The sequence below is a fragment of the Roseateles sp. P5_E1 genome, from assembly GCF_054049335.1.
This window is the reverse complement of the sequence record NZ_JBFUMN010000001.1, coordinates 326,361-381,138: the sequence shown is the minus strand read 5'-3', so window position 1 is coordinate 381,138 and position 54,778 is coordinate 326,361. Positions and strand designations below refer to the sequence as shown.

Sequence of the window (54,778 nt, the reverse complement as noted above, 5' to 3'; positions counted from 1 at the left end):
CCATCGATGTCGCCACCCAGTCGTACGCCGCTCTTGAGTTCGCTGACTGCGGCCAGGATGGTCTGGCGTGCAGTCTCAGGCAGGATGGTCGGTAGCGGCGAGGCCTGGCGCAACTCCTGCGCACGCCGCGTGCGGCCCAGCACTTTGCGCCACTTGCGGCCTTCAAGAATGTTCTGCCATTCATTCCATAGGCTCGCGGAGCGAGAAGACGGCTTGGTGCTTAGCCAGAGTTGTAGCGTCGCCTTGGCTTTGTCGAGTAGCGCCGGATCCTGCTTCACCGCCCGGATTGCCTCCTCGTGGAGCGCGATGCTCTGGAGGTCTTGGATCTGGTGACGAGACTCGTCGGCAGAGACAAGCACTTGCACGACAGGCTTTCTGCGCTTGGAACGAGCCGCCGCAGAACCTGAAGGCGCAGGCTGTAGCGAGTCTCCCGCCAGCAATGCAAGCTCGCCACTGACACCCAGCACCGACATGACGCGCAAATACGTTCCGATGGAAGTGCCTGGATCGCCAGCCTCAACCGCGCTGAGCGTGGAGCGGGATACACCGACACGGCTCGCCATCTCAACCGTACCGATCCCCTTTTCCTGACGCAGGCGCTTGAGACGATCGCTCAGTTGCAGCAGCAGCTGGCGATCAAGCATGGGAAGGTTTGCTGCGGTCATTTGTCTAATATTTTATGCAAAATGGCGAGTTTTGCCTATTTGGTTGGACAGACGCTTCGATTGATCGCTGTCAACCTGGTAGTCGCGCCTCGATTCGTGGGTGCCCCCTGGTCGAACATGGGTCCAGGCCAGTTGCCGCGGTGTTCGCAGGAACCTCGGGCCGCGTCACCTCACAGTCGGTTCATTCCTACAGCGCCGGGGCGCCCAGCCCGACTGTGCCGGGGCGCAAGCGAACGCACATTGGACACATGGTGCACAGCACCTGGCGGAGCGGGTTAAAGCCTGCCCCGTGACCCGTGTTCAACTTTCCAGGAGTTCCATCATGGCCAGCGTCACTCCCACCATCTCTTCCTCCAAGGTCGAAGGTACCAAGGTCTACAGCCCCAGCGGCGACAAGCTCGGCTCCATCGACGACCTCGTCATCGACAAGAAGTCCGGCCAGGTGCGCTACGCGGCGCTGGAGTTCGGCGGTTTCCTGGGCATGGGCACCGACCGCTACCCCCTGCCCTGGGATCAGCTGAAGTACGACACCAGCAAGGATGGCTATGTCGTCAACGTCGACAAGGCCCAGCTGGAGCGCGCACCGCGCTACCCGAGCGACGAAACGCCCACCTACAACGACGAGTACGGCCGCAAGGTCTATGACTACTACGGCTCGACCTGGTGGATGTAAGCAAGCCCCTGCCGCTTGCTGATCGAAGGGGCGGCGCTGCCGCCCCTTTTCATTGAACCCCGGAGGCCCCATGCCTGACCCGACCCGCACCCCGCCGATCCCGCCCGAGCCCGCACCGGCCGCACCACAAGCTGGCGATGTCGAGCGGCCCACCGCCAAGCAGCGGCCCGCGCGCGACGTGAAGAACGGCGCCTTCGATGATTCCGTGGCCGGTGAGGAAGACCCCGGCGCGGGCATCGACACGATGACGCCCCGGCCGGGCCGCTAACCGCCCAACAGGCGCATCAGCGGCGCCGACGTCGCCGCGTGCGGCAGGCCGCGTTCGTCCTCTTCATCCTTGAGCCCAATGCCGCTCACTTGCCGTGATCGCGCGAGGCCTAGCAGCACGTGCAGCTTGGCCGCGGCCGCTGGCGGTGGCAATCCTTCGGGGCGCACGTTGGAGATGCAGTTGCGCTCGGCATCCGCCAGCCCGAGGTGCGGTGCCCAGCTGAAATAAACACCCAGGCTGTCCGGCGCCGACAGCCCCGGCCGCTCGCCGATCAGCACCACGACACAGCGCGCATGCAGCAGCGCGCCGACCTCATCTCCAAGAGCCACGCGAGCCTGCGTCGCGACAACCGGCGGTCCCCAGGTCCAGCCGCCTTCGTACAGCAGCCGCTCGCGCAGCGCCGTGAACAGCGGCAGGGCTTGGCGCTGCAGGGCCAGCGCCGAGAGGCCGTCCGCCAACACGAAGGCGAGGTCGCTTGCCGGTGCGTTCAACTCTTGCAGCGCTTGGGCGTCGGCCTCATTGAGCCGCCGGCCGAGGTCGGGTCGCTGCAGATAGCTCGCCCGGTCCGCCGCCCGGCTTTGCGCCCGCAACGGCGCCTCGCCCAAGGCGCGCAACCCGGCCAGCAGCGTGTCGGCATCCAGCGGCGCATGCACCGCATCGCGCGCCTCGGCATGGGCCTGCTGAAAGGCGAGGTGGGCCGCGGTCGGCACGCTGATGCCGGCGCGGCCCAGGCCGATGCGCGCGGCCGTGTAGCGGCGCAGGCGGGCCCAGGGTTGCTCGATGACGCTCACGTGTGCACCCTTCGGCCTGCGGCCTTGCCTGGCCGACCGCGCGGCCAGGCGTTCGCCAGGCATGGGATGCCCACWGGGCATCCCATGTCCGGGCTCACTCCCGCCAAGCGGGAGCGAGCTTGCTTGGGGCGGCCCGGCGCCGCGCTCATGCCTGCTCCAGCAGCGCCGCAAACCGCGCCGGCAGCCCCTCGGCCAATCGCGGCACGTCACCGGCCTCGAAGATGCCCATGCGCTGCAGCCAGGCCTCGAACTCCGGCGCCGGCCTCAGGCCCAGCAGGCGCCGCATCGCCAGCGCGTCGTGAAAACTCGTGCTCTGGTAGCCCAGCATGATGTCGTCCGAACCCGGCACGCCCATGATGTAGTTGCAGCCGGCGGCGCACAGCAGCGTGAGCAGGCTGTCCACATCGTCGACATCGGCCTCGGCATGGTTGGTGAAGCAGACGTCCACACCCATGGGCAGGCCCAGCAGCTTGCCGCAGCAGTGGTCTTCCAGGCCGGCGCGCAGGATCTGCTTGCCGTCGAACAGATACTCCGGCCCGATGAAGCCGACCACGCTGTTGACCAGCAGCGGCTCGAAGCGCCGCGCGACGGCATAGGCGCGGCACTCCAGCGTCTGCTGGTCGCAGCCATGATGGGCGCCGCTGGACAGCGCACTGCCCTGACCGGTCTCGAAATACATGACGTGGCGGCCGCCGCGCTTGAGCGCCAGCGCCGCCTGCCGTGCTTCTTCGAGCACCGCCAGCGTGATGCCAAAGCCGCGGTTGGCGCCCTCGGTGCCGGCGATGGACTGGAACACCAGGTCCACCTGCGCGCCGCGCCCGATGGCCTCGATCGTCGTCGTCACATGCGTCAGCACGCAGCTCTGCGTCGGGATCTCGTGGTGAGAGATGACGGCGTCGAGCATCTGCAGCAGGCGCATCACCTGGGGCAGGTTGTCCGTCGCCGGGTTGATGCCGATAACGGCATCTCCCGCGCCCATCAGCAGGCCATCGAGCAGGCTGGCCGCGATGCCGGCCTCGTCGTCGGTTGGGTGGTTGGGCTGCAGCCGCGTGGCCAGCCGGCCGCGCAGGCCAATGGTGCTGCGGAACTGCGTGACGACCTCGCAGCGCTGCGCAATCAGCATCAGATCCTGCACGCGGCAGAGTTTGCTGACGGCAGCGGCCATCTCGGGTGTCAGGCCCGGGGCGATCTGCGCCGGGTCGACGGCATCAGCCAGCAGCGCGTCGCGCAAACCGCCCACCGTCAAATGCGAGATCGGCGCGAAGGCGGCCGCGTCATGCGTGTCGACGATCAGCCGCGTGACCTCGTCGCTCTCGTAGGGCACGACGGCTTCGTTCAGGAAAGTCGTCAGCGGCAGGTCCGCCAGGGCCAGCTGCGCAGCCACCCGCTCGCGCACCGTCGCCGCGGCCACGCCGGCCAGCTCGTCCCCCGAGCGCCGCGGGCTGGCGCGGGCGAGCAGGGTGCGCAGGTCCGCGAAGCTGTAGCGCTCGCCGCCGAGGGTGTGCGTGTAGGCCATGGCCCTAGTTTGCGCTGCGACCGCTTCGCTTGCATGACCAAGGTGTGACGCGGCCGGCTCCGCAAAGCTGAGGATGCCCGGCCCGGCCATGGCGGTTAGCGTCGCGATCCTGCATATCAGCGCGTGAGATTGCCATGGATGACGAGAAAGTTTCCCGGCGGGTCAAATGGGGCGTCATCGGGCTGCTGGCGATCTGCGCGGTCCTGGCGCTCACCTTGCTGGCGCCGAACCCGAGAGGCGATTCCGCGCTCTGGTTTGTCGGCCTGCTGGTGCTGATGGCCACCGCGCTGACGCTGACGGCCATCGTCTTCGGCGGCCTCAACCTCAACGATGCCAACGAGGCTTTCGGCCTGCCCTCGGGCTCGGTGCGCACGCTGCTGGCCGTGGGCGTGATGGTGCTGTTCGCGGTGTTCGGCCTCAAGTTCTTCAGCGAAGCGCAAGAAGAGGCCCGCATGCCCCGCCCCGGCGACAAGCCCTTCGAGCAGATCGAGGTGCCGCTGGCACGGCTGCCGGACGAGATCACGCGCTACAAGCAGGTACCTTCGCTGCTGGTCGTCGTCGCCTCGCCCGGCCGCGCCGCCTCGGGCACCGATGCCGGCGCCAATGCCAAGCTCAATCTCTACACGCTGGAGTCGCGCCCCTCGGCCAGCGCGATGGACGCGCAAAAGCAGCTGCTCACCGCCATCATCACCCTGCTGACGACGGTGGTGGGCTTCTACTTCGGCAGCAAGAGCGCCGGTGAYGGCCTGCGTGCGCGCAACGAAGGCACGCCCGCCGACCCCGCAGCCCCGCAGCGCCAGCAGGCGGCTCTGGCCACCGAGCGCGATGCGCTGGAGGCGCACATCAAGAGCGATCGCGAGACCCTTGAGGCCTTGCGCAACGCGCCGGGTGACGTCGACGCGGCAAGGCGCCAGAAGCTGGACGAGGCGCAGGGCCTGTCGAGCCGCCTGGACGCGCTGCGCGACCAGCTTGCCCGCGCGCTGACCGAGGCCCAGACCCGCCTGGGCGCCATCGCCGCGGCGCCGGCCGGCGGCGAGGCCGCCGCCCGTGACGCAGCCCAAAAGGCACTGGCGCGAGCCAGCACCGAGCTGGATGCGCTGAAGCAGGCCGCCCAGCAGTTCGAGGCCGCCGTCGCCCAGCTGCGCACACCCGCGGCCAAGACGCCTTAAACCCAGGTCAGCGCCACCGCATCCCGCACCGCCCCCACGGCCGGCACGGCCAGAGCCGCCGGGCTGCTGATCCAGCAGAACCAGGTCGGCGCCGACCAGCCCGGCCAGATGCGGGCCTGGCCGGCGTCTTCCATCAGCGTGGCCTGGTCGCGCCGCACCATGCCGGCGCCCATGCCGGCCGCCACCATGCTGCGCACCGCCACCTCGGTGTCGGCCTGCAGGCCCACCTCCAGCACGGCGCCGGCTTGGGCGAACAGCCTTTCCTGGTGGCTGCGCAGGCCGCAGTCGGGCGGTGTCGTCACCCAGGGCAAGGCGGCCAAGCCGGCCAGGTCAGGCGGCAGGCCGCCGTGTATCAGCAGGCGTTGCGGCACCACGGGCACGATCTCGGCGGCCTGCAGGCGCCGTACTTCCAGGCCCTCGATCTCGGCGTGCTCGTGCAGCACGCAGGCGCAGTCCAGCTCGCCACGGCGCACGGCGGCGATGGCGCGCAGTGACACCAGCTGCTGCAACTGCAGCTGCACCAGCGGGTGGTGTTCGGCCAGGTGCACGAACACCTCGCCCAGGCGCAGCGCCACCGCGTCGCTGACCGTGCCCATGCGCACCTGGCCGCGCGCCTCGCCGCGGATCTGCGCGGCCGCCGCCTGCATGCCCTGGGCCGCGGCCAACGTGCGGCGCGCCTCTTCCAGCAGGCGCTCGCCGGCGGCCGTCAGCGCCATGCCGCGGGCGCTGCGCTCGAACAGCTTCACGCCGAACTCGTCCTCCAGCGCCTTGAGCTGGGCGCTGACCGCCGGCGGGCTGGTGAACACGCGCTCCGCGGCGCGCGTGAGGTTGCCCTCGGTGGCCACGGCGACAAAGGTCTTGAGCTGGTAGATCTCCATGGCCGCCATTCTGCTCAGGGGCGGCGGGGCGGGGGTGTGGATTTTCTGAACGGGGCGGTCGGCCGAAACGAATGGATGAAATTGCGCGAGGCGCCGAGAGTGAAGGCATCGACATTCGTCTGGAGACGCTCCATGACCGCCAACACCCGACCCGGCGCCATCACCGCCCTGCTCTTTGCCACCTCCACCTGGGGCAGCCTGTTCCTGATCGGCAAGACCGTTGTCGCCCAGCTCGACCCCGTCTGGTTCACCTTCTCCCGCTACACGCTGGCCACCGCGGTGCTGGCCTTGCTGGTGCACTTCGCCGGCAGCCAACCCTGGGCCAAGCTGCGCCGCCACGCGCTGCGCCACAGCCTCGTCGGCCTGGCCGGCTATGGCGTGTTCAGCATCATGGTGTTCCATGGCCTGCGCCTGTCGCTGCCCTCGCACGGCTCCGTCATCATGGCCACCATGCCCTTCACGACGATGGCGCTGCGCTGGGCACTGGACGGCCAACGCCCGCCGCTGCGCGCCATCCTCGGCGCCGCGCTGGCACTCACGGGTGTGGCCACCGTGGCCAACCTGCTGGGCCAGGCGAGTGAGATCAATGCCCGCATGCTGCTGGGCGACGCCATCACCCTGGCCGGCACGCTGGGCTGGGTGCTCTACACCCGCGCCATGGCCAAGGTGCCCGACCACAGCCCGCTGGAGTACACCGCGCTGACAGCCATCGCCGCGCTGCCCGGTCTGGCACTGGTGGCGCTGCTCGCCACGCTGCTGGGCTGGGCCGAGGCGCCGTCGGCCGAACTGCTGCTGGGCCTGAGCCCGAAGCTCGTCTACATCGCCCTGGTGCCCACCGTGGCTGCCGTGCTGGCCTTCAACGCCGGCGTGAAAAAGCTCGGCGCGCCGCTGGGGACGCTGTTCCTGAACATGGTGCCGGTGTCCGTCATCGCCGTGCACGCCGTGATGGGCGAGGCGCCGCATGCCAACGAGATTGCCGGCGCGGCGCTGGTGGGCCTCGGCCTGGCGCTGACGGTGTGGGCACCCAAGCCCGCCGCAGTGCCGGCACCGCGTGTGGCCCTGGGCAACGCGGCGCCTTGCACACGCTGAAGCCCGCGCTCACCACGCTGTCATGCAGGCGGCCTAGCCTCGGCCCATGCCGCCGCTGACCGCTCTCCTGCCCTGGGCCTGGGCCCTGCTTCTCCTGCTTGCCCTGCCGGCCGCCCTCATCGTCCTGCAGGGCAAATTGCTGTTCGGCCGCACCTGGGTCATCCGCCGCACCGACCCCGGCCCCGCTGCCGCGCGCCGGCGCAGCGAGGCCGTCTGGCTGGCGCGCCCGGGCGGCGTGCAGCTGCAGGGCTGGCTGACAGTGCCGGTGGATGCCCCGCCCCCACGCCGCCTGCTGCTGTGGTTTGGCGGTCGCAACGAAAACGTTGCCTGGACGCCCGACCTTGCCGGCTGGCTGCCCGACGACTGCGCGCTGCTGGCCTTCAACTACCGCAGCCTGGGCGAGAGCGGCGGCTGGCCGTCCGAGGCCGCCTGCGTGGCCGACGCCGAAGCCGCCGCAGCCTGGGGGCTGGCGCGGCTCGGCTTGCCGCCGGGCGCCCTGCACCTGGCTGGCCGCAGCCTGGGCACCGGCGTGGCCATGCAGCTCGCGGCGCGCCTGGCCGCGGCCGGCCGCCCGGTGGCCAGCGTCGCGCTGATCACGCCGCTGAAAAGCCTGCGCGCCGTGCTGCGGCGCAACCTGCTGCTCGCGCCGCTGACGCCCTGGCTCCGCTCACCGCTGGACAGCGTCGCCGCCGCACGCGCGCTGAACTGCGAGGTGCTGGTGCTGCTGGCCGAGCAGGACCGCCAAGTGCCGCACGCGCATTCGCACACCCTGGTGCAGGCCCTGCAGCACGCCGGCGCGGCCGTGACCGTGCACCAGCTCGCCGGCACCAACCACCGCAGCCTGGCGCGCACGCCCGCGGCGATGCGGCAGCTGGGCGGGTGGTTGCTGGAAGAATCGGCCGCACGATGAAGAAAACCCTGAACGCCCTCGCGGTGGCCGCCGCCGTGGCCAGCGCGCCGGCCCTGGCGGCCGACACCCAGTTCGCCGTCCTCGTGCTGGCCATGCCCACCAAGTACCACTACGAGTACATCCCGGTGGCGCGCGAGCTCTTCGAGAAGCTGGCCAAGCTGCACGCCTTCGAGCTGACCTGGACGGCCCAGCCCGGCGCCTTCGAGGGCGACCTGAGCCGGTACGCGGCGGTCGTGCTGCTGAACAGCTCGGGCGAGGAATTCAACGAGGCTCAGCGCGCCGGCTTCGAGCGCTACATGAAGGCCGGCGGCAACGCCGTCGTCGTGCACCGCGCCATCATCAGCAAGCCCGGCCTGTGGCCCTGGTACGAAAAGCTCGTCGGCCGCTCCTTCGTCATCCACCCCATGCTGCAGACGGCCGTCGTCACCAAGGCCGATGCCAACCACCCCGCCACCTTCGGCCTGCCCGACCGCTGGATCTGGTCAGACGAGTGGTACGAGTTCAGCAACCCGCACGGCGTGAAGATCAACCCCGTGCTGGCCGTGGACGAGCGCAGCTACGACCCCACCAAGATCTGGCCCGGCCAGGTCGCCAAGGGCATGGGCGCCGACCACCCGGTGAGCTGGTGGCACCCCTACGAGAAAGGCCGCGTTTTCGTCACCGCGCTGGGGCACAACGGCGAGATGTACCGCGATGGGCGGTACCTGGATCACCTGTGGGGCGGCATCTGGTGGGCGGCGACCGGGCGCTGACGGCCCGGCTTTGCTTTACTTCGAGAACCAGCCAGAGATGCGCTGCTTGATGCGCAGGAAGAAGCCGGCGCGCTCCACATCGGCCAGCGCGACGACCGGCGCCTCGCCCAACGTCTTGCCATTGGCCACCGCGACCGCCTTGCCGATGACGGCACCCTTGGCGATGGGCGCCTCCAGGCCCGGGTTCAGCGTCAGCTCGGTCTTGACCGCGGCGGCCTGGCCCTTGGGCACCACCAGCGTCCACGGCTTGGCCAAGCCCGCCGCCACCTCGGGGGCCACGCCGTACACCACCTTGGCATTGGCCAGCGCAGCGCCCGCCTGGGCCGGCGTGGCTTCCTCGAAATTGGCGTAGCCCCAGTTGAACAGCACCCGGGTCTGGTCGGCGCGGGCCTGCTTGCTGTTCGCGTTCATGATGACCGAGATCAGGCGCATGCCATTGCGCTTGGACGAGGCGGTCAGGCAATAGCCGGCGTCCTCCGTATGCCCGGTCTTGAGCCCGTCGACGGTCGAGTCGGTGTAGAGCAGTGCGTTGCGGTTGCCCTGCTTGATCTTGTTGTACGTGAACTCGCGCTCGGCGTAGATCGGGTAGTACTCGGCGCTGTTGCGGATGATGGCCGCGGCCAGCACGGCCAGGTCCTTCGCCGAGGCCTTGTTGTTGGGGTCGGGCAGGCCCGCGGAGTTCGCAAAGTGCGTCTTCGTCATGCCGAGCTTGGCGGCTTCGGCATTCATCAGGGTGACGAAGCCGGCCTCCGAGCCGCCGACGTGTTCGGCCAGCGCCTTGGAGGCGTCATTGCCGCTGGCGATGACCACGCCGCGCAGCATGTCCATCAAGGAGGCCTTCTCGTTGAGCGGCACGAACATGCAGCTGTCGCCGTCCTTGCCGCCGCGGCACCAGGCGCTCTCGCTCATGGTGACCATCTCGTCGGGCTTGAGCTTGCCGTTCTTCAGGCCCTGCTCTACCAGATAGCTGGTCATCATCTTGGTGAGCGACGCCGGCGGCAGCGGTTCGTCCGGGTTGGACGACGCGAGCAGCTGGCCCGTGTTGAAGTCCATCAGCACCCACGCCTTGTTCTCGAGCACCGGCACCGATTGCCCGCTCGCGTCGGTCGTCATCGCCTGCTCGGCGGGGGCGGTGGCCTTCTTAGCCTTCTTGGCCGCGGCGTGGGGCTTGGCATGCGACGCGGCGCTGGCGAGCCCGGCCGAGCCGATAAGGATCGCGCTGGCAAGAACGCAGGGGAGCAGATGGGAAATGCGCGGTGTGCGGGTCATGGAGAGATGCTTGCTGGAGAAGCCAATAGGTAGTTCGGTAGCTCGCGATCAACTTTCTGATCACTGAGATGGGCGGTTCGTTGTGCTGGCGCGAAGCGTGCCCCAGGTTGCAGGTGGGCCGGCCAGGGGCGGCGAAATCGCGCTCGGCATGTCATCGACACGGGTCGTGCCAAGTGATTTGGGGCCAATTGTGTCCTCTGGCATGCCCACAACCGCCCTGGCGATGGAGATCTCACGAATCTCTACAACTGCGCCGGCGCGCAATCACTCACCGCCATGAACGCATCCCGCGGGCAAACTGCACTCCAACGAAGCTGAACACGGGCGACCGAGCCCGCCCAACGCATGCAGCGCCGCCCGTTGATCCTGTCGCCCTTGTTGACCCTGCTGCCGCCGCTCAGCCAGGCCGCGCCCACGCCGGCCGTGCTGCCGCTCTGGCCTGAGGGCGTGCCCGCCGCCGCGCAGGCGGATGCCCCCGCCACGCGCGGCGACCTCGGCCCCGAGCGCGTCGACGCCAACGGCAGCATCGCCAACGTGTCGGTGCCCACGCTCACCGTCGTGCCGCCCGCCGTGGACCGACCGAACGGCACGGCCGTGATCCTGTGCCCGGGTGGCGGCTACAGCTACTTGTCGGCCAACCGCGAGGGCCAGCAGTACGCCGCCTGGCTGAGCACGCTGGGCATCACCACCTTCATCCTCAAAAGCCGCCTGCAGGAGTGGGGCCACCCCGCGCCGCTGCAGGACGTGCTGCGCGCCATCCGCCTGGTGCGCTCGCGCGCGGCCGAGTTCGGTGTCGACCCGAAGCGAATTGGCGTGATGGGCAGTTCCGCCGGTGGCCACCTGGCGGCCAGCGCCAGCACGCTGTTCGACCATGCCGACGGCCGCACCGGCGCCGCGCTGGACAACAGCGTCAGCGCCCGGCCCGACTTCGCCGTGTTGGTCTACCCCGTCATCACGATGACCGACCCCGCCGCCCACGCCGGCTCGCGCCGCGCGCTGCTCGGTGCCGAGCCAGCCCCCGCGCTGCTGGCGCTGACGTCGCTAGAGCGGCAGGTGACGGCCGCCACCCCGCCCACGGTGCTGCTGCACACGCAGGGCGACAAGACCGTGCCGGTGCAGAACAGCATCCTCTACTACCAGGCCCTCACCCGCGCCGGTGTGCCGGCCGAGCTGTACCTGTTCGAGCAGGGCGGGCATGGCATTGGCATGCGGGACGGGCTGGGCACTGCATCGGCTTGGCCGAGGCGGGTGGAGGACTGGCTGCGGCAGCGGGGGTTGTTAAGCGCGGTGGGGCGGTAAGGCGACTCGCATGGCGTGAAGATCAACCCCGTGCTGGCGGTGGACGAGCGCAGTTTTGACCCCAAGAAGATCTGGCTCGGCCAGGTTTCAAACGGCATGGGTGGTGACCATCCGGTGAGCTGGTGGCACGCCTACGAGAGGGGCCGCGTGTTCGGCACGGCGCTGGGGGACAACGGGGAGATGTACCGCGAGGGGCGGTACCTGGATCACTTGTGGGGTGAGGTGTGGTGGGCGGCTAACCGGTCAGGGCAGCAAGCGAAGTAGCGATGGAGAATCCCGGCCGACCAATCCCACGCTGGGTCGACCGCAGCGCCATGCGCTCGGCCCACCGCATCTCGCCGCCCCAAAAGGCCACTGCATGAATCCAATCGAACAACAGTTCTTCAACGACCTCGAAAGGAAGCTCTGGACCGCTGCCGACAAGCTCCGCTCCGCGCTGGATGCCTCGGTCTACAAGCACGTGGTGCTGGGCCTCATCTTCCTGAAGTACGTCTCCGACGCGTTTGAGGAGCGGCAGCAGGAACTGCGCGCCCAGTTCCAGAACCCGGAGCACGACTACTACATGGCCCCCGCCGAGTACGGCGGCGCGGGCACGCCCGAGTACGCGGCCAACCTCGCCGCCGAGCTGGAGGTGCGCGACTACTACGCCGAGAAAAACGTCTTCTGGGTGCCGTTCGAAGCCCGCTGGCAAACGCTGAGGGACCTAGCGCAACTGCCCCCCGGCGCCGAGCTGCCCTGGCAAGTGCCCAAGCGCGACAGCGACGGCCGCTACGAACGCAACGACGCGGGCGAGCTGGTCATGGTGCCCGACAAGATGCGCACCGTGGGCTGGCTGATCGACAACGCCATGGAGGCCGTGGAGCGAGAGAACGGCAAGCTCAAGAACGTGCTCAACAAAGAGTTCGCACGCACCCAGATCGACAGCCACAAGCTGGCTGACCTCATCGCTCACTTCTCCGACACCAACTTCAGCCAACCCGTCCACAACGGGCAGCGGCTGGACCTCCAGAGCAAGGACATCCTCGGCCACGTGTACGAGTACTTCCTCGGCCAGTTCGCGCTGGCCGAGGGCAAGAAGGGTGGCCAGTACTACACACCCAAAGCTATCGTCACGCTGATCGTCGAGATGCTGCAGCCCTTCAAGGGCCGGGTGTACGACCCCGCCATGGGTTCGGGCGGCTTCTTTGTGCAGAGCGAGGAATTCATTGCCGAGCACCTGAAAAAGCGTCCCAACGCCAAAGATCAGGCAAGACACATCAACGTCTACGGCCAGGAGAGCAACCCCACCACCTGGAAGCTCGCTGCCATGAACATGGCCATCCGGGGCTTGGACTTCAACTTTGGGCCGAGCAACGCAGACACGCTGCTGAACGACCTGCACCCCGACCTGCGTGCCGACTACGTGATGGCCAACCCGCCCTTCAACATGAAGGAGTGGTGGAACGCCAAGCTGGAGAACGACTGGCGCTGGCTGCCCGGCTGCACGCCGCCCCAAGGCAACGCCAACTTCGCCTGGCTGCAGCACATGCTCGCCCACCTGACCCCCACCGGCAGCATGGCGCTGCTGCTGGCCAACGGCTCCATGAGCAGCAACACCAACAACGAAGGCGAGATCCGCAAGCAACTGGTGGAGCGCGACTTTGTGGAATGCATGGTGGCCCTGCCCGGCCAGCTGTTCACCAACACGCAGATTCCGGCCTGCATCTGGTTCCTGACCAAAGACAAGGCCAACGGCTTCAACCTGGACAAGAAGAAGCGCGACAGGCGAGGCCGGTTCCTGTTCATCGACGCCCGCCAGCTGGGCTACATGAAAGACCGCGTGCTGCGCGACTTCACAGTGGACGACATCAAGCAGGTGGCCGACACCTTCCATGCCTGGCAGCACAGCGACGGCTACGAGGACGTGCCGGGCTTTTGCTACTCAGCGTCGCTGGCCGACATTCGCAAGCACGAGCATGTGCTGACGCCGGGGCGTTATGTGGGTGCTGAGGAGCAGGAGCAAAGCGGTGAAGTTTTCGCCGACAAGATGAAACTTCTAACGTCGCAGTTGGCGGGGCAGTTTGCAGAAAGTGCCAAGCTGGAGGGCGAGATCAAGAAGAACTTGGCGGGATTGGGTTATGGCTTCTGACTTGGAATGGAAAGAATCGTCCCTTGGCGAGATAGTCGAGCTGAAACGTGGATACGACCTACCCAAGGACAAACGAGTCGCTGGGGCTGTCCCCATCGTCTCATCGTCAGGTGTGAGTGACTTTCACGCTGAGGCCATGGTGAAAGGCCCAGGCGTGGTCACTGGCCGATACGGCACGATCGGCGAGGTGTTCTATGTAAGCGAGGATTTTTGGCCACTCAATACAACACTCTATGTCCGTGACTTCAAGGGCAATGATCCGAGATTCATCAGCTACTTTCTCAAGACCCTCGACTTTCAGGCTTACTCGGATAAGGGAGCGGTTCCCGGCCTTAACAGAAACCATCTGCACCTTGCGAGAATTCGCATTCCTGGGGTTGCGACTCAAAAAAGGATTGCCAAGACTCTGGGCAGCATTGATTCAAAAATCGATCTCAACCGCCGCACTAACCAAGCCCTCGAAGCCATGGCGCAAGCCATCTTCAAATCGTGGTTTGTCGATTTCGATCCGGTCAAAGCCAAGATCGCCGCCCTCGCCGAAGGCCGCGACCCGCTGCGCGCCGCGATGAGCGCCATCAGCGGCAAGGTGGAGGCCGAACTCGATACTCTGCCACCCGAAGCACTCGAACAACTCGCCGCCACGGCTGCGCTGTTCCCGGATGAAATGGAAGAGTCGGAGTTGGGGTATATCCCGAAGGGGTGGTCTGCACAGCGTGTTGGCAGCGTACTTGAGCTCGTTTACGGCAAAGCTCTTAAGGCGATTAATAGACAAGAAGGCAACGTGCCGGTATACGGCTCCGGCGGCATTACCGGCTACCACAACAGGCCACTCGTTCCGCATGGTTCAATCATCGTCGGACGTAAAGGTACGGTAGGCAGTCTGTATTGGGAAGACAAGCCGTTTTTCCCGATTGATACGACCTACTATGTTCGGCCGTTGGCAGCGCCGCTGACCTTTTGCTACTACGCAATGCAGACCTTGGGGCTGGAAAAGATGAATACAGATGCGGCTGTGCCCGGCCTCAATCGAGAGAATGCTTATCGTCTCAAGTTGGTGCTGCCTGATTCATCCACGCTGCAGTGTTTTGATTTTCAAATGGTGACTCTACGCAAGACCATTCGCACCAATCTGGAATCAAGCAAGTCACTGGCTGACCTTCGCGACACCCTCCTAACAAAACTCCTTTCCGGTGAGCTGTCTGTGGCGGAGCCAATGACAGAGGCTGAGGCATGAACGACGCTGTGATATCGCCGACCGAAACGACCTCACCGGAGTCCAGCGACTACTTCGATGAGATTCCGCTGTGGACAGCTGACAGCTCGGCCAAACGCTTCGAGAGCATGGCCGACGAGCTGAGCGGGCGCATTCCGGTGACGCGCCTAAAGTCCTGGCGCGACTTCACCGATCTGCTGGAGAGCGATTTCTTCAACCGGCCCGGTGTCCAATTGGTGTTTCGTGGGCATCGCCGCTTCGATTGGAGCCTGATGCCCACATTGGGCCGGCTGACCACCAACGGCATCGTCACCGAGGCCTTGGCTCAAGTGCAGCTGGAGCGCTTCAAACGTGCCGTGCGCGGGCGGCTCAGCGATGCCGCCATGGTGGATGAGGACGACGAGCTGTGGTCCGTGGGGCAGCACCACGGGCTGATGACGCCGCTGCTGGACTGGACCTACTCGCCGTATGTGGCGCTGTTCTTCGCCTTCCACAAAGACGACAGCAAGGAAGAAGCCGCCAACCCCTACCGCGCGGTGTATGTGCTCAACAAGAGCTTTCTGGCCGAGCATGAGAATGAAACCGGCATCCGCGTTTGTGAGCCGCGCAAGGATGACCACGGCCGTCTGGTGAATCAGGCCGGTTTGTTCATCTTCTCACCCACCGACGCCACCATCGAAAACAAGTTGGCCAGTGTGCTGGCCGATGACGAGCTGTTTGAAGACGAAGAGCTGCGCTCTGCATCCGAGGATGAACAGCCTGGCGTCCTGGCCAAGTACATCTGCAAGATCTACATCCGCAATGAAGAGCGCGATGCCTGCTTGCGGCACCTGCGCCGCATGAACGTGCACCACGCCAGCTTGTTCCCCGACCTGCTGGGCGCCTCGGAGTACTGCAATATCCTCACTACTGAAGCCGAGATGGCGGCAGCGGTCCAGCAGCGCGGCAAGCACATCGAGCTGACGATCACCGAGAGTGCGACGGCCGTGGACCAGGCAAATGCGACGGTGGCGCCCGCCGCCGCGCCGGGCACGTTGACCAGCATCGAGGCCTTGCTGCGCCAACCTGCTGGAGCGGAACAGGTGGAACCTGGGCGCATTGCACTGATGGCCGAAGAGCTGGCCTCGTCCATTGCCAAGAACAAGGTGGTGGATTGGGAAACGCGTGAGGCGGTGCAGGCCCGGCTGCGCAACGTGGTGCGGGTGGTGCTGCGCAGGTACGGCTACCCCCAGGCGCTGCGCGAGCAGGTGGCCGAGCAGGTGTTGGTGCTGGCCAAACTCACTGATGGAGGCGACAGCGCATGAAGATCACGCCCGCGCAAGTCGACATATGGCGCGGTAGCGCTTCGGAAACCCAGAACCTCGAATTCAAGGAGGCGGCCAACCAGTACGACACGCGCAAGCTGTGCCGCTACTGCGTCGCCATCGCCAACGAGGGCGGCGGGCATCTGGTGCTGGGCATTGCCGACAAGCCGCCGCGCCCCGTGGTGGGCAGCCAGGCCTTCCCTGATACGCAGGATATCGCCGAGAAGCTGTTCCATTGGCTGGGCTTTCGCGTGGATGTCGAGGCCGTGGCGCACCCTGATGGCCGGGTGCTGGTGTTCAGCATTCCCGCACGCCCGAAAGGGACGGCCTACCACCAAGAAGGCGCGTATCTGATGCGCTCGGGCGAGGAGCTGGTGCCGATGAGCGAGGACCAGCTGCGCAAGATCTTCGGCGAGGGGCAGCCGAGCTGGCTGGAGAGCGCTGCGCTGAGTGCCGCGTCTGCGCAAGACGTGGTGCAGTTGCTGGACACGCAGACCTTTTTCGACTTGATGCGCTTGCCCTACCCGACCGACCAGGCCGGTGTGCTGGCCCGCTTGCTGGACGAGCGCCTCATCGAGCGCAGTGCGTCGGGCTTCAACATCCTGCACATCGGTGCGGTGCTGCTGGCCAAGAACATGCGGCAGTTCCCGGACATCAGCCGCAAGGCGGCGCGCGTGATCGTGTATGCCGGCGAATCCAAGATGCAGACCGTTTCGGACGTCACCGGCGAGAAGGGCTATGCCGTGGGCTTTGCCGGGCTGGTGCAGTATGTGATGGGCAAACTGCCCCAGAACGAGGTGATCGAGGGGGCCATCCGCAAAGAAGTCAAGCTGCTGCCGGAGGTGGTGGTGCGAGAGCTGCTCGCCAATGCGCTGATCCACCAGGACTTCGACATGGGCGGCACCTCGCCGGTGGTGGAGGTGTTCAGCAATCGGGTGGAAATCTCCAACCCTGGCGAGCCCATCGTGCCGGTGGAACGCTTCATCGACGGCTACCAGTCCCGCAACGAACGGTTGGCCGACCTGATGCGCCGTTTCGGCATTTGCGAAGAAAAGAGCAGCGGCATTGACCGCGTGATCGAGGCGGCCGAGTTCATGCAATTACCCGCGCCCGAGTTCTTGACCGGTCACCGGCGCACGATCGTGGTGATCCATGGGCCACGCGCGTTCCGTGACATGAATGGCAGCGACAGGGTGCGCGCCTGCTTTCAGCATTGCGTCTTGCAATACGTGCTGCGCAAGCAGATGACCAACCAGTCGCTGCGTGAGCGGTTTGGCCTGCCCGAGGGCAGCAGCAACACGGTGTCGCAGATCATCACGGCCACCATGGAGCAGGGGCTGGTGAAGAGCGACCCCAATGCGCCGGATTCCCGGCGCTATGCGCGGTACATCCCGGCGTGGGCGTAGCAGCCATTTCATTGCAAAACCGGCTCGCCAGTTGAACCTCACGCAAGCCGTTGATTTAGCGAGACTTTCTTATTTCATCGCAAACCTGATCGGTCATCAGGCTGCCGGGGAGGCCTAGGGTCCCAACATGCTGAACGAACAACAACTTGAAGAGCTTTGCCTGGGCTGGTTCCAGCAGACGGGCTGGCGCTTCGCCCATGGCCCGGACATCGCTCCCGACAGCAGCGCCCCTGAGCGCACCGACTACCGGCAGGTGGTGCTGCGTGAGCGCCTGCTGAGCGCGCTGGCCCGCATCAACCCGCACCTGCCACCCGCAGCCCTGGAGCAGGCCGCGCATGCGCTGCAACGGTTGAGCGAACCGCAGATGGTGGTGCGCAACCGGGGCGTGCACCGCCTGCTGCTGAACGGCGTGATGGTGGACTTTGCGCTAGGCGACGAGAAGAAGACCGACCTGGTGCACTTCATCGACTTTGCGCAGCCGGGCAACAACGACTTCTTGGTGGTGAACCAGTTCACCGTCACGGGCACCAAGCAGCCGCGCCGGCCGGATGTGATCGCCTTTGTGAACGGCCTGCCGCTGGCCGTGGTGGAGCTGAAGAACCCCGCCAACGAGCAGACCGATGTGTGGGATGCCTTCAACCAGCTGCAGACCTACAAGGACGAGATCAGCGACCTGTTCAGCAGCAACGCGGCCCTGGTGGTGAGCGATGGCTGGACGGCGCGCGTGGGCTCGCTCACGGCCAACGCCGAGCGCATGCTGCCGTGGCGCACGATTGCCAACGAAGACGACCGACCGCGCCTGCAGATGGAGCTGGAGACGGTGGTGCGAGGCTTCTTCAAGCCCGAGCTGTTCCTGGACTTTGTGCGGCACTTCGTGCTGTTTGAGCAGGACGGCGACACCATCATCAAGAAGATTGCGGGCTACCACCAGTTCCATGCGGTACGTGAGGCGGTGCGCGCCACCGTGATTGCCGCGAAGACCCCAGACAAGGGCTTGCTGGAGGTGCATGAAGAGCGGGCTACCTACGGCAAGGAGGTCAAGCCGGGCTCGCGCAAGGCGGGGGTGGTGTGGCACACGCAGGGGTCGGGCAAGAGCATCACGATGGCCTGCTATGCGGGCAAGTTGCTGCAACAGCCCGACATGAGGAACCCCACGCTGGTCGTGGTGACGGACCGCAACGACCTGGACGGCCAGTTGTTCGCCACCTTCAGCGCGGCCAGTGACCTGCTCAAGACGACGCCTGTGCAGGCTGGCGACCGCGACGAGTTGCGCGCCATGCTGGCGTCTCGCGAGGCGGGTGGCATCGTCTTCACCACGGTGCAGAAGTTCGCATTGCTGGAGGGGGAGGAGGCGCACCCGCTGCTGTCCAGCCGCACCAACATCGTCGTGATCTCCGACGAGGCGCATCGCAGCCAGTACGGCACCAAGGGGCGGCTCGATACCAAGACGGGCAAGTACGTGTTCGGCTACGCCAAGCATTTGCGCGACGCGCTCAAGAACGCGACATTCATCGGCTTCACCGGCACGCCGATTGCGCTGGAGGACAAGGACACGCGCGCCGTGTTCGGGGGCTACGTCAGCATCTACGACATCCAGGACGCGGTGGACGATGGCGCGACGGTGCCGATCTTCTACGAGAGCCGACTGGCCAAGCTGGACGTGAACCAGGCCGGGATCGATGCTCTGAACGAGCAGGTGGACGAGGTCGTCGAGGACGAAGAGGACATCGCCAACCGCGAGAAGACCAAGAGCGAATGGGCCGCGCTGGAGAAGCTGGTGGGTTCACGGCCGCGTCTGCAGCAGGTGGCTCGCGATCTGGTCCAGCATTTCGAGGCGCGGGTCTCGGTGGTGGATGGCAAGGCCATGATCGTTTGCATGAGCCGGGACATCTGCGTGCAGCTCTACAACGCCATCTGCATTGGCGACAAGGACAACCCGCCCTTGCGCCCCGATTGGCACAGCACCGACCCGGAGCAAGGCGCGATCAAGATCGTGATGACGGGCTCAGCCGCTGACAAGGCCTTGCTGCAGCCGCATCTGTACAGCAAGCAGGTGAAGAAGCGGCTGGAGGCGCGTTTCAAGGATGTGCGCGACTCGCTCAAGCTGGTGATCGTGCGCGACATGTGGCTGACGGGCTTTGACGCGCCGTGCTGCCACACCATGTACATCGACAAGCCCATGAAGGGGCACAACCTGATGCAGGCCATTGCTCGGGTGAACCGGGTGTTCAAGAACAAGCCGGGTGGCTTGGTGGTGGACTACATCGGCATTGCCAACGAGCTGAAAGCTGCGTTGAAGGACTACACCGAAGCGAAGGGCAAGGGCGACCCCACGCATGGCGCAGCCGAAGCGCTGGCGGTATTGCTTGAGAAGCTCGATGTGGTGCGCGGCCTGATGCACGGCTTTGACTACAGCGCGTTTGAGACGCGGGCGCTGCCGCTGTTGGTCCCGGCTGCCAATCACATCCTGGGCTTGAAGGATGGCAAGACGCGCTTCCTGGACACGATGGTGGCCGTGGCGAAGGCGTTCTCGTTGTGCGGCACCTTGGACGAGGCGGCTGCGCTGCGCAAGGAGATCGCGTTCTTCTCGGCAATCAAAGCTGCCATCGCGAAGTTCACGACCGTGGACAAGAAGCGCACTGATGCAGAGAAGAACAGCGCACTGAAGCAGATCCTGGACAACGCCATCATTGCCGACGGCGTGGCGGATGTCTTCGCGCTGGCGGGGCTGGACAAGCCGAACATCGGTTTGCTGTCCGACGAGTTCCTGGAGGATGTGCGGCGAATGGACAGCCGCAACCTGGCCGTCGAACTGCTGGAGAAGCTGCTGCGCGACGAGATCAAGGCACGTGCCCGCAACAACGTGGTGCAGGAGCGGAAGTACGGCGACCGGCTGCTGGAGACCCTACGCAAGTACCACAACCGGGCTATCGAAACGGCCCAGGTCATCGAAGAGTTGATTCAGATGGCCAAGGAGTTCCAGGCCACGCTGGAACGGGAGGCGGCACTCGGACTCGGTCCCGACGAGGTTGCGTTCTATGACGCCTTGGCCAACAACGAGAGCGCAGTGCGTGAGCTGGGTGACGAGGTCTTGAAGAAGATTGCCGTGGAGATCACCGAGAAGCTGCGTGCAAGCACGACCGTGGATTGGCAGGTGCGCGAAAGCGTTCGAGCCAAGCTTCGCATCCTGGTGCGGCGTTGCCTGCAGAAGTGGAAGTACCCGCCAGACCAGCAGCTCCAAGCGGTGGAGTTGGTGCTGAAGCAGGCGGAGACCTTGTCCGAGACTTGGTCGAACTCGATGTAGCTGGCCACCGTCCCGGCCGCAATTCCGGGGAGGCCGGAGCCGGGCTCAAACGTCGATACTCCCAGCGCGCAACGCATTCGTCTCAATGAAATCGCGTCGCGGCTCCACCCCGTCACCCATCAACATCGTGAAGACCTTGTCCGCCTCGATGGCGTCGTCGATCTGCACGCGCAGCAAGYGGCGCACGTTGGGGTCCATCGTCGTTTCCCAGAGCTGCTCGGGGTTCATCTCGCCCAGGCCCTTGTAGCGCTGGCGGCCGACGGCGCTTTCGGCTTGCCGCATGAGCCAGGCCATGGCGGCGCGGAAGTCTTCGACCTTGCTTTCCTTGTCCTTGTCATCGCTGGCTCGCGGGAGGCGCATCGCGGCGACAGCCGCCGAGCACACCGCGCGCGGCGCCACAATCCGCCGCATGATTTCACGACCCGTTCCCGATGAAGGCGGCGGCAAACCGTCGCCACGCGCCGCAGTGCTCTGCCTGACCGGCCTGCCCGGCGCCGGCAAGTCCACGATCGCACAGGCGGCGGCGCGTCTCGTCGTGAGACGGGCATGAAGCGCGCCGTGTCGAGCGATCCGCTGCACGGGCTGAAGCCTGCCGACGTGCAGCAGCTGGCCCGCGCCACGCAGGCGCTGCAGGCGGGCGACCGCATGTACGCGGGGGTGCTGCTGCTCGATCTGGCGCGCAGCGCGCCGGAGCACCCGGAGGTCTTGCGCCTGCGCGCGGTCTGCCGCGCTGGCGACGACGACTGGGAAGGCGCAACGCAGGACCTCGCGCGCGCGCTCGCGCAGCGGCCCTGGGACTTCGATCTCCGCTCGCAGCTCGCGGCCGCGCAGGAGCACGCGCATGACCACGCTGCGGTGGTCGCGACGCTGCGCGAAGGCGAGGCACACGCGACGACATCGGCCGACTGGCTGGGGCTGTCGTTCGAGCACGACAACGCCGGCGAGCCGGCGGCGGCGTACGGCGCCGTGCAGCGCGCCGTCGCGCTTGACCCGGCGGCGCCGCTCGCCCGCCTGCAACGCGCACGCTGCGCCACGGCGCTCGGCCACGGCGACGTCGCGGCCGCGGATTGCCGGCACCTGATCGCGCGCGGCGAGCTGGTCGCGCACGCGTGGTTCACGCTGGCCGACCTGAAGGTCGTGCCGATGACGGCCGACGAGCTGGCGCAGCTCGAGGCGAAGGCCGTCGCGCCGCCGGCGACGATGCCGGCGGAGGAACGGCTGTTCCTGCGCTTCGCCCTCGGCCACGGGCTGGAGAACGCGGGCCGGCACGCCGACGCGTTCCGGGTCCTGTGCGCGGCGAACGATGCGGCGCGCGCGGCGCGGCCGTGGGACACCGCGGCGTTCGCGCGCCACGTCGACGCGATCCGCGCCGCGTTCACCAGCATGCCGCCGCCGCTGCAGGACGGGCCGGGGCGCGAGGTGATCTTCCTCGTCGGACTGCCGCGGTCGGGGACGACGCTTGTCGAGCAGATCCTCGCGAGCCACTCGCAGGTCGAAGGCGCGAGCGAGCTGCCGTACCTGCCGCAGCTGCTCGACGCCGAATCTCGCCGGCGCGGCAAACCGTTCCCGGCCTGGGTCGCCGATGCCAGCGACGCTGACTGGCGGCGGCTCGGCGACGCCTACTTGCGGGCGAGCGCGCGCTGGCGTACAGCCAAGCCAATCGCCACCGACAAGCTGCCCGAGAACTGGCTCTATGCCGGCGCCGTGATGCGCATGCTGCCCGGGGCTCGCATCATCGACTGCCGCCGCGACCCGGTGGAGACCGCGTGGTCCTGCTACAAGCAGCTCTTCGGGCCGGGCATGGTGCACTTCACGTACAGCTTCGACGGGCTCGCGGCGTACTGGCGCGCCTACGAAGCGCTCGCCCGCTTCTGGGCCGAGCGGTACCCGGGACGCTTCGTCGTGCAACGGTACGAGGACCTCGTCGCCGACCCGGACGCCGGCATCCACGCGCTGCTCGCCGCCTGCGGCCTCGACTTCGAGCCGGCCTGCCTGCGCTTCCACGAGACGGCGCGTGCGATCCGCACGCCGAGCGCGCTGCAGGTGCGCCAGCCGATGCGCGCCGCGTCGACGCCGGGGAAAGGCTACGGCCCGCTGCTCGACCCGCTGCGCGATCGTTTCGCCGCGACAGGGGGGTGACCGGCCCGGCCAGCGCCGACGACGCCCCAGCGCCTGACGCTCAGGGGATGCGCCTCACGTTCGTGTCGGCGCACCGGGCTTGCGTCGACATGAGAGCCCCTAGATGTCGATTTAATGGCATTAAATCGACATGTAATGGCGTGGCAACGATCGTCGCCCAATGAGCAACGATTTATCCCCGATGGACCCGAGGCAAGCCCTGCCGCAAATCAAAGCGACTCGAGTTCGCTGAGCATCTGCTCCAGCGGCCCGGCAACGACACCCCAAACAATGGCGTCGTCGATTTCGGCATAGCCATGGGCCAGTTGGTTGCGAAGGGCCACGGCTTGGTTCAGATCGGCGATGCGTGAGGCCAGGTTGGGATCCAACTGACGCACCCGCCCAAGGGCTTCGCAAAGGATCAGGAACTGGCGCTCGACGGCAGAGCGCAGCAGCTCATCACCCACGTAGTCATCAAGAGACTTGCCGGCTGTGAATCGCAGCGCACGCGCGGCAGCTTCCTTGGCATCCCAGATGTACTTGCGCAGGTCAGGCGCCATAGACCGGCTGTCGCTCTGCGCTCACCCGTTGCTTGAAGTACGGGTTGCGGATCGCGCGCTCCACGACCAGGTCGACCGGCCGGGCGAACAGCCGCTCCAGCCCTCGCTTCAGCTCGAAAAAAGCCTCGGCGTAACGCACGGGCGGCAGGTCTTCGAACACGACGAGGAAGTCGAGATCGCTGGACCTGGCGTCGAAGTCCTCCCGGACCGCGGAGCCAAACAGGTCCAGCCGCCGCGCATGGGCTTGCTTGCAAAGCTCCGCAATGGCTTCGCTCCGCTCGGTGACAAGGGCCGGGACTTGCATGAGCGGATTCAAGCCGTTGCGCGGGGCCGCGTCAACGTCAAACGTCGATGTTGCCAGCGCGCAAGGCGTTGGTTTCGATGAAGTCGCGCCGCGGCTCCACCTCGTCGCCCATCAGCATCGTGAAGACCTTGTCCGCCTCGATGGCGTCGTCGATCTGCACGCGCAGCAGGCGGCGCACGGTGGGGTCCATCGTCGTTTCCCAGAGCTGCTCGGGGTTCATCTCGCCCAGGCCCTTGTAGCGCTGGCGGCCGACGGCGCTTTCGGCTTGCAGCATGAGCCAGGCCATGGCGGCGCGGAAGTCGTCGACCTTGCTTTCCTTGGCCTTCTCGCCCTCGCCCTTGCGCACGATGGCGCCGGCCTGGATGAGGCCTTGGAAGCTGAGGCCCGCGTCGGCCAGCACTTCGTAATCGGCGCCGTGCACGAAGTCGGCGTGGATGACGCTGGCGCGCACGTTGCCGTGGTGGGTGCGGGCGATCTTCAGGAAGAACTTGTCGGTGCGCGGATCGGTCTCCACCGTCACCAGCGCGTCGTGCAGCAGGCCCTTGAGGCTGGCGGCGCTGGCGTCGGCGTCCTCGTGGGTGTCAAGCTTGAGGGCCAGGCCGTTGGCCAGCACGTGCAGGGCTTCGATGTCCATCCAGTTGGACAGGCGCGCGATGACGGACTGCGCGGCCACGTATTTGCGGGCCAGCGTGTCGAGGGTGTCGCCCTTGAGGGTGTTGCCGGTGCCGGTGTCCAGGCTCGCGTCCTGCAGCGCGACCTTGAGCAGGAAGCTGTCGAGCTCGGGCGCGTCCTTCAGGTACTGCTCGTGCTTGCCGACCTTGACCTTGTACAGCGGCGGCTGGGCGATGTAGATGTGGCCGCGCTCGCAGAGCTCGGGCATCTGGCGGTAGAAGAAGGTCAGCAGCAGGGTGCGGATGTGGGCGCCGTCCACGTCCGCGTCGGTCATGATGATGATGCGGTGGTAGCGGAGCTTGTCGGGGTTGAAGTCGTCGCCGCCAGCGCCGCGGCCGATGCCGGTGCCCAGGGCCGTGATCAGCGTCAGGATTTCGTTGCTGGTCAACAGCTTCTCGTAGCGGGCCTTCTCGACGTTCAGGATCTTGCCGCGCAGGGGCAGGATGGCCTGGAACTTGCGGTCGCGGCCCTGCTTGGCGGAGCCGCCGGCGGAGTCGCCCTCGACGATGTAGATCTCGCACAGCGCCGGGTCTTTTTCCTGGCAGTCGGCCAGCTTGCCGGGCAGGCCCAGGCCGTCGAGCACGCCCTTGCGGCGCGTCATCTCGCGGGCCTTGCGGGCGGCTTCGCGGGCACGGGCGGCGTCGAGGATCTTGCCGCAGATGATCTTGGCGTCGGTGGGGTTCTCGAGCAGATAGTCGGTCAGCAGGCGGGAGACGATGTCTTCCACCGGGCCGCGCACTTCCGAGCTGACGAGCTTGTCTTTCGTCTGCGAGCTGAACTTGGGCTCGGGCACCTTGACGCTGACGACGCACGCGAGGCCTTCGCGCATGTCGTCACCGGCGACTTCGACCTTGGCCTTCTTGGCCAGCTCGTTGTCGTCGATGTATTTGTTGATGACGCGGGTCATCGCAGCGCGCAGGCCGGTCAAGTGGGTGCCGCCGTCGCGCTGCGGGATGTTGTTGGTGAAGCAGAGGACGTTCTCGTTGAAGCCGTCGTTCCACTGCATCGCCACTTCGACGCCGATGTTGGTCTGCTGGTCGCTCATCTTGTCGCCCTGGGCGTGGAAGATGTTCGGGTGCAGGGTGGTCTTGCCCTTGTTGATGAACTCGACGAAGCCCTTCACGCCGCCGGCATAGGCGAAGTTGTCTTCCTTGTTGTTGCGCTCGTCGACGAGGCGGATCTTGACGCCGTTGTTCAGGAACGAGAGCTCGCGCAGGCGCTTGGCGAGGATGTCGTAGTGGTAGTCGTTGTTCTCTTTGAAGATCTCGGTGTCGGGCAGGAAGTGGACTTCCGTGCCGCGCTTGTCGGTCTCGCCGATGACCTTCATCGGGCTGGTCTCGAAGCCGTTGACCATGACGATCTCGCGGTCCTGCGGGATGCCCTTGGCGAACTCCATGAAGTGCACCTTGCCGTTCTGGCGCACGGTCAGGCGCAGGAACTTGGACAGGCCGTTGACGCAGGACACGCCCACGCCGTGCAGGCCGCCSGAGACYTTGTAGCTGTTSTGRTTGAACTTGCCGCCGGCGTGCAGCTCGGTCAGCGCGATCTCGGCGGCCGAGCGCTTGGGCTCGTGCTTGTCGTCCATCTTGACGCCGGTGGGGATGCCGCGGCCGTTGTCGATGACGGAGATGGAGTTGTCGGTGTGGATGGTGACGACGATGTCGTCGCAGTGGCCGGCCAGGGCCTCGTCGATGGAGTTGTCCACCACTTCGAACACGAGGTGGTGCAGGCCGGTGCCGTCGGAGGTGTCGCCGATGTACATGCCGGGGCGCTTGCGCACGGCTTCCAGGCCTTCCAGGATCTGGATGGAATCGGCGTCGTACACCGCGCCCGATTTGGCCTCGGCCGCGGCGGCCGCCTGCTGGTTGGCGTTCAGGCCATCGGGGTGGTCGGCACTGCTGGAAACATCACTCATCGGGAACTCTCTCTCACTCGCGGGCGACAAATTCATCGCCCTTTAAAAGCACTGAAGCGGGCCGAAGCCCGCTGTGTCCAAGCCAGGGTGCTGGCTCAGATTCGCATCGGCATCACGACGTACTTGAAGCCGGTGGTGTCGGGGATGGTCAGCAGCGCGCTGCTGGCGCTGTCGTTCAGGTCGATGCAGACCATGTCCTGGCTCATGTTGGCCAGGGCGTCCATCAGGTAGGTGACGTTGAAGCCGGTTTCGATCTTGTCGCCGGCGTAGTCGATCTCGATCTCTTCCTTGGCTTCTTCCTGCTCGGCGTTGCTGGACGCGATGGACAGCAGGCCCGGCTCGAAGGTCAGGCGCACGGCCTTGAACTTCTCGCTGGTCAGGATGGCGGCGCGCTGCAGGCTGCTCAGCAGCGGCGCGCGGCCCAGCGTCAGGCGGAACTTGTGGCTCTTGGGGATGACGCGGTTGTAGTCGGGGAACTTGCCCTCGACCAGCTTGGTGACGAACTCCATGCCGCTGAAAGAGAACTTGGCCTGGTTGCCGGCGAAGCGCATCTCGATGGCGTCGTCTTCCTTGCCGTCCTTCAAGAGGCGCTGCAGTTCCAGCACGGTCTTGCGCGGCAGGATGACTTCCTGCTTGGGGATGTCGGTGTCCAGCTCGGCCTGGGCCAGCGCCAGGCGGTGGCCGTCGGTGGCCACCAGCGTCAGGTTCTTGCCTTCGGCGACGAACAGGATGCCGTTCAGGTAGTAGCGGATGTCGTGCACCGCCATGGCGAAGTGGACCTGGTTGATCAGGCCCTTGAGCGCCTTTTGCGGCACGCTGAAGGCGGGGCCGAAGTCGGCGGCTTCCTGCACGAGGGGGAAGTCGTCGGCCGGCAGCGTCTGCAGCGTGAAGCGGCTCTTGCCGCCCTGCAGGGTCATCTTGTTGGCGTTGCTGGTCAGGCTGACGACCTGGTCGGCCGGCATGGAGCGCAGGATGTCGATCAGCTTGCGGGCGCCGACGGTGGTTTGCAGGTTGCCGGCGTCGCCGTCGAACTGGACCGTGGTGCGCACCTGGATCTCGAGGTCGCTGGTTGTGAGCTCCACCTGGTTGCCGGTCTTGCGGATCAGCACATTGGCCAGGATGGGCAGCGTGTGGCGCCGCTCGACGATGCCGGACACCGCTTGCAGCGCGCCGAGCACCTGATCCTGGGGAGCTTTCAAAACGATCATGGAGGCCTCTTGGGGGATCTCTGGGGGGCAGTTTCGGCGCGCCCAAGCACAACGCGCGCGCGAAGCTGCGATTGTCGCCCGGAAACGGTGCCCGGCCGGCCGAGAGGGCTGTCTCGGAGGCTACGGGACAACCCGGAGGCGGAGTCGCCCGGCTGAGCAGCGCGGGCTGACTCGGAACTAAATTGCGTGAGTTGGCGGCCGAACCTGCCTTTTCTTGGAGAAATTCCCGTGCAGGCTGGCCGTACGGGCCAAGCGGTAGCGCCGCTGGGTCGCGCGCGACCGCCACGAACGCACTTGCAGGCGCCTTGGTCTTTCAGCAACGACCGTGCAGCGTCTCATGCGCGCAAAGCCCGAAACGGGCTTTGCGCAGGTCAAGGCCCCGTGCCGACGTTCATCAATGCCTTGGGGCTCCAGCTGAGCGAAAGCAGACTGGCGGTCTCCAGCTTCTCTCCGGTGATGGTCCGCTGCTTGCCGAGTCGCAGGTTGAGCCACACATCCGGCATCAATCGGGTATCGATACCCACCGCATATTTGAAGGCCCGCTGGCTCTCGGTCACCCTCTCCCGCCGGGCATTGCTCAACTCGGCGAACAACCTCGACTCGTCGCTGCCTCCTGTCACGCGAACAAGCGCAAGCTGGGTACGGCGCCGTTCCGGAGCGGCATTTGCCAATGTCGCGAGCACAGGTTCATTGCGTGTATGGCGATAGCCCAGAGTCAGCGCGAGGCCTTGGTCAAACCAGCCCACGGCGGGGTTGAAGCCCAGCGTCAAGTTGGCCGTCAGGGCGGTGCCCATAGAGAGTTCAGGGGCGCTGCCGTCGCTGCGACGTATCCAACCTCGTGCAACCGACAAAGAAGCGAGCGAGCGGTTCCATCGCAAGTTAGCTATCGCTTTTTTCGTGCAATCCGCGAACCGGGCCTTCGATTCGGCAGGATCGACCTCAGCCGGTTTGGCGGCGGCACCTGCCGGGCCGGGCGTCACGGCCGTTGGCGCAGCTGGCTTCGGCTTGCTCGAATCGAAGACCTTGCACGATTCCGCCGCTTCAGCCACAGCCAGCACCGGATCGTCACTCGCACGCAGAAACCAAGTGGTCTGCACAGACAGCGCCCGGCGGTCATAGTCCACTGCCGACACTTGGCTCTGCCCCTGGGCATATCCCACCGTGGTTGACCCCAGGATGCGGGCCACGGTCGCGTTAAGGCTGCCGTACCCGGCGTAGGTGCTGAGGTTCATCGGCGCGAACGACGTACGTGCCGGGGTGATGCCAAGGGCCAGCGCGCCTTTGCTACCTCCGACGTTGAGCCCCTTCAGCGATGCCACGAGCCCTTTGACGTTTTCCACAGTAGCAACGGAGTCGCCTGCAATGCCCAGCATGCCCGCTGCGGCCACTGCGCCGGCACCAGTGTCTTCGGTGAGGCTGGCCCATGTCGCACCGCCTTTGCTGAAGATCTCCTGCTGTGCCGTTTCAGCCTGCGCTACAGCGACCGAAAGCAGCAGGCCGGGCAGCACCATGAAGCGCGCGGAGGGGTTCATGCGACCTCCAGGATAAATTGGTCCTTGAACGCCTTGGTGTCGTCCTTTGCCGCTGTGGTGTTCACGTCACCGCCGTCGGCATAGGTGTCTTGGCCCGCCACGGCGAACGTGAAGCCGTACTTACCGTTGAGAGACTCCTGCACGAAGCACTGGAAGACGCACGTGTAGCTGCCTTTGGGCAGTTTCAGAGCGACGCTCTCACTCGGACGCTTGGCCTTGCTGAAAGGCTGGGTCGCGACCAGCGTCCAGTCGTTGGCGCCAGGCTGCCAGATGTCGAGCTGGGCCAGAACGATGGTGCCGCCTGAGCGACTGAATTCGAATTCGACGGGAGATGCGGACTGTCTAAGCATGGGGGCCTCCATCAGTGGGTGGCGGCCATGCTGCGTTCAGCCCCTGAGGACGTCATCCTCAGATCTGTGGTGCGCGCCGGAACTTAGTGGATGCGGGCGCCTGGGCGCGAAGCGCCAATCAGTACAAATCCCGTGCCGCCGACCGGACCTCATGCAGCAGCTGCCGCGCGCCAGGCGACATCAAATGTCCCTCGCGAGTGATGATGCCGAAGGCGTCCATGTGGCAGGGCAGGTCGATGGGCAGGATGGCCAGCACGTTCAGTGACGCGTAGTAGCGCGCCACCTCCACCGGCATCACGTGCAGGGAGTCGGTCTGCTGCAGCAGCGCGGTGATGAGCAACAGGGCCGTGGTGTCGACGTTGTTGGCCGGCGGCTCCAGCTCGGCGCGGCGGAACATCAACTCCCAGCGGTGGCGCAGCACGCTGCCCGTGGGCGGCAGGATCCAGGGCTGGTCGGCCAGGTGGGCGAGCTTGAGGTTGTCTTCCTTCAGCAGCGGGTGGCCCACGCGCGCCACGGCACAGGCGGGCTCGACCGTCAGCTCCTCGTAGTGCAGCCCGGCGGCGTTGTGCTCTTCGACGATGCGGCCGATCATGAAGTCCAGCTTGCCGCGCTGCAGCATGTCCACCAGCTGCTTGCTGCTTTCCATGTGCACGCCGATACGCAGCTTGGGCGCCTGTAGCTTGATGCGCGAGATGGCGCGGGGCAGCAGGCCCATGGCCGGCGTCATGATGACGCCCACCTCGACCTGGCCGGCGAGGCCGTTCTTCAGCGACACGATGTCGTCGTGTGCGGCGGACAGCGACGTCAGCGCCATGCGGGCGTGGCGGATCATGGTCTCGCCATAGAGCGTGGGCTCCATGCCGCGCGGGTGGCGCTCGAAGAGCTTCACGTCCAGCATGTCCTCCAGGTCCTTGAGCTGCTTGGACGCGGCGGGCTGGGTCATGCAGAGGACCTCGGCGGCGCGGTGGATGTTGCGCTCATCGTCGAGCGCAATCAGCAGCAGCAGCTGGCGCGTCTTCAGGCGTGCACGCAGGAACCAGTTGGGGTTGGGGCTGGCGTCGGTCAGGCCGTTGGCGTCATCGTCGTCGTCGCGGGCCATGGAGGTGACTTTCTTAAGCAAGGTTCACGCGACCGTCGTTGGCGAGCACGCTGTTGATGTCGTCGCCCGTCTCGTCCAGCTGCACCAGCGTCGCCTGGCGGGCGCCGAGCGGATCGCGGGCCTGCAACGCGGTCAGGATGGCCTTGTGGCGCGGCAGCGAGAGCTCGTGCGTGTTGGGCAGCTGGCTGGACAACGTGATGGACTCGCGCAGCGCCAGCGACAGCATGTTGCCAATGTAGGCCAGCAGGTCGTTGCCCGTGGCTTCGGCAATGCGGCGGTGAAAGGCCAGGTCGGGCTCCAGGAGCTCCTCGGTCGTCCTGGCAGCGGCCATGCCTTCGTAGGCGGTGGCGATGGATGCGAGCTGCTCGTCCGTCGCGGCGCGGGCGGCCAGCGCGGCGGCGGCGGGTTCGAAGATCTGGCGCACTTCCAGCAACGTCTGCACAAAGTCGCGCTGCGGGCGGGACTGGATCAGCCAGTACAGAACGTCGGGGTCCAGCAGATGCCACTCGTTGCGCGGCCGCACGATGGCGCCGGCACGCTGGCGCGACACCACCAGGCCCTTGGCGACGAGCACGCGCACGGCCTCGCGCAGCACGGGGCGGCTGATCTCGTAGCGCTCCAGCAGCTGGGCCTCGGGCGGCAGCTTGTCGCCGGGCTGCAGTTCGCCGCCGACGATGGACAGCCCCAGCTCGCTGACGATGCGGCCGTGCTGGCTCTTGCCCTCGGTCTGGGCGCTGTAGGTGGAGTGGTCTGCTCGGGTTCGCATGGACGCCAGGCCGATTGCTAAAGCCTTCATTATCGAAAGCGCGCGACAAAGCCGCCCTTGGGTGCCAGCGTCAGCTTGGCCGCCGGTGCGGCGAGCTTGCTTTCAGCAAACTCGCGCTCGCCTGCGCCGTCGGTGATGAGCTGGCCCTCGGCCCGGCCCAGCCAGCCCAGGTCCAGCGAAATCTCGCGCGGCTGCTCGTCGGCGTTCAAGCCGGCGACGAACCACTGCTTGCCGGCGCGGCGGGCGATGACGACGAACTTGCCCGGCTCGCCGTCCAGGAAGCGCACCTCGTCCCAGTGGCGCGGCAGCTCGCGCAGCAGGCCTTTCACATAGGCCGGCACGGTGGCCATGCCCTCGGGCGTCTCGGCGAAATGCTGGATGCCCGACAGGAACAGCACGCTCTCGGCCAGCTCGAAGCCGTTGCGCGTGGCGCGCTTGATGTTGGGGACGTCGCCGAACACCATGGGCGTGAAGTCCATGGGGTCGAAGAGGTTGCGCGTGAACGGCAGCATCGCGGCGTGCGTGGCGACGGCGTCCTGGTCTTCCTGCGTGAAGGTCGTGAACTCCAGGCCGCGCACCGCCTCCACCGTCATCAGGTGGGGATAGGTGCGGCTCCAGCCGCGCGGCAGCGTGGCACCGTGGAAGTTCATCAGCAGGCCGGCCGCCGCGGACTCCTTCAGCAGGTCCACGTAGTAGGCCTGCATGGAGGCACCGTCGCCACCGAAGAAGTCCACCTTCAGGCCCGCCACGCCGATGGCCTTCATGCGCGCGAACTCGCGCTGCCGGTCGGCGCGGGTCAGCAGCATGCTGCGGGGCGTCTGCGGCGTGTCGTTCCAGTCGCCGGCGGAGTTGTACCAAGCCAGCAGGCCGACGCCCTTGGTCTTGCCGTAGTCCGCCAGCGCCTTCATCTTGGCGTCGCCGATCTGGCGGTCCCACTCGGCGTCGACCAGCGTGTAGTTCCAGCCCATGTCGGCGGCGTAGTCGATGAAGCGCTTCTGCACCTCGAAGACGGTGGCCTCGTCCTTCAGCAGCGCCCAGCTCCAGGACGCATGGCCGGGCTTGAGCTTGGCCTTGTCGAAGGGTACGGCGGGGGCGGCGAGATCGGTGCCGAGGGTGGACTCCATGACCGTCTTCAGCGGGCCGATGGCGAGCACGCGCCAGGGCGTGGTCAGCGGCCCATCGACTTGCGCCAGCAGGTGGCCGCCGGTGAAGACCTCGCTCGGGTCGGGCAGGCCGATGCGGTAGGTGCCGCCGGTCGAGTCGGCTTGCAGGCGCGACGCGTGAAAGCGTCCGTCCATGCCGGCTTCGGTCAACGCCACCCAGTTGGCGCCGCTGCGAAACAGCGCCGGAAAAATCCAGCCGGCCGGCATGGGCGACGGCGTACCGACGGCGATGCCCATCTGGTAGTGCTCTTCATAAGACGGGTTCACGCGCTTGTAGCCCGACTTGGCGGTCGCCATGGGCTGCAGCCAGGCGCGCGCATCGGGCGCGAAGGCGAAGCTGGTCAGTTCGTCCTTGAACTGCTTGCGGCCGGGGCCGTCCACCGTGTAGCGCAGCGCCAGGCCGTCGTTGGAGGCGCGCAGGGTCAGGATAAGCCTTTGGCCGGCGGAGTTGGCGACGGTGAAACGCTGTTCATTGGCGCGGTAGTCGATGCTGCTCTTCTTGCCGGCAGCGAGCGTGTACTGCTCGCGGTGGGCCTTCACGGGCGAGGTCGCGACGAGCTTGAGGCCGTTGGCGAAGTCGCCCTGCTCCAGCACCAGGCCCAGGCGCGAGGCCAGCAGCACGGGTTGGCCGGCGCGCTGCACCGTGTAGACGAGCTGCTGCTCGGTGTTGACCGACACGTCGACCTGGAGCTGGCCGTCGGGGCTGTTCAAGGCCTGGGCGAGCGCAGGGATGGCGAGCATGAACGAAGCGATGAGGCGCATATCGATCTCAGATTGAGTAAAGGCCATCGGCGACGGGTGCGCCGAAGTCGGGGAAGCCGTCGTCGCGCCAGCCAAAGGCCTGCGCACGCGTGTGGCGGTTGGGGTCGTTCAGCGGGTCGCCGACGATGTCGCGGTAATTGCGGGCGTGGTAGACCAGCAGGTCGGTCCTGCCGTCGGGTGTCGTCGTGAAGCTGTTGTGGCCAGGGCCGAACTGGCTCACAGATTCGTCGGTCGTGAAGACCGGCGTGGGCGACTTGCTCCAGCTCTTGGCGTCCAGTAGATCGGCGTTCTCGTCGGCCCACAGCAGGCCCATGCAGTAGTTGGCGTCGGTCGCGGCAGCCGAGTAGGCGATGAAGATGCGGCCATTGCGCTTGAGCACAGCCGGGCCCTCATTGACGCAGAAGCCGATGCGCTCCCAGGCCAGGTCGGGCCGCGTGATGACGACGGGTTCGGACTTCAAGGTCCACGGGTTGGCCATCTCGGCGAGGTAGAGATTGCTTTCCGTCGGCGGGCTCTTCTGCGCCCAGCAGAGGTAGCGGCGGCCGTTGTGCTCGAAGGGCGTCGCGTCCAGCGAGAAACCTTCCTCGGGCGTCACGATCTGGCCGCGCTCCACCCAGGCGTCAGCCAGCGGGTCGTCGCCCTGGCACTCCAGCACGTACATGCGCAGCTTCCAGATGTCGTCGCGCTCAGCCGCAGCGAAGTAGACGTACCAGCGGCCGGCGATGCGGTGCAGCTCCGGCGCCCAGACGTGGAAGCTCATCGGGCCGCTGTCGTGCTTGTGCCAGATGGCCTTGGGCGTGGCGGTCGAGAGGTCGGCGATGCTGTCAGCGGCACGGATCTCGATGGCGTCGTAGCTGGGCACCGAGGCGGTGAACCAGTAGCGACCGTCGACCAGGCTGATCTGCGGGTCGGCGCGCTGTTCGACGAGAGGGTTGTTCCAGTTCATGTGCGAACGGCTTGGGTGACGATGACATTCCAGGAGGCGGGCTTGAGCTTGACGCGCAGGTGCTCGCCGTCGATGGCGATGCCATCCAGAGCTTGGGGCGCGACGCGGTCGGGCGCGTCGGCGGTGTTGGTGGCATTCAGGTCAGCCGAATGCAGCTGCTCGGCCTGCACGAGCTGGCGTTCAACGCCCAGGCCGCGCAGCGTGATGGACAGGTCCATCTCTTCGCTCAGGTGGCGGTTTAGCACGAAGACGGCGGTGCGGCCGGTGGCCGGATCGTCGACGACGCTGGCGCACAGATAGGGCAGCTCGCCGTGCCTCGCGTCGGCGAAGCCGGGCGACTTGACGACCGAACGCAGCACATCGCCATGCGCCCAGCGCGCCGCCTGTGCGAACGGATGGAAGATGGTCTGCCGCCACGCCCCGCCGCCGGGCTCGGTCATGATGGGGGCGATGACGTTGCACAGCTGCGCCATGCAGGCGACCTTGAGCCGGTCCGCATGGTTCATGAACATCGTCAACATGCCGCCGATGAGCAGCGCGTCTTCCGCGGTGTAGACCTCTTCCAGCAGGCGCGGCGCCTCGGGCCAGCCGGCCTGCTTGAGGTGCTCGCCGTGGCGGGCGCGGTACCAGACGTTCCATTCGTCGAAGGACAGCTTCAGGCGCTTGCTGGAGCGCTTGCGCGTGGCGACCGAGTCGGCAATGGCGACCGTGTCCTCGATGTAGCGCGCATTCGTCTCGATCTGCGCGAAGAAGCTCTCGGTGCTCGTGTCCGCAGGCGGCTTCACGAAGTAGCTATGCAGCGACAGGTAGTCCACGAACTCGAAGCAGTGCTCCAGCACACGGTCTTCCCACACGCCGTAGGTCGGCATGTCGTAGGCCGACGAGCCGCAGGCGGCCAGCTCGATGGTCGGGTCCACCCAGCGCATCAGCTTGGCGGTCTCCTTGGCGATGCGGCCGTATTCGTCGGGCGTCTTCTGGCAGATCTGCCAGGGGCCATCCATCTCGTTGCCCAGGCACCAGAACTTGATGCCGAGTGGCTCTTCCGCGCCATGCGAGCGGCGCAGGTCCGACAGCGCCGTGCCGCCTGGGTGGTTGCAGTATTCGAGATAGTGGCGCGCCTCGTCCGGCCCGCGCGTGCCGAGGTTGACGCCGAACATCGGCTCGACGCCAACCTTGCGGCACCAGGCCATGAACTCGTGCGTGCCGACCTGGTTGGTCTCGGTGGAGAACCAGGCCAGGTCCAGCCGGCGCGGGCGCTGGTCCTTCGGGCCGACGCCGTCTTCCCAGTTGTAGCCCGACATGAAGTTGCCGCCGGGATAGCGCACGATGGTGGCGCCGAGTTCGCGCGTCAGGTCTGCCACGTCACCGCGAAAGCCGTGCTCGTCGGCGGTCGGGTGCGTCGGTTCATGGATGCCGTTGTAGACACAGCGGCCCAGGTGCTCGACGAACACACCGAACAGGCGGCGGTCCAGTGGCGCGAGGTCGAAGTCGCGGTCGACGGTGAGCTTGGCTTCAAACGTCATCGGCGGGCTTTCTTCAAGGCTTTGTTGACGCGCTTCTCGACGCTGGCCTGCACCTCGTCGACCGGCTTGCCGGAGATCATCACGTTGGCCACGTCCTCGCCGATCAGCAACTCGATGCCGCGCTGCGTCGGCACGTTGCCGGGCATGCCGACGCCGGTCTGCGTGATCTCGGTCAGCGCCGCGCGCAGCGGCAGCGCGCGAAAGGCGTCACTTTGCGCCACGGTCTTGCTGACGGGCAGGTGACCGGTGCGCGACCACTCGGCGCTGTGGTCCCAGACGAACTTCAGGAACTTGGACGCCGCCTCGTGGGCCTTGGCATCCTTGGCACCGCCCTTGAACAGCGCCCAGGAGTGGCCGTCGGCGAACACGGCGGGCTTGTCGTAGAGCTGCGGGAAGGGCTTCACGGTGTAGGCGCCCTGGAGCTTGGACTCCGGCTTTTGCGACTCGCGCAGGAACTGGTCGATGGTCCAGGTGCCGACGACCACGACGCCCGCCTCGCCGTTCAGGAAAGCCTGGTTGGCCGCGGCGTAGTCGAGGTTGGGCCGCACATGGCCTTCGCGGTACAGCGTCTGCATCAGCGTCAGCGCGTTGACGACGGCGGGCTGGTGCATGTTGATGGTCTTGCCGTCGGCGGAGAACAGCTGGGCGTTCTGCTGCGCGACGAGCGTCAGGAAGGTGCGGTCGTTCGCCGCCGTCTCATTGGCCACGGCCCAGGCGAAATATGGCTTGCCGGTCTTCTGCTTGAACTGCCGCGCCTGTGCCAGCAGCTCTTCGGGTGAACGCGGAAGCATGGGCTGGCCGTCTGCGCCGGTGAGCCCGGCTTTCTTCATCAAGCCGGTGTTGATGTGCCAGAGCCAGGCCCAGGTGTCGAAGGGCAGCGCGTAGGTCTGGCCGTTGAACGAGGTGCCGCGGCGGGCATGCTCGGTGAAATCGTCCACCGGCACGCCCACGCGCTTGAAGTCTTCGTCCAGCGGCAGCACCAGCTTGCGGCGCACGTAGTCACCGAGTGCCGACTCGTGCATGACGGCGATGGTCGGGATGTCCTTGGAGACGAGGCGGGCGGTGAGCTGGTCGTAGTAGGGCCCCCACTCGCCGATCTGCGTCTTGACGACGATGCCGTCGGTGTTGGTCGCGTTGAACTCGTTGACCAGCGCCGTGACGATGCCGCATTCGCCGACGCCCTCGGACGTCTTCACGACCTGGCCGTACTGCGCCTCGCAGCTGCCGAAGAAGCGCATCAGCGTGATCTCGGTCTTGCCCGAGTTGTCCTTGCCCGCGCCACAGGCGGCGAGCAGCGCGGTGGAAAGGCAGATGAGCAGACGCTTCATGACTTGCCCGTCCCTGCAACGGCCGTCACCAGATGGCGCTGGAAGAAGAGATACAGCATCAGCGCCGGCATGCCCGCGAACACGGCCTGCGCCATCAGGAAGCCCAGGCCTTCCGACTGCGCGAAGTTGGTCTGCGTGGACGCCAGCCCGCGGGTCAGCGTGTACATATCCGGCTGCGTCGCGATGACCAGCGGCCAGAGGTAGTCGTTCCAGCAACCCAGGAAGGTGAAGATGCCCAGCGTGGCCTGCGCCGGCAACGTCAGCGGCAGGATGATGGTCAGGAAGGTCTTGAAGCGCGACGCGTTGTCCAGCAGCGCGGCCTCTTCCAGCTCGGCCGGGATGGCCTTGAAGTACTGCGTCATCAGGTAGACGCCGAAGGGCGCGGCCAGGCCCGGCAGCGTCAGGCCGGCAATGGTGTTCTGCAGGTTCCAGTCCGAGAACAGCCGGTGCAGCGGGATGAAGACCGACTGCGCCGGCACTGCCAGGCCGAACATGACGAGGGCGAACAGCCACTTGCGGCCCGGGAACTCGCAGCGCGCAAAGCCGTAGCCGGCCAGCGACGACAGCACCAGCACGCCGACAGTCTGCAGCAGCGCGACGAGGGCGCTGTTGCCCAGCCAGCGGAACACCTGCGAGGTCTGCAGGATGTCGAGGTAGTTGGCCAGTGTGTAGGGCGGCGCGAGGAAGACGTCGGTGTGCGTCAGCAGGAACTCGTTGGGCTTGAAGGACAGGGCCAGCACCCACAGCAGCGGCGCCATCCAGACGAGGGCCAGCAGCGTCAGTGCGGCCATGACGGCACGGTCGAACCAGCCGCGGCGAAGCAACGGGTTCATCGCTGGCCTCCGCGGTCACGCTCGAGCCATAGCTGAGTGGAGACGCCGATCAGCATGATGGCCAGCAGCACCTGCGACGCGGCCGTGGCGTAGCCCAGCGAGAGCTGCATGAACGCCTGCTCGTAGATGAACTGCACGACCGAGCGCGTCGTGTTGTTGGGCCCGCCGTTGGTCATCAGCATGATCTGCGGGAAGACCTGGAACTGGCGGATCACCTCGATCAGCGCGACGAGGATGATGGCGCGCTTGAGGCTGGGCAGCGTGATGTGCGTGAACACGCGCCAGCGCGGCGTGTTGTCCAGCGCCGCAGCCTCGTAGATGTCTGACGGGATCTGCTGCAGCGCCGACAGGAACATGATCATCGGCAGGCCGATGATCCACCACACGGTCACCAGCGCCACGGTCAGCAGCGCGAGGTTGTCGCTGGTCAGCAGCGGCAGTTCGGGCAGGCCCATCGCATTGAAGAACTGCGCGATGAGGCCGCGTTCGGGCATCAATGCCAGCTTCCACACCAGCGTGATCAGCGTGACCGAAAACACCGAGGCGCAGAAGAAGGTGGCGCGCAGAAAGGTGGCCAGCTTGCCGGAGCGGTTGAGTGCCAGCGCCAGCATCAGCGACAGCACGACGAAGACGGGCGTGCTGATGAGGACGAAGCGGAGGGTGTTCCAGACGACCTGGTGGAAGACCTCGTCACCCCACAGTTCCTGGTAGTTGGCCAGGCCAACCCAGAAGCTGTCGTTGGATAGCAGGTCGTGGTCGTGGAAGCTGATCCACACGCCCTTGGCCAGTGGCCACAGCAGCAGCAGCGCGTAGAGCGCCACGAAGGGCAATACGAAGAGGGCGTAGGCCGGGCGCGAGGCGCGCAGCCCGACGGCGCTGGCGCTCATGCCAGCACCTCCTGCGCATGGTGGGCGCGGCCGCTCTCGTCGAAGAGATGGGCCTCGGCCACGTCCACGCTGACGGCGACTTGGCCGCCCAGCTTGGGCGACGTGCCGGCGGGCACCGTGACGATCAACGGGCTGCCGCCTTCGAGCTTCAGATGCGCCAGCGTGCGTTCGCCGAGAAACTCCACCAGCTCGACGCGACCCCGCAGCGGGCCTTGCTCGGCGACGCGCAGGTTCTCGGGCCGCACGCCCAGCACCAAGCCCTGTGAAGGCAGGCCGTCGGCCGCAACACGCGTCGTCAACCAATGCCCACCCGGCACCGTGACCACAGCACGCCCACGGTCGTCCGGTGCGCGCTGCACCGGTACAAAGCCCAWGCCCGGCGTGCCGATGAAGCTGGCCACGAAGCGCGTGGCCGGGCGGCGGTACAGCTCCGCCGGCGTTGCCACCTGCTCAATCGCGCCGCCCTTCATGACGACGATGCGCGTCGCCAGCGTCATCGCCTCGATCTGGTCGTGCGTGACGAACACCATCGTCGCGCCCAGACGCTGGTGCAGCTGCGCCAGCTCCAGCCGCGTGCGCCCACGCAGCGCCGCGTCGAGGTTGGACAGCGGCTCGTCGAACAGGAAGATGCCCGGCTCCTTGACGACCGCGCGGCCGATGGCGACACGCTGGCGCTGGCCGCCGGAGAGCTGGCCGGGCTTGCGGTCCAGCAGCGTGTCCAACTCCAGCATGCGGGCCGACTCCTGGATGCGCCTGGTGATCTCGTCGGCCGGGATGCCGATGTTCCTCAGGCCAAACGCCAGGTTCTCGCGCACGCTCATGTGCGGGTACAGCGCGTAGTGCTGGAACACCATGGCCAGGTTGCGCTGCCCCGGCGGGGCGACGGTGACGTCGCGCTCGCCGATCAGGATGCGCCCGCCGCTGACTTCCTCCAGCCCCGCGACCATGCGCAGCAGGCTGGTCTTGCCGCAGCCGGAGGGGCCGAGGAAGACGACGAACTCGCCTTCGGCCACGTCCAACGACAGTTTCTCGATGACCTGCACCGCGCCATAGCGCTTGCAGACGTTCTCCAACTTCAGGCCAGCCACGTTGGGTGTCTCCGGTTCATTCTTCTTGGGGGATCACGGGCCAGCCATCGTCGGACCAGCTCAGGCGCTTGATGCGCAGATGCGGCTTGCCGCCGCGCTCGGTGTCGTAGGCGTGATGGACCAGCCAGTCGCCGACGATGTCCTGGTGGCCGGGGCCCTTCCAGCGCGCGCCGCCCGATAGCAGCGCCGTGCCGCCCGCATCCATCAGGTCCTTGCCATCGCGATCGAGGTACGGGCCTGTCACGCCGCGAGCGCGGCCGACGCGGATGTTGTAGGTGCTCTGCGCGCCGCGGCAGCACAGGTCGTAGGAGGCGAACAGATAGACCCAGTCGCCGTGGCGAACCATCGTCGGCGCTTCGATGCCGCCCTTGCGGCGGGCGATGAAGCGCGTCTCGCCGACGGGTCGCAGCGTGTCGGCACCCAGTTCGGTCAGGCGGATGCCGCCCCAGAAGGAGCCGTAGCTCAGCCACAGCCGCCCGTCGGTGTCGACGAAGAGGTCGGGGTCGATGGCGTTGAAGCCGTCCTCGGCGCGGCTCTGCACGACCAGGCCCTCATCGCGCCAGTCGCCGTCGGGCTTGTCGCTGCTGGCAAGGCCGATGGCCGATCGGTTCTTGCCGAAGGTGGAGATGGAATACAGAACCCAGGTGCGGCCGCGATGCTGGAAGAGCTTGGGCGCCCACACGTCCGGGCCCTTGTGCTCGGGCACCGCGTCGGCCCACCAGGCGGGTGGCTCGCCGAACATGGGCGCCAGGCGGCGCCAGGTCGTGCCGGCATCATCAGACGCCAGCCGCTGCAGGCCACGGCCGGTCGTGAAGACGAACCAGCGGTCGCCCTGGATCAGCAGCGTCGGGTCATGCGCGCCCGTGTCGCCCTGCGGCTCCCATGCCCACGCATCGCCGGCAAGGAGCCACGCGGAACACAGGATCAGGAGCAATCGCATCACATGCATCTCCGTACGCCGAAGCTCGGCGGCGCGGGACGCCGACCATCGTGCGGCGCAGCCGGTCGGGTTGGGCTACTTGCCCCAGCGAAGCACGAGGGGGTCGAGTCGCTTGGCGGCGTCGAGAAGGCCGGCGCGCACTTCGGGGCTCATCTCGGGGAAGGGGTGGCGCGGCGCATCGCTCTTGATGACGCCGCCTTCCTTCATCAGCGCCTTGGCGGTCAGGATGCCGCCCTGACGGTTCTCGTAGTTGATCAGCGGCAGCCAGCGGCCGTACTGGGCCACGGCTTCCTCGCGGTCGCCGGCGTGGAAGGCGTCGAAGATCTTGCGGATGCCGTCGGGGAAGCCGCCGCCCGTCATCGCGCCAGTAGCGCCGGCGTCCAGGTCGGCCAGCAGCGTGATGGCTTCCTCGCCATCCCACGGGCCTTCGATGGCCGCGCCGCCGACGCGGATCAGCTCGCGCATCTTGCTGGCGGCCTGCGGCATCTCCAGCTTGAAGTACTTCACGTTGGCGATGCTCTGCGCCATGCGCGCCAGGAAAGGCACCGACAGCGGCGTGCCCGCCACCGGGGCGTCCTGGATCATGATGGGAATGCCGATCGCGTCAGACAGGCGCTGGTAGAAGCTCTCGATCTGGCCTTCGGACACGCGGAAGGTGGCGCCGTGGTAGGGCGGCATGACCATGACCATGGCCGCGCCGAGGTCCTGTGCGAGGCGGCTGCGCTCGATGCAGATCTGCGTGGAGTAATGCGTCGTCGTGACGATGACCGGCACGCGGCCGGCCACGTGCGCCAGGATGGCCCGCGTCAGCGTTTCGCGCTCGGCATCCGACAGCACGAACTGTTCGGAGAAGTTGGCGAGGATGCACAGGCCCGTGGAGCCGGCGTCGATCATGAAGTCGACGCAGCGCAGCTGGCCGGGAACGTCCAGCGTGCCGTCGGCGTGGAAGATGGTCGGTACGACGGGGAAGACGCCGCGATAAGGACGACTGGTGGAGGCGCTCATGGTGCGGGCCCTTGTCTCTGAAGTTGGTTCAAGCGCCGGCTGGCGGCGCAAGGCTGGCTGTCATCGCCGGCATGCCTCTCATTAAAGTATGACTATTTACCCTTGATTATCGGGGTTAACCCGAAATTCGCCGGCTTTGCAAACAAAATAGTATGACTAATAATCCATCTACCGCCCGGCCAAAGCAGCTGGGCCGCCTATCGCAGGAGACAGTCTGATGAGTTCTTACGCCCGCTACCCCAGCCTCCAGGACCGCGGCGTCCTGATCACCGGCGGGGCCACCGGCATCGGTGAAACGCTGGTGGAGACGTTTGCCGAACAGGGCGCCAAGGTGGCCTTCATCGACCTGGCCGCCGACGAGGGCAACGCGCTCGCGGCCCGCCTGGCTGGTTCGCGCCACGCGCCTCAGTTCATGGCGGCGGACCTGTCCAACGTCGATTCCCTGCGCGGGGCCATCGCCGGGTTGCGCGAGCGCAGCGGCCCGTTCACGGTGCTGCTCAACAACGCCGCCAACGACAAGCGCCACGCCGTCGAAGAGACGACGCCCGAGTTCTGGGACGCCAGCGTGGCCGTCAACATCAAGCACCAGTTCTTTACTGCGCAAGCCGTGCTGCCAGACATGAAGGCGGCGGGCTTTGGTTCCATCATCAACTTCGGCTCCATCAGCTGGATGCTCAAGCAGGGCGGCATGCCGGCGTACACGGCGAGCAAGGCGGCGGCGCAGGGCCTGACGCGCTGCCTGGCACGCGACCTTGGCCCGCACAAGATCCGCGTCAACACGCTGGTGCCGGGCTGGGTCATGACCGAGAAGCAATTGAAGCTCTGGGTCACCGAAGAGACCAAGGTCGAGATCGCCAAGGGCCAGTGCATCGACGCGCCGCTGATGCCCCAGCACATCGCCAGCATGGCGCTGTTCCTGGCGGCCGACGACAGCGCCATGTGCACGGCGCAGGACTTCATCGTCGACGGCGGGTGGGCGTGATGCAGCGCCGCGACTACGGCGTGCTGGCCGACGGCCGGCCGGTGCATGAATACACGCTGACCAACGGACTGGGCCTGGCGCTGACGGCCATCACGCTGGGCGGCATCGTCAACGGCCTGTGGGTGCCGGATCGGGAGGGCCGCATCGACAACATCGTGCTCGGCTTCGACAACCTCACAGACTACGCCCTTCGCAACCCCTTCTTCGGCGCCATCGTCGGCCGCTACGGCAATCGCATCGCCGGCGCCAGCTTCGAGCTGGACGGCGAAACCCACACGCTGTCCCGCAACAACGGCCCCAACTGCCTGCACGGCGGCACCGAGGGCTTCGGCCACCGGCTGTGGGCTGCCGAGCCTGTCGAGCCCCGCGCCGGCGAGGCCGAGGCACTGCTGTTCACCCTCACCAGCCCGCACGGCGATCAGGGCTTCCCCGGCGAGCTCAAGGTCAGCGTGCGCTATTCGCTGAGCGCGACGGACAACAGCTGGCGCATCGACTACGAAGCCACGACCGACCGCGCCACCGTCGTCAACCTGACGCATCACAACTACTTCAACCTGGCCGGCGAGGGCAGCGCGCTGCGCCACCGCCTGTGCATTCCCGCCTCGCGTTACAGCGAGGTCAATGAGCACCTGATCCCGCAGCGCCACGCCGCGGTCGAGGGCACGCCCTTCGACTTCCGCGCGCCCACCGCCATCGTCGCCCGCATCCGCCAGGCATACCCGCAGCTGCTGCGCGCCAAGGGCTACGACCACAACTGGTTGCTCGACGGCGATCTGGACGCCGACGGCCTGCGCCCCGCCGCCACGCTTGAAGACCCCCACTCCGGCCGCCGCATGGACATGCTGACCAGCGAGCCGGCGATCCAGTTCTATTCGGGCAATTTCCTCGACGGCAGCCTGTGCGGTCCCTGCGGACGCATCTACCGCCAGGGCGACGGCGTGTGCCTGGAGACCCAGCACAACCCCGACTCACCGCACCACGAAGCCAGCAGCGACTGGCCCACCACCGTGCTGAGGCCCGGCGAGGTGTGGCGCAGCACCACAATCCATCGCTTCTCCTGACCGCGAAGAGAACGCCATGGACCTGCCCGCCCACCAATTGACGATGACGGTGCTGATGACGCCGGACACCGCCAACTTCGCCGGCAATGTCCATGGCGGCAACATCCTCAAGCTGCTCGACCAGGTCGCCTATGCCTGCGCCAGCCGCTATGCCGGCCGCTATGTCGTGACGCTGTCGGTGGACCGGGTGATATTCCGCCAGGCTATCCACGTCGGTGAGCTGGTCACCTTCCTGGCCAGCGTCAACATGACCGGCACCTCGTCGATGGAAGTCGGCATCAAGGTCGTGGCCGAGAACATCCGCACGCAGGAGACGCGCCACGTCAACAGCTGCTACTTCACGATGGTGGCCGTGGGCGACGACAACAAGCCGGTGGCCGTGGCGCCGCTGCGCCCCTTCACTCCCGACGAGCGCCGCCGCCACGCGGCGGCCATCGCCCGCAAGCAGGCTCGCGCAAGCCTGGAAGCCTCACCCGATGCAAGCTGAACACCCTTTCGCCCTCGCCCTTGCCCTGGCCAACAACCTTGGCGAAGGCATCCAATGGCATGCCGCGAGTGGCCGCTGGTGGTGGACCGATATCGAAGGCGCCTGCATCTACGCCTGGACCCCGGGCGACAGCGCCACGCTGCAGGTGCGCCTGCCCGAGCGCGTGGGCAGCTTCGTGCATGGCCGCTCCGGCGCCATCATCCTGGCCATGGCCAAGCGCCTCGCGCGCCTGACGCTACCCGACCTGCAGGCCACCGGCAGCATCGCTGCCGAGCCCGAGACCCTCACGCCACTGGAAGCCCACCTGCCCACCACGCGTGCCAATGACGGCCGTTGCGACCGCAGTGGCAACTTCGTCTTCGGCACGCTGGACGAAGCCAACCCGCGCCAGCGCATCGGCAGCTTCTACCAGTACTCGCTGGCCCACGGCCTGCGCCGGCTGGCGCTGGACGGCGTGAGCATCTCCAACAGCATCTGCTTCAGCCCCAACGGCAAGCGCATGCACTACTGCGACACGACCACCCCTCGCATGATGGTCTGCGACTACGACGCGGACAGCGCCCAGGTCAGCGAGCCGCGCCTGTTCGCGAGGAAGGAATTCGACGACAACTGCTGGCCGGACGGTTCCGTCATCGATGCCAAGGGTTGTTTGTGGAATGCCGAGTGGGGCAACGCGGCGGTGGCCCGCTACGCGCCCGACGGCCGGCTGCTGGGGCGCTATTCGGTGCCGGTCAGCAATGTCACCTGCCCCGCGTTTGGCGGCCCGGCCGGTGACCAGATCCTCGTCACGACGGCCCGCGAAGGCCTCAGCACCGCCGACCTGATGGCCCGCCCGCTGTCGGGCAGCCTGTTCGGCATGACCATTGAGCCCGGCCTCTACCTGCCCGACCCGCTGTTCAACGACGCCTGATCACCGCTTGCCGGGTTTCTGCACCCAGGCGTCCATCCAGTCGGACCCCGACAGCACGCGACGCGAGCGCCACATCTCGTCGCGCGGCGGAACAAGTGCGACGGGCTTGGCCTGTGGTTTAGGCCGGTGCTGCGCGGCTTCGGTTGTGACGCTGACGTGTTGAAGGGGTCGCATGCGAGCTCCTCGTGCATCGGGACTGTGCCACTCTGGGTAGCGGGGTACCAAGCCGGTATCAAGCTTGGTTCCCTCGAGTCAAGAACGCATAAGGATCGCGATCGGATGACTCGCTTAGATCCTGAAGCCCAGCTTTTAGACCTTCGTCAGACTCCGGGCGATGCCTGAGTCCCGCAAGTCAGTGGGGTGCGTCTTGCAGGCGGGCTTGCAGGCGCAGCAACAGCGGCGCCGGCACGGCGTTTCGGCGCTCAGCCGAGGCTATGAGAGACCGGACGAGGCCACGCATGGCCTCGCCGTCAATGGCGCCTGCCGCGGAGCCATCCGGCGCGCGCGCGATGTAGTCGCCCAGCCTTTGCCCAAAGCCAGGCGGTGCCGCCGGCCTGAGGCTGGCCTGGACCGATGCCCATTCAGGTGTGGGCAGCACCAGCGTCTCGGTCTCGGTCTTGGCGCAGGCCGTGCAGTCGCGCGAGCTCAAGCAGAAGTCTGGCATGGGTTTGTCCTGGATGCCCACATGCTCGAAACATATGCAGTTCTCCGGCGTGCCCGAAGCACCCACGGGGCCGGAGATCGACGCCAGCAAGAGCACCACCAGCGCGCGCACGGCTCTAGGAACGGCGCCGAGCGGCCCCGATTGCACAGAGGCCGACGAGCCAAAGCGCAAGCGTCGCGGGCTCAGGGACCGACGAGATGAAACCACCCGCCGTCGCGTTGGCAAAACTAACGAGTTCGACTTGGAAGCCTTGGATGGCCGGGTCCGGCGCGCCAATCGGGTCTTTGTCGGCGCCGGTGCCCGTGCTGCTTGGCGTGACCTGCAGGACCGGCGTCAGCCGTGCCATCAGGTCGACAGACGCAGTTCCGCCTTCGAGCACGTTGAAGGTGTTGGTGAATCCGCCGGACGTGAACCGGACGAAGTCGGCGCTCGCGATGGGGTCGTTGGTGTTGGTCGTATTGGTGATGGCCAGCTGCGAGTGGTAAGTGAAGTTGGCTTCGGAGACATTCGCAAAGTTCATCGCTATATCGAGGCCGATCGCGTCGAGCGCACTTCCAACCTGCGTTGCACCGTTGTGATAGGTCAAGGTCCCGAGTTTGAACAAGTCACCCACCACAGGGGAAAAGGCTGCGGCGGTGAAGCTCAGCGAACCCGGTTCGCCGATGCCCCAGTTCACGGCGGGCGTGCCCAGCCCGGAACAGGTGGCCGGTGGGCAGCCGGGTGTCGGACTGGTGAACGTTGCGCTGGACGAGCCAACCGTCGCGGGTTTCATGGTCCAGCCCCAAGTCACGCCGCCGCGCACGGTGATGCCCGTGGCGCCGTCATATTCCACCGCATAGAGGCTGGCGTTCCAGGTCACCGGATTGACGGCGTTGAGCGCGTTGGCGCCACGCTTCGAATAGTCGCTGAACGCAACCGACTTGCTGGTTGACTTTCCGGCCACTTCGCTGGTGGTCCAGTAGAAGGGCAGGTTATCGTCGTTCGGACGTGGGTCAATGTAGGGCGTAGACGCGCCACCGAGAGGCTGGTTGGTGTCGATGAACTGCAGCCAGTGCAGTTGGTGCCCCGCGGCAACGGCGCTGGTTTGACTGTAAGTTGCGGTGAACTGTGCACCCCCACTGCCCTGATTCCATCCTGCCGAATAGGTCCCTGGGGTGATGCTGCTGCCGGCCACTCCACCGGCGGTATTCACTGTCCAACCCGGATAGGCAGAGGTGACGAGCGAGGTGTTGAATCCTGCGCTCCCGATGGACGTCTGAGGCACCACGCGGACGACCGCATTCCCGTCCGCTGAAAGCGCATAGTCCGCTGCGCTCGTGGGCGCCGCAATGGCGAGCAAAAGCAAAGATGCCCAGACCGTTTTGCCGGTGAAGTTCAACATGGAGACTCCCTCTTTTGAGATGGGCGCAGTACACCGGTTGTAGCAAGGGACAGTCAATGCTTGTCGGCCGAGCTGCGGCCTCATGCACGACGTTCCTCCTCAACTTGGAGGAGGATGGTGCGGTTAGGGATTCGTTCTTGTGCCGTTGTGGCGCCGACTCCAGAAATCCCTACTTGCCGATGCAAAAGCTGCTGAAGATGACGCCGAGCAACTCATCGGCCGAGAACACGCCGGTGATTTCACCCAGCGCATCGTGGGCCAGACGCAGCTCCTCGGCGAGCAGATCCAGCGCGGCATCGCGCTGAGCGGCAACTTCGCGCGCCAAAGCCAGGTGCACGGCCGTGCGCGCCAAGGCCTGCACGTGGCGCTCGCGAGCGATGAACAATCCTTCGGGCACCGCTTGCCAACCGGCCGTCTGCAGCAGGCGCTGGCGCAGCGCTTCGAGGCCTTCGCCCGTCTTCAGGCTCAGCGCAATCTCGCCTTCGGGCGCGCCAGCCAGGTCGGCCTTGTTGAACACCTGCACGATGCGGCTTGCGTCCACACCGAGCAGCCGCGCGCGGATGCGCTCGTCCTCGGCCTCGTAGGTCGCCTGGCCGACGCGGCCCAGGTCGTGCAGGAAGAGCACGACGTCGGCGTCCGCGATCGCGTCCCAGGATCGCGCCACGCCGATGCGCTCGACCTCGTCGGCCGTCGCATCGCGCAGGCCGGCGGTGTCGGTGATGTGCAGGGGCACGCCTTCGATCTGGATGGTCTGGCTGACCTTGTCGCGTGTCGTGCCAGGAATGGGCGTGACGATGGCGAGCTCGGCGCCGGCGAGTGCATTCAGCAGCGAGCTTTTTCCCACGTTGGGCTGGCCCGCGAGCACGACCTTGAGGCCGTCGCGCAGCAGCGCGCCCTGGCGAGTTCGAGCTTGCACTTCCCTCAGTTGCGCAGCCAGCCGATCCAGACGGCCGAAGGCGTCCGCCTTCTCAAGGAAGTCAATCTCCTCCTCGGGAAAGTCCAGCGTCGCCTCGACCAGCATGCGCAGCTGGATGAGCTGGTCGCGCAGCACACCGACCTCGTGCGACAGCGCGCCGCCCAGCGCCCGGCTCGCGCTGCGCGCCGCAGCCTCCGTGCTCGCATCGATGAGATCGGCCACTGCCTCGGCCTGGGCGAGGTCGAGCTTGCCGTTCAGGAAGGCGCGCTGGGTGAACTCGCCTGGTTCGGCCAGGCGCACGTTTGCGCCGGCCGCTATGACCCGAGCGAGCAGCAGCTGCATGACGACTGCGCCGCCATGGGCCTGCAGTTCCAGCACATGCTCGCCTGTATAGGAATGCGGCGCCGGGAAGTGCAGGGCCAGGCCCTGGTCGATGGCCGCGCCGGCTTCATCGCGGAACGGCAGGTAGGTCGCCTCGCGAGGTTTCAGCGCGCGGCCGCAGACGGCTTCAATGAGCGGCGCGAGGCCTTGTGGTGACGACACGCGGACGATGCCCACGGCGCCGCGCCCGGGAGCGGTGGCGATGGCAGCAATGGTGTCTGCGTGACGAGCGAGCATGAATGCAATTGTCGCGGCGCAAAAAGAAACAGCCGCTCGAAGGAGCGGCTGCATCAGAGGTTGGCGCGGGGGAGGCTCGGTTCGGGCGCTCTCGTGAGTCCCGTCCGGGCCGGTGTTCTCTGCCCCGCGAAGCCATTGAACTGCTAACCCCGGGCAGAAAGAAGCCCCCGGGTGCGGGGGCTGTGCAGATTCACGTGATTCAGTTCACGCCCAATCGCTTGTTGATCAGCCACTGCTGGGCGATGGACAGGATGTTGTTCGTCAGCCAGTACAGCACCAGGCCGGACGGGAAGACGAAGAACATGACGCCGAAGGCCACGGGCATGATCCACATCATCTTCTGCTGCATGGGATCGGCGGCCGGCGGGTTGAGCCAGACCTGGAACAGGCTGGACGCCATCATCAGCAGCGGCAGGATGAAGTAGGGGTCGCGCACGGACAGGTCGGTGATCCACAGCGTCCACGGCGCCTGGCGCATCTCGACGGTGGACAGCAGCACCCAGTACAGGGCCATGAAGATGGGCATCTGCAGGAAGATGGGCAGGCAGCCGCCGATGGGGTTGATCTTCTCCTCGCGGTAGATCTTCATCATCTCCTGCTGCATTTCCTGCGGCTTGTCCTTCAGGCGCTCCTTCATCTCGTTGATGCGGGGCGCCACGGCCTTCATGCGGGCCATGGACTTGTAGGCGCTGGCGTTCAGGCTGTACAGCGCGATCTTGAGCAGCAGCACCAGGGCAACGATGGTCCAGCCCCAGTTGCCGATGAAGCCATGCAGCTTGTCCAGCAGCCAGAACAACGGCTCGGCCAGGATGGTCAGCATGCCGTAGTCCTTGACGCGCTCCAGGCCCGGCGCCAGTGCTGAGAGGTTGTTTTCCTCCTGCGGGCCGGCGAAGAGAGTGGCCTGCTGGGTCGCGCTGGTGTCGGGTGCGAGCGTGGGCAGCGTGAAAACCATGCCGGTGGCGTAGGCGTCGCCGCGCACGCCGGCCTGCCCAGGTAGTTTGCGCACGAAGAACTCGCGATTGCCGGCTTCATTGACGAGCCAGGCGCTGGCGAAGTAATGCTGCACCATCGAAACCCAGCCGTCGTTGGCCTGCTTCTCGATGTCGACCTTGCCCTTGTCGATGTCCTCGAACTTCAGCGTCTTGAACTTGGTGTTGCTGTTGTAGACCGCCGGGCCCGTGAAGCTGGGCGTGAAAGCCGCGCCGCCGGTGACGGTACTGCCGTCACGCACCAACTGCAGATAGACCTGCGGCGTGACGGGCGCGGCACCGTGGTTGACGACTTCATGCGTGACGCCCACCGTGTAGACACCGCGCTTGAACGTGAAGGTCTTGATGAGCTTGACGCCACCGACCTCGGCCGATTCCAGGCGCAGCTTGACCTCGTTCTGGCCCTCTTTGAGCTCGCGCTCGCCGGCCACCGCCGTCATCGGCGTGGTGTGGGCAGGCAGCGGGCCCTGGGCGCTGACCAGGCCGGTCTGGGCCCGGTAGTGCTGGCCCTCATTGAAGAGCACGACCGGCTGGGGCGTGAACTCGGGCTTTTTCTGCAGATGCACCATCTGCAGCAGCTGGTCGGTGACGGTCGGGTCCGGCGACGTCAGGTATTTGGGCAGCTCGGCGCGGACGATGTCGCCGCCCAGGGTGTCCACCGTGACCGTCAGCACGTCGGTGCGGATGGTGATTCGTTCGGACGGCACGGCCACCGGTGCGGCGGTCGTGGGCGCCTGGGCAGCAGCCGTGCCGCCAGCAGCGGTCGCTGCCGGTACGCCAGACGACGCAGGTCCGGCCGGTGCCGTCGACACGGTCTTGGGCGTCGGGCTGAACATCGAGGGATGCCCGTTGTGCTTTTGCCAACCGTCCCAGAGCAGGACGAGAGACATCGTGAACACCACCCACAGCACGGTGCGGCGAATATCAGTCATGAGGAGACTCGGACGAGGAAGAGGACGCGCAGGAGGCGCGCGCCACGGGGAGAGAGAGGAGGCGGGAAAACAGCCGCGGCGGATTGTCAGGCACGGGGTCGTGCCCGCCGTTACACCAGGGCTGGCAGCGCAGGATGCGGTGGACGGTCAGATAGCTGCCGGCCAGCGCACCGTGTTTCTCAAGTGCGCCCAGCGAGTAGCGGGAGCAGGTCGGCTCGAAGCGGCAGGCGTTGCCCAGCCAGGGGCTGAGCATGAGGCGGTAGCCGCGCACGATGGCCATCAAAGCGCGGGCGGGCCAGCTCGGCTTCACGTCTTCGTGCCCGGCTTGGACGCCATGGCTTTATCCAGAAGCTGAGCCAGCTCGGCTCGGGCAGCTTGGCGCAGCGCGTCGGAAGCGGCGCTGGGGAACTTCTGGCGGTCAAACGGAGCGCGCAAGCGGACAACCCACAAACCCGGCGGCATGCCGGTCGCTGCAGCAAATGCGGCGCGGATCTGGCGCTTCAAGAGCTGGCGTGTCACGGAGCGCTTGGCATGCCGCTTGGGAACGACGATGCCCACCCAGCAGCCTTCAGGCGCAGTGGGCGGGTTCTGTTCCACAGGGTTGTGAACAGGCTGTGATTCGCCTGTTGATAACTCGGCTGAGGCTGTGCGCAACTTGGCGGCACGCCAAGCGCTGGGCGCCGGGTTGGCCGAGAGATGGTGCAGCGCGAAATGCGCGCTGCGGGCCCGGCTTTGTCTGCCGAGCACACGCTCAAAATCCACCGGGCGCTGCAGCTTGCCGATCATCGGGTGCCCGACAGGCTGACGACGCACGGGTGGCGTCGTCGCGCGGCTTAGACGGCCAGGCGCTTGCGGCCCTTGGCGCGGCGTGCGGCGATGACGGCACGGCCACCGCGGGTCTTCATGCGCACCAGGAAACCGTGGGTACGGGCGCGGCGGGTCTTGGAGGCTTGGTAGGTACGCTTCATGGGAAAAACCTCTTTGGAGGGTTTGTGCAGGCCGGGCACAGCGGTTGGCACCCGGCAAGAAGGCCGGTTTTGACACCCGGCAAGAATGGCCGGTTCGTATCCGGCAAGAAAAGCGCATGGCGAACCAGTCGCAACCGGCCGGCAATGCGCGAAAACCCGGCATTACAGCAGAAGCCGCCGACCCGGTCAATAAGTCGCCAGTCTCAAGCCGGGTTTGCCAGGGATTGACCCCCTGCCAAATTCTGTGGATAACCCGTCCTTCGGTGGCCTCGGGTCCGTACAATCCAGCCGCTCGAAAAGAAGTTTTCCACAATGAGCGAAGAAGAACATACGGTGGATGGGGTGCAGGCTTTGAAGACGGGCGTGATGACGGGCTTAGAGGGCATGAATTCGCCGGATTGGGCGTCAGAGCTTTGGCGGCGGGGCTGCGAGCGCCTGGCCACCGAGCTGCCTGAACAGCAGTTCAACACCTGGATTCGCCCGCTGCCACCCGCCACGGTGTCTGGCGAAGCCGCCGACAGCGCGCTCGTGGCGACGCTGAAGGTGCCCAACCACTTCAAGCGCGACTGGATCCGTCGTCAGTACGCGGCCCGCATCGAAGCCATCCTGACCGAATTGGCCGGCCGCCCGACGCGGCTGGAGCTGTCCCTGGTTGCGCGCGATGCGTCGAGCGTGCCCATCACCGTGCCCAGCTCGATGTCGGGCGCCGCTCAGGCACCTCAGCAGCCGTCGGCGTTTCCGGCCGAACCGAGCGCCGCGCTGCGGCCCGTCAGCGCGCCCCCGGCCAACAACATCATGCTGCCCTCGCAGGCGCCCGCCTCGGCCAAGCACCGCATCAATCCGCAGCTGACCTTCGACACGCTGGTGCCCGGCCGCGCCAACCAGATGGCGCGCACGGCCGCACTTCACGTCGCCGGCGCGCCGGGCGTGACCTACAACCCCCTGTTCATCTACGGCGGCGTCGGCCTGGGCAAGACCCACCTGATCCACGCCGTGGGCAACGCGCTGCTGAAGGACCGCCCGGACGCCCGCGTGCTCTATCTGCACGCCGAGCAGTTCATCTCCGACGTCGTCAAGAACTACCAGCGCAAGACTTTCGACGAGCTCAAGGCCAAGTACCACTCGCTGGACCTGCTGCTGATCGATGACGTGCAGTTCTTCGCCGGCAAGGACCGCACGCAGGAGGAGTTCTTCAACGCCTTCGAGGCGCTGCTGGCCAAGAAGGCGCACATCATCATGACGTCGGACACCTACCCCAAGGGGCTGGTGGACATCGACGAGCGCCTCACCAGTCGCTTCGACGCCGGCCTGACGGTGGCCATCGAGCCGCCCGAGCTGGAGATGCGCGTCGCCATCCTGATCAAGAAGGCCGAGGCCGAGGGCACGCCCATGCCCGAGGACGTCGCCTTCTTCGTCGCCAAGAACGTGCGCGCCAATGTGCGCGAGCTCGAAGGCGCGCTGCGCAAGGTGCTGGCCTATGCCAAGTTCTCGCACAAGGAGATCAGCATCACCTTGGCCCGCGAGGCGCTGAAGGATCTGCTGTCCATCCAGAACCGCCAGATCGGTGTCGAGAACATCCAGAAGACGGTGGCCGACTTCTACAAGATCAAGATCGCCGACATGTACTCCAAGAAGCGCCCGGCCAGCATCGCCCGGCCGCGCCAGATTGCGATGTACCTGGCCAAGGAGATGACGCAGAAGAGCCTGCCCGAGATCGGCGAACTCTTCGGCGGGCGGGACCACACGACCGTGCTGCACGCGGTGCGCAAGATCGGCGCCGAGCGCCAGAAGAACACCGAGCTGAACCAGCAGCTGCACGTGCTGGAGCAGACGCTCAAGGGTTAGGCTGGACCGAGCTGAGCCCCCGCGGGCTCGGCGACGCCTGTCTGACAGTCCGCGCATGCAAAGCGCGGGCGCGGCCTGCAAGGTTGAAGGCGTTCAGTCCTCGGCCTCGCCGTAGACCGCCAGGAATGCCTCGAGAAATTCCGCCGACGCGCTCAGCGTCAGCGTGACGGTCAGCCAACCGCCCTCCTCCTGCTGCACGAGCAGCTCGTGGTCCCAGGCCTGGCCGTCCTCGACCGGACCGTGGCGACCAGGGAAGCGGCTGTGCGCCCAGTCCAGCACCTGCTGAGCCTCGGCCAGCACGCGGCTGTGCTCCTCGGCTCGCGTCGAGGCCATGGCCTCCAGCGTGGCGATGCCGTCGTCGCCGTCGCTGAAATCGAAGATCAGGTAGCGCATCGCTGCGCAGGCTAACTCAGTCCAGCGCGTAGATGCGCAGCGCACCGACCTGCTGGCGCGACCAGGTGCTGCGCAGGCCGAACCAGCCCTCGCGCAGCGGGCTCTCGTCGCGGTGCTCGAAGAGCAGCTGGCCGTCGACGTAGACAGTTGAGCGACCGTCCTTGACGAGGGTCTGGACGAGGTAGTCGTGGTTGGGTTTGAGCAGGTGTTCGGCGTCCAGCCGCTCCTGCAACAACACGCGCTGGCCGTCGCCGTACTTGCGCAGCCGTGTGCTGGTGTTGCCGTTGCCGCCGATGCCGAAGTAGTACAGGCTCAAGGCGTCATAGGACTCGAACGCGCCATTGCGGCCCAGCGGGGAGCCGCCACCGGCACCGGTCGCCATCCAGAACTGGTTGAGGTCGCTGAGCCTGTCGTTGGCGCCGCCCTGCAGGACGATGCGGCGGCGGTATTCGATGAGGAGGTTGCCGCTCAGGCGCCGGTTCAGCCAGACGGTCACGCCGCCGGCTGTGTCGAGGACGAGGTGGCCGTTCTCGGTGCGAACCGTCGAGCCGGGCTTTGCCTCGATCTCCGCGACCCAGGTGGCCGGGTCCAGCGCCTGCTTGAAGTCATCGCTGAAGATCAGCCGGCCGCGCTCGCCCAGCGATGCGGGGTCGGCCATCACCGCGCCGCTGAATGTCAGCCCCGACGCCAGCCAAAACAGCAGCGCGCGGCGCGGCGGGACCTTCATGGTTTGCAGCCGGGCGATGCGAGAGACCGCCTCTTGACCATCAGGCAACGACCTTCTTCAGGGACAACAGGCGCTGCACGGCGCAGAAGACGAAGAGCAGGGCGCCGATGACGATCTTGGTCCACCAGGAGCTGAGCGTGCCGTCGAATGCGATCAGCGTCTGGATCAGGCCGAGCACCAGCACGCCTGACAACGCGCCGGCTACATAGCCATACCCGCCCGTCAGCACGGTGCCGCCGATGACGACGGCTGCGATCGCGTCCAGCTCCACG

At 66.5% G+C, this 54,778-nt stretch carries 53 protein-coding genes and 1 pseudogene (2 of these 54 only partly in view); 20 read left to right on the top strand and 34 right to left on the bottom strand.

Annotation, left to right across the window (positions count from 1 at the left end):
- Nucleotides 1-644: the 5' portion of a helix-turn-helix transcriptional regulator gene (locus ACXJKJ_RS01860; RefSeq protein ID WP_457388816.1), read on the bottom strand. 13 nt of this gene lie to the left of the window's left edge; 644 of the gene's 657 nt are visible here — the first part of the coding sequence; its start codon is at nt 642-644; its stop codon lies off the left edge, out of view.
- Between the two features lie 343 nt (nt 645-987).
- Between ACXJKJ_RS01860 and ACXJKJ_RS01855 the strand changes: the two genes are divergently transcribed.
- Nucleotides 988-1,338, top strand: coding sequence for a PRC-barrel domain-containing protein (locus tag ACXJKJ_RS01855; protein WP_056191319.1), 351 nt, complete (start codon nt 988-990; stop codon nt 1,336-1,338).
- A 70-nt stretch (nt 1,339-1,408) separates the two neighbouring features.
- Entirely contained in the window at nt 1,409-1,606 is a 198-nt protein-coding gene (locus tag ACXJKJ_RS01850; protein ID WP_056191317.1) for a hypothetical protein, read from the top strand.
- Here the strand turns inward: ACXJKJ_RS01850 and eutC are convergent.
- Nucleotides 1,603-2,397, bottom strand: coding sequence for an ethanolamine ammonia-lyase subunit EutC (gene eutC, locus ACXJKJ_RS01845; RefSeq protein WP_457388814.1), 795 nt, complete (start codon nt 2,395-2,397; stop codon nt 1,603-1,605). The two genes, ACXJKJ_RS01850 and eutC, sit on opposite strands and share 4 nt — an antisense overlap.
- A gap of 145 nt (nt 2,398-2,542) precedes the next feature.
- Nucleotides 2,543-3,913: an ethanolamine ammonia-lyase subunit EutB gene (locus tag ACXJKJ_RS01840; RefSeq protein WP_457388812.1), complete on the bottom strand. Its 1,371-nt coding sequence runs from the start codon at nt 3,911-3,913 to the stop codon at nt 2,543-2,545.
- Nucleotides 3,914-4,047: 134 nt separating this feature from the next.
- Between ACXJKJ_RS01840 and ACXJKJ_RS01835 the strand changes: the two genes are divergently transcribed.
- Nucleotides 4,048-5,082 (top strand): hypothetical protein, encoded by a 1,035-nt coding sequence (locus tag ACXJKJ_RS01835; RefSeq protein WP_457388811.1) that lies wholly within the window; start codon nt 4,048-4,050, stop codon nt 5,080-5,082.
- On the opposite strand, the gene ACXJKJ_RS01830 is transcribed toward ACXJKJ_RS01835, so the two are convergent.
- A complete protein-coding gene (locus ACXJKJ_RS01830; protein WP_457388809.1) occupies nt 5,079-5,960 on the bottom strand; it encodes a LysR family transcriptional regulator in 882 nt (293 codons plus the stop codon). The genes ACXJKJ_RS01835 and ACXJKJ_RS01830 overlap by 4 nt on opposite strands.
- 132 nt (nt 5,961-6,092) lie before the next feature.
- On the opposite strand from ACXJKJ_RS01830, the gene ACXJKJ_RS01825 reads away from it, so the two are divergent.
- Genes ACXJKJ_RS01825 through ACXJKJ_RS01815 form a run of 3 tightly spaced genes read left to right on the top strand, consistent with a single transcriptional unit; the run spans nt 6,093 to nt 8,711 of the window.
- A complete protein-coding gene (locus ACXJKJ_RS01825; protein ID WP_457388807.1) occupies nt 6,093-7,049 on the top strand; it encodes a DMT family transporter in 957 nt (318 codons plus the stop codon).
- A gap of 46 nt (nt 7,050-7,095) precedes the next feature.
- Nucleotides 7,096-7,959, top strand: coding sequence for an alpha/beta hydrolase (locus tag ACXJKJ_RS01820; RefSeq protein WP_457388806.1), 864 nt, complete (start codon nt 7,096-7,098; stop codon nt 7,957-7,959).
- Nucleotides 7,956-8,711, top strand: a complete 756-nt coding sequence (locus tag ACXJKJ_RS01815; RefSeq protein WP_457388805.1) for a ThuA domain-containing protein — start codon at nt 7,956-7,958, stop codon at nt 8,709-8,711. The genes ACXJKJ_RS01820 and ACXJKJ_RS01815 overlap by 4 nt, the downstream gene beginning before the upstream one ends.
- Before the next feature lie 15 nt (nt 8,712-8,726).
- On the opposite strand, the gene ACXJKJ_RS01810 is transcribed toward ACXJKJ_RS01815, so the two are convergent.
- Nucleotides 8,727-9,980, bottom strand: a complete 1,254-nt coding sequence (locus ACXJKJ_RS01810; RefSeq protein WP_457388803.1) for a D-alanyl-D-alanine carboxypeptidase family protein — start codon at nt 9,978-9,980, stop codon at nt 8,727-8,729.
- Nucleotides 9,981-10,325: 345 nt separating this feature from the next.
- Here ACXJKJ_RS01810 and ACXJKJ_RS01805 point away from each other — a divergent pair, with 345 nt between their 5' ends.
- The 7 genes from ACXJKJ_RS01805 to ACXJKJ_RS01775 all read left to right on the top strand — a co-directional run bounded on the left by ACXJKJ_RS01805 (nt 10,326) and on the right by ACXJKJ_RS01775 (nt 20,634).
- Nucleotides 10,326-11,279: an alpha/beta hydrolase gene (locus ACXJKJ_RS01805; RefSeq protein WP_457388801.1), complete on the top strand. Its 954-nt coding sequence runs from the start codon at nt 10,326-10,328 to the stop codon at nt 11,277-11,279.
- 15 nt (nt 11,280-11,294) lie between these two features.
- The gene (locus ACXJKJ_RS01800) at nt 11,295-11,543 is read left to right on the top strand and encodes a ThuA domain-containing protein (protein ID WP_457388799.1); all 249 of its coding nucleotides are present in this window, start codon (nt 11,295-11,297) and stop codon (nt 11,541-11,543) included.
- A gap of 94 nt (nt 11,544-11,637) precedes the next feature.
- Nucleotides 11,638-13,407 (top strand): class I SAM-dependent DNA methyltransferase, encoded by a 1,770-nt coding sequence (locus ACXJKJ_RS01795; protein WP_457388797.1) that lies wholly within the window; start codon nt 11,638-11,640, stop codon nt 13,405-13,407.
- Nucleotides 13,397-14,641, top strand: coding sequence for a restriction endonuclease subunit S (locus tag ACXJKJ_RS01790; protein ID WP_457388796.1), 1,245 nt, complete (start codon nt 13,397-13,399; stop codon nt 14,639-14,641). Before ACXJKJ_RS01795 ends, ACXJKJ_RS01790 begins: the two co-directional genes overlap by 11 nt.
- Nucleotides 14,638-15,924, top strand: a complete 1,287-nt coding sequence (locus ACXJKJ_RS01785; RefSeq protein ID WP_457388794.1) for an FRG domain-containing protein — start codon at nt 14,638-14,640, stop codon at nt 15,922-15,924. Before ACXJKJ_RS01790 ends, ACXJKJ_RS01785 begins: the two co-directional genes overlap by 4 nt.
- A complete protein-coding gene (locus ACXJKJ_RS01780) occupies nt 15,921-17,330 on the top strand; it encodes an ATP-binding protein (RefSeq protein ID WP_457388792.1) in 1,410 nt (469 codons plus the stop codon). Before ACXJKJ_RS01785 ends, ACXJKJ_RS01780 begins: the two co-directional genes overlap by 4 nt.
- A 127-nt stretch (nt 17,331-17,457) precedes the next feature.
- Nucleotides 17,458-20,634, top strand: a complete 3,177-nt coding sequence (locus ACXJKJ_RS01775; RefSeq protein ID WP_457388790.1) for a type I restriction endonuclease subunit R — start codon at nt 17,458-17,460, stop codon at nt 20,632-20,634.
- A 45-nt stretch (nt 20,635-20,679) separates the two neighbouring features.
- On the opposite strand, the pseudogene ACXJKJ_RS01770 reads toward ACXJKJ_RS01775, so the two are convergent.
- Nucleotides 20,680-20,886, bottom strand: a pseudogene (locus ACXJKJ_RS01770) (hypothetical protein); the annotation flags it as partial.
- Nucleotides 20,887-21,043: 157 nt separating this feature from the next.
- Between ACXJKJ_RS01770 and ACXJKJ_RS01765 the strand changes: the two are divergent.
- Complete coding sequence (locus ACXJKJ_RS01765) at nt 21,044-21,184, top strand: hypothetical protein (protein WP_457388788.1); 141 nt, start codon at nt 21,044-21,046, stop codon at nt 21,182-21,184.
- On the top strand, nt 21,181-22,773 hold the full coding sequence (locus ACXJKJ_RS01760; RefSeq protein ID WP_457388786.1) for a sulfotransferase: 1,593 nt from the start codon (nt 21,181-21,183) through the stop codon (nt 22,771-22,773). Before ACXJKJ_RS01765 ends, ACXJKJ_RS01760 begins: the two co-directional genes overlap by 4 nt.
- Nucleotides 22,774-22,982: 209 nt before the next feature.
- On the opposite strand, the gene ACXJKJ_RS01755 is transcribed toward ACXJKJ_RS01760, so the two are convergent.
- The 17 genes from ACXJKJ_RS01755 to ACXJKJ_RS01675 all read right to left on the bottom strand — a co-directional run bounded on the left by ACXJKJ_RS01755 (nt 22,983) and on the right by ACXJKJ_RS01675 (nt 41,633).
- Nucleotides 22,983-23,312, bottom strand: a complete 330-nt coding sequence (locus ACXJKJ_RS01755) for a HepT-like ribonuclease domain-containing protein (protein WP_457388784.1) — start codon at nt 23,310-23,312, stop codon at nt 22,983-22,985.
- Nucleotides 23,302-23,616: a nucleotidyltransferase family protein gene (locus ACXJKJ_RS01750; protein ID WP_457388782.1), complete on the bottom strand. Its 315-nt coding sequence runs from the start codon at nt 23,614-23,616 to the stop codon at nt 23,302-23,304. Before ACXJKJ_RS01750 ends, ACXJKJ_RS01755 begins: the two co-directional genes overlap by 11 nt.
- Nucleotides 23,617-23,653: 37 nt before the next feature.
- The gene (gene gyrB, locus ACXJKJ_RS01745; RefSeq protein WP_457388780.1) at nt 23,654-26,203 is read right to left on the bottom strand and encodes a DNA topoisomerase (ATP-hydrolyzing) subunit B; all 2,550 of its coding nucleotides are present in this window, start codon (nt 26,201-26,203) and stop codon (nt 23,654-23,656) included.
- 95 nt (nt 26,204-26,298) lie between these two features.
- Complete coding sequence (gene dnaN, locus ACXJKJ_RS01740; protein ID WP_056191286.1) at nt 26,299-27,411, bottom strand: DNA polymerase III subunit beta; 1,113 nt, start codon at nt 27,409-27,411, stop codon at nt 26,299-26,301.
- A gap of 371 nt (nt 27,412-27,782) precedes the next feature.
- A complete protein-coding gene (locus ACXJKJ_RS01735) occupies nt 27,783-28,943 on the bottom strand; it encodes a hypothetical protein (protein WP_457388778.1) in 1,161 nt (386 codons plus the stop codon).
- Nucleotides 28,940-29,293 carry a hypothetical protein gene (locus ACXJKJ_RS01730; protein WP_457353508.1) on the bottom strand — a complete coding sequence of 118 codons (354 nt, stop codon included), beginning with the start codon at nt 29,291-29,293 and terminating at the stop codon, nt 28,940-28,942. The genes ACXJKJ_RS01735 and ACXJKJ_RS01730 overlap by 4 nt, the downstream gene beginning before the upstream one ends.
- A gap of 118 nt (nt 29,294-29,411) precedes the next feature.
- Nucleotides 29,412-30,392: a LysR family transcriptional regulator gene (locus ACXJKJ_RS01725; protein ID WP_056191285.1), complete on the bottom strand. Its 981-nt coding sequence runs from the start codon at nt 30,390-30,392 to the stop codon at nt 29,412-29,414.
- A gap of 13 nt (nt 30,393-30,405) precedes the next feature.
- Nucleotides 30,406-31,158, bottom strand: coding sequence for a FadR/GntR family transcriptional regulator (locus tag ACXJKJ_RS01720; RefSeq protein WP_056192518.1), 753 nt, complete (start codon nt 31,156-31,158; stop codon nt 30,406-30,408).
- Between the two features lie 29 nt (nt 31,159-31,187).
- Nucleotides 31,188-33,083 (bottom strand): glycoside hydrolase family 97 protein, encoded by a 1,896-nt coding sequence (locus tag ACXJKJ_RS01715; RefSeq protein WP_056191282.1) that lies wholly within the window; start codon nt 33,081-33,083, stop codon nt 31,188-31,190.
- Between the two features lie 7 nt (nt 33,084-33,090).
- Nucleotides 33,091-34,029, bottom strand: a complete 939-nt coding sequence (locus tag ACXJKJ_RS01710; RefSeq protein ID WP_056191280.1) for a glycoside hydrolase family 43 protein — start codon at nt 34,027-34,029, stop codon at nt 33,091-33,093.
- On the bottom strand, nt 34,026-35,552 hold the full coding sequence (arfA, locus tag ACXJKJ_RS01705) for an arabinosylfuranosidase ArfA (RefSeq protein WP_056191278.1): 1,527 nt from the start codon (nt 35,550-35,552) through the stop codon (nt 34,026-34,028). Before arfA ends, ACXJKJ_RS01710 begins: the two co-directional genes overlap by 4 nt.
- Nucleotides 35,549-36,880 carry an extracellular solute-binding protein gene (locus ACXJKJ_RS01700; RefSeq protein ID WP_457388774.1) on the bottom strand — a complete coding sequence of 444 codons (1,332 nt, stop codon included), beginning with the start codon at nt 36,878-36,880 and terminating at the stop codon, nt 35,549-35,551. Before ACXJKJ_RS01700 ends, arfA begins: the two co-directional genes overlap by 4 nt.
- Nucleotides 36,877-37,713: a carbohydrate ABC transporter permease gene (locus tag ACXJKJ_RS01695; RefSeq protein ID WP_457388772.1), complete on the bottom strand. Its 837-nt coding sequence runs from the start codon at nt 37,711-37,713 to the stop codon at nt 36,877-36,879. The genes ACXJKJ_RS01700 and ACXJKJ_RS01695 overlap by 4 nt, the downstream gene beginning before the upstream one ends.
- The gene (locus ACXJKJ_RS01690) at nt 37,710-38,600 is read right to left on the bottom strand and encodes a carbohydrate ABC transporter permease (RefSeq protein ID WP_457388770.1); all 891 of its coding nucleotides are present in this window, start codon (nt 38,598-38,600) and stop codon (nt 37,710-37,712) included. Before ACXJKJ_RS01690 ends, ACXJKJ_RS01695 begins: the two co-directional genes overlap by 4 nt.
- Nucleotides 38,597-39,688 carry an ABC transporter ATP-binding protein gene (locus tag ACXJKJ_RS01685; RefSeq protein WP_457388768.1) on the bottom strand — a complete coding sequence of 364 codons (1,092 nt, stop codon included), beginning with the start codon at nt 39,686-39,688 and terminating at the stop codon, nt 38,597-38,599. Before ACXJKJ_RS01685 ends, ACXJKJ_RS01690 begins: the two co-directional genes overlap by 4 nt.
- A gap of 16 nt (nt 39,689-39,704) precedes the next feature.
- Complete coding sequence (locus ACXJKJ_RS01680) at nt 39,705-40,628, bottom strand: arabinan endo-1,5-alpha-L-arabinosidase (protein ID WP_457388766.1); 924 nt, start codon at nt 40,626-40,628, stop codon at nt 39,705-39,707.
- 75 nt (nt 40,629-40,703) lie between these two features.
- Nucleotides 40,704-41,633 carry a dihydrodipicolinate synthase family protein gene (locus tag ACXJKJ_RS01675; protein ID WP_457388764.1) on the bottom strand — a complete coding sequence of 310 codons (930 nt, stop codon included), beginning with the start codon at nt 41,631-41,633 and terminating at the stop codon, nt 40,704-40,706.
- Nucleotides 41,634-41,850: 217 nt separating this feature from the next.
- On the opposite strand from ACXJKJ_RS01675, the gene ACXJKJ_RS01670 reads away from it, so the two are divergent.
- The 4 genes from ACXJKJ_RS01670 to ACXJKJ_RS01655 are packed head-to-tail and all read left to right on the top strand — an operon-like array spanning nt 41,851 to nt 45,073.
- Nucleotides 41,851-42,615 (top strand): SDR family NAD(P)-dependent oxidoreductase, encoded by a 765-nt coding sequence (locus ACXJKJ_RS01670; protein ID WP_457326003.1) that lies wholly within the window; start codon nt 41,851-41,853, stop codon nt 42,613-42,615.
- Nucleotides 42,615-43,676 (top strand): aldose epimerase family protein, encoded by a 1,062-nt coding sequence (locus ACXJKJ_RS01665; RefSeq protein ID WP_457388763.1) that lies wholly within the window; start codon nt 42,615-42,617, stop codon nt 43,674-43,676. Before ACXJKJ_RS01670 ends, ACXJKJ_RS01665 begins: the two co-directional genes overlap by 1 nt.
- 16 nt (nt 43,677-43,692) lie before the next feature.
- Nucleotides 43,693-44,163, top strand: coding sequence for an acyl-CoA thioesterase (locus tag ACXJKJ_RS01660; protein ID WP_457353482.1), 471 nt, complete (start codon nt 43,693-43,695; stop codon nt 44,161-44,163).
- Nucleotides 44,153-45,073, top strand: coding sequence for an SMP-30/gluconolactonase/LRE family protein (locus ACXJKJ_RS01655; RefSeq protein WP_457388761.1), 921 nt, complete (start codon nt 44,153-44,155; stop codon nt 45,071-45,073). The genes ACXJKJ_RS01660 and ACXJKJ_RS01655 overlap by 11 nt, the downstream gene beginning before the upstream one ends.
- Here ACXJKJ_RS01655 and ACXJKJ_RS01650 read toward each other — a convergent pair whose 3' ends face one another.
- From ACXJKJ_RS01650 to rpmH, 8 genes are all read right to left on the bottom strand, one after another.
- A complete protein-coding gene (locus ACXJKJ_RS01650; RefSeq protein WP_157280995.1) occupies nt 45,074-45,247 on the bottom strand; it encodes a hypothetical protein in 174 nt (57 codons plus the stop codon). It abuts the gene before it with no gap.
- Between the two features lie 178 nt (nt 45,248-45,425).
- The gene (locus ACXJKJ_RS01645; RefSeq protein ID WP_056191253.1) at nt 45,426-45,848 is read right to left on the bottom strand and encodes a hypothetical protein; all 423 of its coding nucleotides are present in this window, start codon (nt 45,846-45,848) and stop codon (nt 45,426-45,428) included.
- Nucleotides 45,849-45,852: 4 nt separating this feature from the next.
- Nucleotides 45,853-47,118 (bottom strand): choice-of-anchor K domain-containing protein, encoded by a 1,266-nt coding sequence (locus ACXJKJ_RS01640; protein ID WP_162247719.1) that lies wholly within the window; start codon nt 47,116-47,118, stop codon nt 45,853-45,855.
- Between the two features lie 169 nt (nt 47,119-47,287).
- Nucleotides 47,288-48,652, bottom strand: coding sequence for a tRNA uridine-5-carboxymethylaminomethyl(34) synthesis GTPase MnmE (gene mnmE, locus ACXJKJ_RS01635; protein WP_457388759.1), 1,365 nt, complete (start codon nt 48,650-48,652; stop codon nt 47,288-47,290).
- Between the two features lie 199 nt (nt 48,653-48,851).
- Nucleotides 48,852-50,573 (bottom strand): membrane protein insertase YidC, encoded by a 1,722-nt coding sequence (yidC, locus tag ACXJKJ_RS01630; RefSeq protein WP_457388757.1) that lies wholly within the window; start codon nt 50,571-50,573, stop codon nt 48,852-48,854.
- Entirely contained in the window at nt 50,566-50,853 is a 288-nt protein-coding gene (gene yidD / locus ACXJKJ_RS01625) for a membrane protein insertion efficiency factor YidD (protein ID WP_457388756.1), read from the bottom strand. Before yidD ends, yidC begins: the two co-directional genes overlap by 8 nt.
- 26 nt (nt 50,854-50,879) lie before the next feature.
- Nucleotides 50,880-51,359 carry a ribonuclease P protein component gene (locus tag ACXJKJ_RS01620; RefSeq protein ID WP_457388754.1) on the bottom strand — a complete coding sequence of 160 codons (480 nt, stop codon included), beginning with the start codon at nt 51,357-51,359 and terminating at the stop codon, nt 50,880-50,882.
- A gap of 47 nt (nt 51,360-51,406) precedes the next feature.
- Nucleotides 51,407-51,541, bottom strand: a complete 135-nt coding sequence (gene rpmH, locus ACXJKJ_RS01615) for a 50S ribosomal protein L34 (RefSeq protein ID WP_054021782.1) — start codon at nt 51,539-51,541, stop codon at nt 51,407-51,409.
- A 384-nt stretch (nt 51,542-51,925) separates the two neighbouring features.
- Here rpmH and dnaA point away from each other — a divergent pair, with 384 nt between their 5' ends.
- Entirely contained in the window at nt 51,926-53,386 is a 1,461-nt protein-coding gene (dnaA, locus tag ACXJKJ_RS01610; RefSeq protein ID WP_457389015.1) for a chromosomal replication initiator protein DnaA, read from the top strand.
- Between the two features lie 93 nt (nt 53,387-53,479).
- On the opposite strand, the gene ACXJKJ_RS01605 is transcribed toward dnaA, so the two are convergent.
- The 3 genes in view from ACXJKJ_RS01605 to yjfF are tightly spaced (at most 40 nt apart) and all read right to left on the bottom strand, a layout consistent with a single transcriptional unit that may run on beyond the window.
- Nucleotides 53,480-53,779, bottom strand: a complete 300-nt coding sequence (locus tag ACXJKJ_RS01605) for a hypothetical protein (protein ID WP_457353474.1) — start codon at nt 53,777-53,779, stop codon at nt 53,480-53,482.
- A gap of 16 nt (nt 53,780-53,795) precedes the next feature.
- Entirely contained in the window at nt 53,796-54,506 is a 711-nt protein-coding gene (locus tag ACXJKJ_RS01600; RefSeq protein ID WP_457388753.1) for a DUF6250 domain-containing protein, read from the bottom strand.
- Between the two features lie 40 nt (nt 54,507-54,546).
- On the bottom strand, nt 54,547-54,778 hold the 3' portion of the coding sequence (gene yjfF, locus ACXJKJ_RS01595) for a galactofuranose ABC transporter, permease protein YjfF (RefSeq protein WP_457320029.1). The gene runs 746 nt beyond the window's last position; the window shows 232 of its 978 coding nt (coding positions 747-978); the start codon falls outside the window, past its right edge — the gene reads right to left on this strand; it ends in the stop codon at nt 54,547-54,549.

Excerpts from the sequence above, each read along its gene's own strand:
- ACXJKJ_RS01855 (WP_056191319.1), top strand. The coding sequence starts at position 988 with ATGGCCAGCGTCACTCCCACCATCTCTTCCTCCAAGGTCGAAGGTACC.
- ACXJKJ_RS01850 (WP_056191317.1), top strand. The coding sequence starts at position 1,409 with ATGCCTGACCCGACCCGCACCCCGCCGATCCCGCCCGAGCCCGCACCG.
- ACXJKJ_RS01840 (WP_457388812.1), bottom strand. The coding sequence starts at position 3,913 with ATGGCCTACACGCACACCCTCGGCGGCGAGCGCTACAGCTTCGCGGAC.
- ACXJKJ_RS01830 (WP_457388809.1), bottom strand. The coding sequence starts at position 5,960 with ATGGAGATCTACCAGCTCAAGACCTTTGTCGCCGTGGCCACCGAGGGC.
- ACXJKJ_RS01825 (WP_457388807.1), top strand. The coding sequence starts at position 6,093 with ATGACCGCCAACACCCGACCCGGCGCCATCACCGCCCTGCTCTTTGCC.
- ACXJKJ_RS01820 (WP_457388806.1), top strand. The coding sequence starts at position 7,096 with ATGCCGCCGCTGACCGCTCTCCTGCCCTGGGCCTGGGCCCTGCTTCTC.
- ACXJKJ_RS01815 (WP_457388805.1), top strand. The coding sequence starts at position 7,956 with ATGAAGAAAACCCTGAACGCCCTCGCGGTGGCCGCCGCCGTGGCCAGC.
- ACXJKJ_RS01810 (WP_457388803.1), bottom strand. The coding sequence starts at position 9,980 with ATGACCCGCACACCGCGCATTTCCCATCTGCTCCCCTGCGTTCTTGCC.
- ACXJKJ_RS01805 (WP_457388801.1), top strand. The coding sequence starts at position 10,326 with ATGCAGCGCCGCCCGTTGATCCTGTCGCCCTTGTTGACCCTGCTGCCG.
- ACXJKJ_RS01795 (WP_457388797.1), top strand. The coding sequence starts at position 11,638 with ATGAATCCAATCGAACAACAGTTCTTCAACGACCTCGAAAGGAAGCTC.
- ACXJKJ_RS01790 (WP_457388796.1), top strand. The coding sequence starts at position 13,397 with ATGGCTTCTGACTTGGAATGGAAAGAATCGTCCCTTGGCGAGATAGTC.
- ACXJKJ_RS01785 (WP_457388794.1), top strand. The coding sequence starts at position 14,638 with ATGAACGACGCTGTGATATCGCCGACCGAAACGACCTCACCGGAGTCC.
- ACXJKJ_RS01780 (WP_457388792.1), top strand. The coding sequence starts at position 15,921 with ATGAAGATCACGCCCGCGCAAGTCGACATATGGCGCGGTAGCGCTTCG.
- ACXJKJ_RS01775 (WP_457388790.1), top strand. The coding sequence starts at position 17,458 with ATGCTGAACGAACAACAACTTGAAGAGCTTTGCCTGGGCTGGTTCCAG.
- ACXJKJ_RS01765 (WP_457388788.1), top strand. The coding sequence starts at position 21,044 with ATGATTTCACGACCCGTTCCCGATGAAGGCGGCGGCAAACCGTCGCCA.
- ACXJKJ_RS01760 (WP_457388786.1), top strand. The coding sequence starts at position 21,181 with ATGAAGCGCGCCGTGTCGAGCGATCCGCTGCACGGGCTGAAGCCTGCC.
- ACXJKJ_RS01755 (WP_457388784.1), bottom strand. The coding sequence starts at position 23,312 with ATGGCGCCTGACCTGCGCAAGTACATCTGGGATGCCAAGGAAGCTGCC.
- ACXJKJ_RS01750 (WP_457388782.1), bottom strand. The coding sequence starts at position 23,616 with ATGCAAGTCCCGGCCCTTGTCACCGAGCGGAGCGAAGCCATTGCGGAG.
- dnaN (WP_056191286.1), bottom strand. The coding sequence starts at position 27,411 with ATGATCGTTTTGAAAGCTCCCCAGGATCAGGTGCTCGGCGCGCTGCAA.
- ACXJKJ_RS01735 (WP_457388778.1), bottom strand. The coding sequence starts at position 28,943 with ATGAACCCCTCCGCGCGCTTCATGGTGCTGCCCGGCCTGCTGCTTTCG.
- ACXJKJ_RS01730 (WP_457353508.1), bottom strand. The coding sequence starts at position 29,293 with ATGCTTAGACAGTCCGCATCTCCCGTCGAATTCGAATTCAGTCGCTCA.
- ACXJKJ_RS01725 (WP_056191285.1), bottom strand. The coding sequence starts at position 30,392 with ATGGCCCGCGACGACGACGATGACGCCAACGGCCTGACCGACGCCAGC.
- ACXJKJ_RS01720 (WP_056192518.1), bottom strand. The coding sequence starts at position 31,158 with ATGCGAACCCGAGCAGACCACTCCACCTACAGCGCCCAGACCGAGGGC.
- ACXJKJ_RS01715 (WP_056191282.1), bottom strand. The coding sequence starts at position 33,083 with ATGCGCCTCATCGCTTCGTTCATGCTCGCCATCCCTGCGCTCGCCCAG.
- ACXJKJ_RS01710 (WP_056191280.1), bottom strand. The coding sequence starts at position 34,029 with ATGAACTGGAACAACCCTCTCGTCGAACAGCGCGCCGACCCGCAGATC.
- arfA (WP_056191278.1), bottom strand. The coding sequence starts at position 35,552 with ATGACGTTTGAAGCCAAGCTCACCGTCGACCGCGACTTCGACCTCGCG.
- ACXJKJ_RS01700 (WP_457388774.1), bottom strand. The coding sequence starts at position 36,880 with ATGAAGCGTCTGCTCATCTGCCTTTCCACCGCGCTGCTCGCCGCCTGT.
- ACXJKJ_RS01695 (WP_457388772.1), bottom strand. The coding sequence starts at position 37,713 with ATGAACCCGTTGCTTCGCCGCGGCTGGTTCGACCGTGCCGTCATGGCC.
- ACXJKJ_RS01690 (WP_457388770.1), bottom strand. The coding sequence starts at position 38,600 with ATGAGCGCCAGCGCCGTCGGGCTGCGCGCCTCGCGCCCGGCCTACGCC.
- ACXJKJ_RS01680 (WP_457388766.1), bottom strand. The coding sequence starts at position 40,628 with ATGCGATTGCTCCTGATCCTGTGTTCCGCGTGGCTCCTTGCCGGCGAT.
- ACXJKJ_RS01675 (WP_457388764.1), bottom strand. The coding sequence starts at position 41,633 with ATGAGCGCCTCCACCAGTCGTCCTTATCGCGGCGTCTTCCCCGTCGTA.
- ACXJKJ_RS01670 (WP_457326003.1), top strand. The coding sequence starts at position 41,851 with ATGAGTTCTTACGCCCGCTACCCCAGCCTCCAGGACCGCGGCGTCCTG.
- ACXJKJ_RS01665 (WP_457388763.1), top strand. The coding sequence starts at position 42,615 with ATGCAGCGCCGCGACTACGGCGTGCTGGCCGACGGCCGGCCGGTGCAT.
- ACXJKJ_RS01660 (WP_457353482.1), top strand. The coding sequence starts at position 43,693 with ATGGACCTGCCCGCCCACCAATTGACGATGACGGTGCTGATGACGCCG.
- ACXJKJ_RS01655 (WP_457388761.1), top strand. The coding sequence starts at position 44,153 with ATGCAAGCTGAACACCCTTTCGCCCTCGCCCTTGCCCTGGCCAACAAC.
- ACXJKJ_RS01650 (WP_157280995.1), bottom strand. The coding sequence starts at position 45,247 with ATGCGACCCCTTCAACACGTCAGCGTCACAACCGAAGCCGCGCAGCAC.
- ACXJKJ_RS01640 (WP_162247719.1), bottom strand. The coding sequence starts at position 47,118 with ATGTTGAACTTCACCGGCAAAACGGTCTGGGCATCTTTGCTTTTGCTC.
- mnmE (WP_457388759.1), bottom strand. The coding sequence starts at position 48,652 with ATGCTCGCTCGTCACGCAGACACCATTGCTGCCATCGCCACCGCTCCC.
- yidC (WP_457388757.1), bottom strand. The coding sequence starts at position 50,573 with ATGACTGATATTCGCCGCACCGTGCTGTGGGTGGTGTTCACGATGTCT.
- yidD (WP_457388756.1), bottom strand. The coding sequence starts at position 50,853 with ATGGCCATCGTGCGCGGCTACCGCCTCATGCTCAGCCCCTGGCTGGGC.
- ACXJKJ_RS01620 (WP_457388754.1), bottom strand. The coding sequence starts at position 51,359 with ATGATCGGCAAGCTGCAGCGCCCGGTGGATTTTGAGCGTGTGCTCGGC.
- rpmH (WP_054021782.1), bottom strand. The coding sequence starts at position 51,541 with ATGAAGCGTACCTACCAAGCCTCCAAGACCCGCCGCGCCCGTACCCAC.
- dnaA (WP_457389015.1), top strand. The coding sequence starts at position 51,926 with ATGAATTCGCCGGATTGGGCGTCAGAGCTTTGGCGGCGGGGCTGCGAG.
- ACXJKJ_RS01605 (WP_457353474.1), bottom strand. The coding sequence starts at position 53,779 with ATGCGCTACCTGATCTTCGATTTCAGCGACGGCGACGACGGCATCGCC.
- ACXJKJ_RS01600 (WP_457388753.1), bottom strand. The coding sequence starts at position 54,506 with ATGAAGGTCCCGCCGCGCCGCGCGCTGCTGTTTTGGCTGGCGTCGGGG.